Origin of the sequence: Streptomyces sp. SDr-06 (assembly GCF_003324565.1) — a bacterium.
Taxonomy (GTDB): Bacteria; Actinomycetota; Actinomycetes; order Streptomycetales; family Streptomycetaceae; genus Streptomyces.
The window spans coordinates 170404-228074 of sequence record NZ_QOLA01000012.1 but is presented as its reverse complement, the minus strand read 5'-3'; the positions used below and the strand labels follow the sequence as shown (position 1 = coordinate 228074).

At 69.5% G+C, this 57671-nt stretch carries 47 protein-coding genes (1 of these 47 running past the window's edge); 32 read left to right on the top strand and 15 right to left on the bottom strand.

The features are described from left to right. Nucleotides 1-124: 124 nt before the first annotated feature. From DT019_RS24080 to DT019_RS40370, 7 genes are all read left to right on the top strand, one after another. A complete protein-coding gene (locus tag DT019_RS24080; protein ID WP_114038966.1) occupies nucleotides 125-2290 on the top strand; it encodes a hypothetical protein in 2166 nt (721 codons plus the stop codon). 17 nt (nucleotides 2291-2307) lie between these two features. Beyond that, nucleotides 2308-3951, top strand: a complete 1644-nt coding sequence (locus DT019_RS24075) for a type I restriction-modification system subunit M (RefSeq protein WP_114038965.1) — start codon at nucleotides 2308-2310, stop codon at nucleotides 3949-3951. Then, on the top strand, nucleotides 3893-5113 hold the full coding sequence (locus DT019_RS24070) for a restriction endonuclease subunit S (RefSeq protein ID WP_114038964.1): 1221 nt from the start codon (nucleotides 3893-3895) through the stop codon (nucleotides 5111-5113). The genes DT019_RS24075 and DT019_RS24070 overlap by 59 nt, the downstream gene beginning before the upstream one ends. Further along, nucleotides 5110-8448: a type I restriction endonuclease subunit R gene (locus DT019_RS24065; protein ID WP_114038963.1), complete on the top strand. Its 3339-nt coding sequence runs from the start codon at nucleotides 5110-5112 to the stop codon at nucleotides 8446-8448. The genes DT019_RS24070 and DT019_RS24065 overlap by 4 nt, the downstream gene beginning before the upstream one ends. A gap of 225 nt (nucleotides 8449-8673) precedes the next feature. Then, nucleotides 8674-8859 (top strand): hypothetical protein, encoded by a 186-nt coding sequence (locus DT019_RS24060; protein WP_114038962.1) that lies wholly within the window; start codon nucleotides 8674-8676, stop codon nucleotides 8857-8859. After that, a complete protein-coding gene (locus tag DT019_RS24055) occupies nucleotides 8856-10262 on the top strand; it encodes an N-6 DNA methylase (protein ID WP_223279730.1) in 1407 nt (468 codons plus the stop codon). The genes DT019_RS24060 and DT019_RS24055 overlap by 4 nt, the downstream gene beginning before the upstream one ends. After that, a complete protein-coding gene (locus DT019_RS40370) occupies nucleotides 10243-11436 on the top strand; it encodes a hypothetical protein (RefSeq protein WP_223279729.1) in 1194 nt (397 codons plus the stop codon). The genes DT019_RS24055 and DT019_RS40370 overlap by 20 nt, the downstream gene beginning before the upstream one ends. A 513-nt stretch (nucleotides 11437-11949) precedes the next feature. Here DT019_RS40370 and DT019_RS24045 read toward each other — a convergent pair. Beyond that, nucleotides 11950-12213, bottom strand: coding sequence for a type II toxin-antitoxin system RelE family toxin (locus DT019_RS24045; protein WP_114038961.1), 264 nt, complete (start codon nucleotides 12211-12213; stop codon nucleotides 11950-11952). Further along, nucleotides 12206-12475, bottom strand: coding sequence for a type II toxin-antitoxin system Phd/YefM family antitoxin (locus tag DT019_RS24040; RefSeq protein ID WP_114038960.1), 270 nt, complete (start codon nucleotides 12473-12475; stop codon nucleotides 12206-12208). Before DT019_RS24040 ends, DT019_RS24045 begins: the two co-directional genes overlap by 8 nt. 412 nt (nucleotides 12476-12887) lie before the next feature. On the opposite strand from DT019_RS24040, the gene DT019_RS24035 reads away from it, so the two are divergent. Continuing rightward, entirely contained in the window at nucleotides 12888-14192 is a 1305-nt protein-coding gene (locus DT019_RS24035; protein ID WP_114038959.1) for a cation:proton antiporter, read from the top strand. An 83-nt stretch (nucleotides 14193-14275) separates the two neighbouring features. On the opposite strand, the gene DT019_RS24030 is transcribed toward DT019_RS24035, so the two are convergent. Further along, nucleotides 14276-14461, bottom strand: coding sequence for a hypothetical protein (locus tag DT019_RS24030; RefSeq protein ID WP_114038958.1), 186 nt, complete (start codon nucleotides 14459-14461; stop codon nucleotides 14276-14278). Between the two features lie 130 nt (nucleotides 14462-14591). Beyond that, nucleotides 14592-15599, bottom strand: coding sequence for an SMP-30/gluconolactonase/LRE family protein (locus DT019_RS24025; protein ID WP_189389875.1), 1008 nt, complete (start codon nucleotides 15597-15599; stop codon nucleotides 14592-14594). A 130-nt stretch (nucleotides 15600-15729) separates the two neighbouring features. On the opposite strand from DT019_RS24025, the gene DT019_RS24020 reads away from it, so the two are divergent. From DT019_RS24020 to DT019_RS24010, 3 genes are all read left to right on the top strand, one after another. Next, a complete protein-coding gene (locus DT019_RS24020; RefSeq protein ID WP_189389873.1) occupies nucleotides 15730-16176 on the top strand; it encodes a MarR family winged helix-turn-helix transcriptional regulator in 447 nt (148 codons plus the stop codon). A gap of 43 nt (nucleotides 16177-16219) precedes the next feature. Beyond that, entirely contained in the window at nucleotides 16220-17068 is an 849-nt protein-coding gene (locus DT019_RS24015) for a carbon-nitrogen hydrolase family protein (protein WP_114038957.1), read from the top strand. A gap of 89 nt (nucleotides 17069-17157) precedes the next feature. Next, nucleotides 17158-17640, top strand: coding sequence for a cupin domain-containing protein (locus tag DT019_RS24010; RefSeq protein ID WP_114038956.1), 483 nt, complete (start codon nucleotides 17158-17160; stop codon nucleotides 17638-17640). Between the two features lie 13 nt (nucleotides 17641-17653). Here DT019_RS24010 and DT019_RS24005 read toward each other — a convergent pair whose 3' ends face one another. Further along, nucleotides 17654-18850, bottom strand: coding sequence for a serpin family protein (locus tag DT019_RS24005; RefSeq protein ID WP_114038955.1), 1197 nt, complete (start codon nucleotides 18848-18850; stop codon nucleotides 17654-17656). Nucleotides 18851-18932: 82 nt separating this feature from the next. Here DT019_RS24005 and DT019_RS24000 point away from each other — a divergent pair, with 82 nt between their 5' ends. The 7 genes from DT019_RS24000 to DT019_RS23965 all read left to right on the top strand — a co-directional run bounded on the left by DT019_RS24000 (nucleotide 18933) and on the right by DT019_RS23965 (nucleotide 26997). After that, nucleotides 18933-20180 (top strand): DUF4190 domain-containing protein, encoded by a 1248-nt coding sequence (locus tag DT019_RS24000; RefSeq protein WP_114038954.1) that lies wholly within the window; start codon nucleotides 18933-18935, stop codon nucleotides 20178-20180. Between the two features lie 156 nt (nucleotides 20181-20336). Then, nucleotides 20337-21089, top strand: a complete 753-nt coding sequence (locus DT019_RS23995; protein ID WP_114038953.1) for a GntR family transcriptional regulator — start codon at nucleotides 20337-20339, stop codon at nucleotides 21087-21089. Between the two features lie 205 nt (nucleotides 21090-21294). Further along, the gene (locus tag DT019_RS23990; protein WP_114038952.1) at nucleotides 21295-21477 is read left to right on the top strand and encodes an SPOR domain-containing protein; all 183 of its coding nucleotides are present in this window, start codon (nucleotides 21295-21297) and stop codon (nucleotides 21475-21477) included. A gap of 53 nt (nucleotides 21478-21530) precedes the next feature. After that, the gene (locus DT019_RS23985; protein WP_114038951.1) at nucleotides 21531-21932 is read left to right on the top strand and encodes a (deoxy)nucleoside triphosphate pyrophosphohydrolase; all 402 of its coding nucleotides are present in this window, start codon (nucleotides 21531-21533) and stop codon (nucleotides 21930-21932) included. Nucleotides 21933-22056: 124 nt separating this feature from the next. Further along, complete coding sequence (locus tag DT019_RS23980) at nucleotides 22057-22461, top strand: ATP-binding protein (RefSeq protein ID WP_114038995.1); 405 nt, start codon at nucleotides 22057-22059, stop codon at nucleotides 22459-22461. Nucleotides 22462-22629: 168 nt separating this feature from the next. Next, nucleotides 22630-25167 carry a SpoIIE family protein phosphatase gene (locus DT019_RS23975; RefSeq protein ID WP_114038950.1) on the top strand — a complete coding sequence of 846 codons (2538 nt, stop codon included), beginning with the start codon at nucleotides 22630-22632 and terminating at the stop codon, nucleotides 25165-25167. Nucleotides 25168-25959: 792 nt separating this feature from the next. Further along, complete coding sequence (locus DT019_RS23965; protein WP_411292725.1) at nucleotides 25960-26997, top strand: hypothetical protein; 1038 nt, start codon at nucleotides 25960-25962, stop codon at nucleotides 26995-26997. Nucleotides 26998-27004: 7 nt separating this feature from the next. Here the strand turns inward: DT019_RS23965 and DT019_RS23960 are convergent, their stop codons facing one another. The 4 genes from DT019_RS23960 to DT019_RS23945 are packed head-to-tail and all read right to left on the bottom strand — an operon-like array spanning nucleotide 27005 to nucleotide 30848. After that, the gene (locus DT019_RS23960; protein ID WP_114038949.1) at nucleotides 27005-27775 is read right to left on the bottom strand and encodes a succinate dehydrogenase/fumarate reductase iron-sulfur subunit; all 771 of its coding nucleotides are present in this window, start codon (nucleotides 27773-27775) and stop codon (nucleotides 27005-27007) included. Beyond that, nucleotides 27772-29700: a fumarate reductase/succinate dehydrogenase flavoprotein subunit gene (locus DT019_RS23955; protein WP_114038948.1), complete on the bottom strand. Its 1929-nt coding sequence runs from the start codon at nucleotides 29698-29700 to the stop codon at nucleotides 27772-27774. The genes DT019_RS23960 and DT019_RS23955 overlap by 4 nt, the downstream gene beginning before the upstream one ends. 2 nt (nucleotides 29701-29702) lie before the next feature. Next, nucleotides 29703-30533, bottom strand: coding sequence for a hypothetical protein (locus DT019_RS23950; protein WP_114038947.1), 831 nt, complete (start codon nucleotides 30531-30533; stop codon nucleotides 29703-29705). 18 nt (nucleotides 30534-30551) lie between these two features. After that, nucleotides 30552-30848: a hypothetical protein gene (locus DT019_RS23945; protein ID WP_114038946.1), complete on the bottom strand. Its 297-nt coding sequence runs from the start codon at nucleotides 30846-30848 to the stop codon at nucleotides 30552-30554. A 318-nt stretch (nucleotides 30849-31166) separates the two neighbouring features. On the opposite strand from DT019_RS23945, the gene DT019_RS23940 reads away from it, so the two are divergent. From DT019_RS23940 to DT019_RS23885, 12 genes are all read left to right on the top strand, one after another. After that, complete coding sequence (locus tag DT019_RS23940) at nucleotides 31167-33500, top strand: ABC transporter family substrate-binding protein (protein WP_114038945.1); 2334 nt, start codon at nucleotides 31167-31169, stop codon at nucleotides 33498-33500. Nucleotides 33501-33791: 291 nt separating this feature from the next. After that, nucleotides 33792-35699 (top strand): translational GTPase TypA, encoded by a 1908-nt coding sequence (typA, locus tag DT019_RS23935; RefSeq protein ID WP_114038944.1) that lies wholly within the window; start codon nucleotides 33792-33794, stop codon nucleotides 35697-35699. A gap of 501 nt (nucleotides 35700-36200) precedes the next feature. Further along, nucleotides 36201-37838 (top strand): ABC transporter substrate-binding protein, encoded by a 1638-nt coding sequence (locus tag DT019_RS23930; RefSeq protein ID WP_114038943.1) that lies wholly within the window; start codon nucleotides 36201-36203, stop codon nucleotides 37836-37838. Nucleotides 37839-37974: 136 nt separating this feature from the next. Next, a complete protein-coding gene (locus DT019_RS23925) occupies nucleotides 37975-38901 on the top strand; it encodes an ABC transporter permease (protein ID WP_114038942.1) in 927 nt (308 codons plus the stop codon). Beyond that, nucleotides 38894-39829 carry an ABC transporter permease gene (locus DT019_RS23920; protein WP_114038941.1) on the top strand — a complete coding sequence of 312 codons (936 nt, stop codon included), beginning with the start codon at nucleotides 38894-38896 and terminating at the stop codon, nucleotides 39827-39829. Before DT019_RS23925 ends, DT019_RS23920 begins: the two co-directional genes overlap by 8 nt. A gap of 11 nt (nucleotides 39830-39840) precedes the next feature. Next, complete coding sequence (locus tag DT019_RS23915) at nucleotides 39841-40899, top strand: ABC transporter ATP-binding protein (protein ID WP_114038940.1); 1059 nt, start codon at nucleotides 39841-39843, stop codon at nucleotides 40897-40899. Beyond that, nucleotides 40892-42040 carry an ABC transporter ATP-binding protein gene (locus DT019_RS23910; RefSeq protein WP_114038939.1) on the top strand — a complete coding sequence of 383 codons (1149 nt, stop codon included), beginning with the start codon at nucleotides 40892-40894 and terminating at the stop codon, nucleotides 42038-42040. Before DT019_RS23915 ends, DT019_RS23910 begins: the two co-directional genes overlap by 8 nt. Nucleotides 42041-42201: 161 nt before the next feature. Continuing rightward, nucleotides 42202-43830, top strand: a complete 1629-nt coding sequence (locus tag DT019_RS23905) for an ABC transporter substrate-binding protein (RefSeq protein ID WP_114038938.1) — start codon at nucleotides 42202-42204, stop codon at nucleotides 43828-43830. A 74-nt stretch (nucleotides 43831-43904) separates the two neighbouring features. Beyond that, nucleotides 43905-44828: an ABC transporter permease gene (locus DT019_RS23900; RefSeq protein WP_114038937.1), complete on the top strand. Its 924-nt coding sequence runs from the start codon at nucleotides 43905-43907 to the stop codon at nucleotides 44826-44828. Next, nucleotides 44821-45795 carry an ABC transporter permease gene (locus tag DT019_RS23895; RefSeq protein ID WP_114038936.1) on the top strand — a complete coding sequence of 325 codons (975 nt, stop codon included), beginning with the start codon at nucleotides 44821-44823 and terminating at the stop codon, nucleotides 45793-45795. The genes DT019_RS23900 and DT019_RS23895 overlap by 8 nt, the downstream gene beginning before the upstream one ends. A 13-nt stretch (nucleotides 45796-45808) precedes the next feature. After that, nucleotides 45809-46783, top strand: a complete 975-nt coding sequence (locus tag DT019_RS23890; protein WP_114038935.1) for an ABC transporter ATP-binding protein — start codon at nucleotides 45809-45811, stop codon at nucleotides 46781-46783. Continuing rightward, a complete protein-coding gene (locus DT019_RS23885) occupies nucleotides 46776-47807 on the top strand; it encodes an ABC transporter ATP-binding protein (RefSeq protein ID WP_114038934.1) in 1032 nt (343 codons plus the stop codon). Before DT019_RS23890 ends, DT019_RS23885 begins: the two co-directional genes overlap by 8 nt. 205 nt (nucleotides 47808-48012) lie before the next feature. On the opposite strand, the gene DT019_RS23880 is transcribed toward DT019_RS23885, so the two are convergent. The 6 genes from DT019_RS23880 to DT019_RS23855 form a co-directional block, all read right to left on the bottom strand. Beyond that, the gene (locus DT019_RS23880) at nucleotides 48013-49149 is read right to left on the bottom strand and encodes an ABC transporter ATP-binding protein (protein ID WP_114038993.1); all 1137 of its coding nucleotides are present in this window, start codon (nucleotides 49147-49149) and stop codon (nucleotides 48013-48015) included. 20 nt (nucleotides 49150-49169) lie between these two features. Beyond that, nucleotides 49170-50237, bottom strand: a complete 1068-nt coding sequence (locus tag DT019_RS23875; protein ID WP_114038933.1) for an ABC transporter ATP-binding protein — start codon at nucleotides 50235-50237, stop codon at nucleotides 49170-49172. 28 nt (nucleotides 50238-50265) lie between these two features. Then, nucleotides 50266-51243 carry an ABC transporter permease gene (locus DT019_RS23870; protein ID WP_114038932.1) on the bottom strand — a complete coding sequence of 326 codons (978 nt, stop codon included), beginning with the start codon at nucleotides 51241-51243 and terminating at the stop codon, nucleotides 50266-50268. Between the two features lie 69 nt (nucleotides 51244-51312). Beyond that, nucleotides 51313-53094, bottom strand: coding sequence for an ABC transporter substrate-binding protein (locus DT019_RS23865; protein WP_114038931.1), 1782 nt, complete (start codon nucleotides 53092-53094; stop codon nucleotides 51313-51315). A gap of 29 nt (nucleotides 53095-53123) precedes the next feature. After that, a complete protein-coding gene (locus DT019_RS23860; protein ID WP_114038930.1) occupies nucleotides 53124-54161 on the bottom strand; it encodes an ABC transporter permease in 1038 nt (345 codons plus the stop codon). Between the two features lie 342 nt (nucleotides 54162-54503). After that, entirely contained in the window at nucleotides 54504-56675 is a 2172-nt protein-coding gene (locus tag DT019_RS23855) for a prolyl oligopeptidase family serine peptidase (RefSeq protein WP_114038929.1), read from the bottom strand. Between the two features lie 191 nt (nucleotides 56676-56866). Between DT019_RS23855 and DT019_RS23850 the strand changes: the two genes are divergently transcribed. Together DT019_RS23850 and mshB are read left to right on the top strand one after the other, a co-directional pair. After that, entirely contained in the window at nucleotides 56867-57061 is a 195-nt protein-coding gene (locus DT019_RS23850) for a DUF2304 family protein (RefSeq protein ID WP_053729969.1), read from the top strand. An 82-nt stretch (nucleotides 57062-57143) separates the two neighbouring features. Next, nucleotides 57144-57671, top strand: the 5' portion of a protein-coding gene (mshB, locus tag DT019_RS23845) for an N-acetyl-1-D-myo-inositol-2-amino-2-deoxy-alpha-D-glucopyranoside deacetylase (RefSeq protein ID WP_114038928.1). Its footprint extends 363 nt past the window's final position; the window shows 528 of its 891 coding nt (coding positions 1-528); it begins with the start codon at nucleotides 57144-57146; the stop codon falls past the right edge of the window.

The following is a 57671-nucleotide window of genomic DNA, read 5'->3' as shown; positions in this document are numbered from 1 at the left end:
ATAACCCTGGTTATCAACCGTTGGCAAAGCTGGGAGCTTGACCGGCTGTAGCGTGTGAGGTGCCCTGGGAGAAACGTTCTCGACCGGGAGCACGAGGCAGTCTTCACGAAGGGAGCGGAACCGCATGGCTGGCACACGTGAAGCAACCGCTCCCATCCTGCCCGAGGAGATCTCCTGGCGGATCAGTTACGCCGAAATCGGGACCTTGGCCCAGGTCCAACGTCCCGTCGTCACCACCTGGGCCCGCCGGCACGCGGATTTCCCCGAGCCTGTTGCGTACGAGGGGGCCAGCCCGCTCTTCGACGGCCGTGAAGTCGCCGCATGGCTTCTGTCCACCGGCCGCGGCAATGCCGACGCCGGCCAGATCCGGGCGGAGCTGGTGCTGCACACCCTGTCCGCCTGGCGGCGCGCGATCCCCGCCCGCACCCTGGTCGACACAGTGACCGCACTGCTCTGCCTGCGTCAGCTCCTCGATGAACCGCTCGCCGACCTACCCTGGCAGACGATCCTGGAGCGTGCCGCCGAGACTGACTTCGACGACACCTTCCTCCAAAGAGAGCTGCGGGACTTGCCGGACGCCGACCGTCAGGGCCCCCTGCTCGCCGTGCTCGCCGACCAGCTCACCGAGGCCGCCTACACCCCGGCCGAAGCGCTCGAACGGGTCATGGACGCACGCCGCCGCCTGGGCTGCGACGACCTCGCCGCCGATGAACCGATTCCGCTAGTGAGCCGGACGATGGCCCGCCTGACCGGCCTCGCGCGACTGAACGAACGCGAAGAAGGGGCAACGGCCGCCGTCCTCCATCCCCGGAGCGGCGATCTACTAGTCGCCCTGCGCGAATCCGTGTCCGATGCCGAGGATTCGCCTTTCTTCCTCTCCGCGAACCCGATGCCGGACCTGGCCCGGCTCGCCCGCCGCCGCCTCATGGCACAGGGCGTCCAGGAATTCGAGATGGACCTTGCCGACGGCGAGGAACTGGCCACGGAAGACTGGGGAAACCCGCACGTCATCGCCTGCTGCCTGCCCTATGAGGCGGCCGAGACCCGCAGCCCGCTCGCCGTCCTGCAAAGCCTGCAGGACCTCACCGACCTCCTTGCTGAGGACCGCACTGCCGTCGTCCTGGGACCCGCCGACGCGCTCGTCCGGCCTCTGCCCGCCCGCGGGGAAGCGGACCGTCTGCGCCGGGGCTTCCTGGAACAGCACCTCCTCAAGGCCGCGATCAGCCTCCCCGAAGGCGTACTCCCCTTCCGCCCGGCCCACCGCACCGCGATCTGGATCCTGCACCGCACCCCCGAAGACAAGCGCACCGGTCAGATCCTCCTCGCCGACCTCTCCTCACGCCCCCTCACCCCGCAGACCCTGGACGCGCTGGCCGAGGACATCGACATCTTCCGCGACGCCGGCTGGAGGGCGGACAGCCGTCACGAACCGCGCCACGCCGCCGTCGTCCGGGCCACCGCGCTGACCGGCGCACCCGGTGCCGCGTTCACCCCACAGCACCGCCCGCACGCCGACCGCTACACCCGCACCGTCGTCGAACGCCCGGCCCGCATCTCCGAGACCGAACTCCGCCTCCAGCAGCTGATCGACGCCACCCGTAGCGCACTCGACCACGCGCCAACGATCCGCGCCAACGCCGTCCTGCGCCCCGACGACCGGCCGGCCCGCCGCACCACCGTGGCCCGCCTGCTCAAGGACCGCCGCCTGCGCAGGCTGCCCGGCCATCGCATCGCCGCCGAACACCTCCTCACCGGCGGCGCGGGCCACTACACGGTCCTCACCCCGGCAGAGATCACCGGCAGCGCGCCGGTCGGCAGCCACCGCATCGACCGCGCCGTACTCCACACCACCTACGAGCACGCCTACTTCACCGAACCCGGCGACATCGTCGTCACCGCCACCCCGAGCTTCGGCGCGTACGTCGACGACGAGGGCCTGTCGGTGGTGGCCTTCCCCGCCCGCGTCCTGCGCGCACGGTCCGACGCCGAGCATCCCGTACGGCCCCGCGCCCTGGCGGCGCTCCTGCGCTCGGCGGCCACCGAACACCGGCGGGTGAGCGGCGCGGTCCGCTCCGCCCGCCGCATAGAAGACCTCCTCATCCCCGACCTCCCCAGCGACGAGGCCGAGCGTTACGACGCGCTCCTGGCCGACATCGCCCGCCGAACAGCCCTGCTGCGCCAGCACGCGGCGGCCCTCGACGACCTGACCACCCTGACCGCCGCCGGCCTCGTCGACGGCACGCTGACCCTCACCGAACCCCCTCTCGTCCCACCCTCGTCCGACTCTTGAAGGAGACCCGAGCGCTCATGCCTCCCCGGAAGAAGAAGCCCGCCGACCAGGCGGAGCTGTTCACCGCCTCCACGCCCAAGGAGATCCAGGCCATCCTCTGGAAGGCGGCCGACAAGCTGCGCGGCTCCATGGACGCCAACCAGTACAAGGAGTTCGTCCTCGGCCTGATCTTCCTCAAGTACGTCTCCGACGCCTTCGAAGAGCGCCGCGAACAGCTCGTCAAGGAGCTCGCGGAGGAAGGCATCGCCGAAGACCGTCTGGAGGAGTTCCTGGAGGACCAGGACGAGTACACCGGGCACCACGTCTTCTGGGTCCCCGAGAGCGCCCGCTGGTCGTCGATCTCCGCCAACGCCAAGAGCGGCAACGTAGGCGAGGTCCTCGACCAGGCGATGGACGCCATCATGAAGGCCAACCCGTCGCTGACCGGCGTCCTCCCCAAGATCTTCAACAAAGACAACGTCGACAAGAAGCGCCTGGCCGAACTCGTCGACCTCATCACCGACGCCCGCTTCGGCGGCAGCGACGACAAGCCCGCCCAGGACGTCCTCGGCGAGGTCTACGAGTACTTCCTCGGCAACTTCGCCCGCGCGGAAGGCAAGCGGGGCGGCGAGTTCTACACCCCGAGCAGCGTCGTCCGCCTCCTGGTGGAGGTCCTGGAACCGTACGAGGGCCGGGTGTACGACCCGGCCTGCGGCTCCGGCGGCATGTTCGTCCAGGCCGCCAAGTTCATCGAGGCCCACCGCGGCCGCGGCCACAAGGCCGACATCTCCGTCTACGGCCAGGAACTCAACGAACGCACCTGGCGCCTTGCCAAGATGAACCTCGCCATCCACGGCATCGACGGCAACCTCGCCGCCCGCTGGGGCGACACCTTCGCCGACGACAAACACCCCGACCTCAAGGCCGACTACGTCATGGCCAACCCGCCCTTCAACATCAAGGACTGGGCGCGCAACGAGTCGGACCCGCGGTGGAAGTACGGCGTCCCGCCGAGGGGTAACGCCAACTACGCTTGGCTCCAGCACATGATCAGCAAGCTGGGCGAGCGGGGAACAGCGGGCGTCGTCCTCGCCAACGGCTCGATGAGCAGCCAGCAGAGCGGCGAGGGCGAGATCCGGCAGGCGCTGGTGGACGGCGACATGGTGGCGTGCATGGTCGCGCTGCCGGCGCAGCTGTTCCGGACGACGGCGATCCCGGCCTGTCTGTGGTTCCTGGCGAAGGACAAGTCGCCGGGGGGCGTGAAGGGGCAGAAGGCTGCGGCTGCGGATCGTCGGGGCGAGATCCTGTTCATTGACGCTCGGGACATGGGCGAGATGGTCGACCGTACGGAGCGCGTTCTGACGGAGGCCGACCTCGCGAAGATCGCCGGGACGTACCACGCCTGGCGGGGGACTACGAGCGCGAAGAATTCGGGAGAGACGTACGCGGACGTGCCGGGGTTCTGCGCCAGCGCGGACCTAAAGACAGTGCAGGAGCACGGGTATGTGCTCACGCCAGGACGATACGTCGGGGCGGCTGAGGTCGACGATGAAGGGGCTGAATCGGTGCCGGACAGAATCGCTCGCCTGACGGGGGAGCTGTACGCGCTGTTCGACATGTCCCGTGAACTTGAGGACAGCGTACGGAAGCAGCTCGGGAGGGTTGAAAGTGACTACTCGTGAAGTTCCCTTCTCGGACCTGCTGAGCTTCGTGGTCGATAACAGGGGGCGTACGTGTCCTACCACCGATGAGGGGATCAAGCTCATTGCAACGAATTGCATCAGCGATGAGGCTCTTTACCCTCGCTACGAGAAGGTTCGGTACGTCTCGCAGGAGACTTACGACGGATGGTTTCGGGCGCACCCTGAACCGGGGGACCTGATCTTTGTGTGCAAAGGATCTCCGGGGAGAGTGGCTCTGACTCCGGATCCCGTGGATTTCTGCATTGCGCAGGACATGGTCGCCGTTCGCCCGGACGCCTCGAAAATCGATCCGCTCTACTTGTTCGCGATGCTCCGGTCGCCTGAGATTCGAAACAGGATCGAAAATCTGCATGTGGGGACAATGATTCCCCATTTTAAGAAGGGTGATTTTCATAAGCTGATGATTCCGGTCCCCGAGCGCGGGGTGCAGGAGGGTATTGGTGAGATCTATTACGAGATCTCGCGCAAGATCGCCGTCAATGAGCGCGTCTCGGCTACTGCCGATGCTCTCTCTCGCGTGCTCTTCGGTGAAGCCTTGCTGAAGTCAGCCGATGGATTCAGCGATCAGCCTCTGTCGGCTGTGGCTGAGTTCATCAATGGACGGGCTTATACGAAGGGTGCCACCGGGACGGGGCGCATGGTTGTGCGGATTGCTGAAATCAACAGTGGTCCGGGGGGCTCTACGGTTTACAACGAAATCGACGTTCCAGATCGGCATTTGGCTCGCCCTGGAGACTTGCTGTTCGCGTGGTCTGGCTCATTGACTGCTGCGCGATGGTTTCGACCCGAAGCGATCATTAATCAGCACATCTTCAAGTGTATTCCAAAGGATGGGTATCCGATTTGGCTGGTGAGTCAGCTAGTGCATCGGAAGTTGGATGAGTTCCGTTCAATCGCTGCCGACAAGGCAACCACGATGGGGCACATTCAGCGCAGGCACTTGGATGAGCCTGTACCGGTTCCGGGCCCCAAGGCTTTGGGGGCTCTGGATGGCGTAATCAGCCCTCTCTGGGAGCGCGCGCTGGTAGCTGAACAAGAGTCTCTGAGCCTCGCCACCCTTCGCGACACCCTCCTCCCCCAACTTATGTCCGGCCGCCTCCGCGTCAAGGACGCCGAGAAGATTGTCGAGGACCACGTATGACCGGGAACAGCAGCGACAACGGCAGCAGCGACACCCCCGACGGCCCCACCCCCGGCACCCCTACCCCCGACAACTTCCGCCCCCTCGAAATCGACTGGGAGTTCCTCGCACTCGAAGAGCTCGTGGAGCTCGACTGGCCGAAGGCCGAGGGTAATGAGCTCGCCCCTGGCTCCGGTCACCGCCGTTCCTGGGACGACCTGATCCTGTACTCCGATCTCCGTGAGGCCATCGAGCGGCTCAACCCCGACCTCCCCCCGGAGGCCGTCCGCGAGGCCCTCGCGACCGCCGCTACCCCGACCTCCCAGGACGCCTACGAGGAGAACCGGACCGCGCACGGCTACCTGACCGACGGCGTCCACTCCGTCACGTACACCGACGCGCTCGGCGCCGAGCACACCCCGACCGTCCGGATCGTCGACCTGGAGCACGCGGACGCGAACACATACCGCGCCGTCCGTCAGGTGACCGTGATCAACGGTGAGCGCAACCGCCGCTTCGACCTCGTCCTGTACGTCAACGGCCTCCCGCTCGCCGTCATCGAGCTCAAGCGGGCCGGCGACCCGAACGCCACCCTTGCTGCCGCGCACACCCAGATCCGGCACTACGTCGAGGAGTTCCCGACCGCCTTCCGCTACAACGCGGTCGTGCTGCTCTCCGACGGGATCACCGCCAAGTACGGCACCCCGTTCACCCCGTACGAGCACTTCGCCCCGTGGAACACCGACGAATTCGGCGCCCGAGTGGACACCGTGGACGCTGCCGCCGTCCACGCCGACGCCGATGCCGACGTTCCGACCGGCCAGGACCTGGCCCTGCACGGCCTGTTCACCCAGCCCCGCTTCCTCTCCCTCGTCCGGTCCTTCATCAACTTCGTGCCGGCCAAGCGCATGAAGCGGATCGCGAAGCCGCACCAGTACTTCGCGGTCACCCGCGCCGCGGACGCTGTCCGCCGTGCCGCCGCGACCGACGGCAAGGCCGGCGTGGTCTGGCACACTCAGGGCTCGGGCAAGTCCGAGGAGATGGTGCTGACCACCAACCTCGTCATGCGCGACCCCGCCTTGCACAACCCCACCGTGGTGGTCGTCACCGACCGCACCGACCTCGACGACCAGCTCTTCGACACGTTCAAGGAGAGCGAGGTCCTCCCGGAACAGCCCCACCAGTTCCTCAACCGCGCCGCACTCCGCGAAGAGCTCGCCGCCAAGCGCACCGGCGGCATCCTCTTCACCACCCTGCAGAAGTTCGGCCGCACGAAGCGGGAGAAGGAATCCGGGACCGACCACCCGCTCCTCTCCGAGCGGCGCAACATCGTCGTCGTGGTCGACGAGGCCCACCGCAGCCACTACGACCACCTCGACGGCTACGCCCGCCACCTGCGCGACGCCCTCCCGCACGCCACGCTCCTCGCCTTCACCGGCACCCCGATCTCCGAGGCCGACCGCAACACCCGCGAGGTCTTCGGCGACTACATCGACACCTACGACCTCAAACGGGCCGCCGACGACGGCGCGACCGTGAAGGTCTACCACGAGAGCCGCGTTGTCCAGCTCGTCCTCGACCGCGACGTCGACCCCACCGCCATCGACACCGAGGCCGACCGCATCACCGACGGCCTGGACGACACCGAGCGCACCCGCGTCGAGCAGGCCGTCGCCACCATGAACGCCATGTACGGCGCCCCCGCCCGGATACGCGACCTGACCCAGGACCTGGTCGAACACTGGGAAGCACGCCGTGCGGCGATGCTGCCCTTCGTCGCGGACGCCGACGACGCACCCGGCGGCGCCCCCGGCAAGGCGATGCTCGTCTGCGCCACCCGCGAGATCTGCGTCCGCGTCTACGACGCCCTGCGCGAACTGCGCCCGGACTGGCACACGGACGACCACACCACCGGCGCCATGAAGATCGTCTACTCCTCGGACTCCCGCAAGGACTCCGACGAGCTGCGCGCCCACGCCCTGCGCGACTCCCAGCGCAAGGCCGTCATCAACCGCGCCAAGGACCCCGAGGACGAACTCCAGCTCCTCATCGTCAACAACATGCTCCTGACCGGCTTCGACGCGCCGCCCATCCACACCATGTACCTGGACCGGCCGCTGCGTGGCGCCGGCCTGATGCAGGCCCTCGCCCGCGTCAACCGCCGCTTCCACAAGAAGGAGGAGGGCCTCCTCGTCGGCTACGCCCCCCTCACCGAGAACCTCCAGAAGGCCATCGCCGAGTACTCCGCCGACGACCAGGCCGACCGGACCCTCGGCCAGGACATCGACCGAGCCCTGGACGAACTCCGCAACGAGTACGACATCCTCGACCAGATGCTCCTCGGCTGGAACTGGCGCGAACGCCTCTCCCGCCCCGACGCGAAAGCCTTCGTCAAAGCGGCCTACACCACCGCCGAGTACCTCCGCAGCCCCGCCACCCCGGGCAACAACCCCGACCAGCTCGACGACCCGAACCAGACCCTCAGCCGCCGCTTCCGCGAACACGGCTACCGCCTGGAACGCTTCTTCGCCCTGGCCGGCTCCTCCGCCGACATCTCCTCCCGGTTCACCGACCAGCCGTACTGGAAGCGCGACATCCAGTTCCTCGTCGAGGTCCGTACGTACATGGCGAAGCTCGACGCCATGGACCGCGAGGCCCAGGGCCTGCCCGTCGCCCGCGACGTCGCCCTCTACCTCTCCCAGCTCACCTCCGCCGTCGTGGAGACCGGCGGCGTCACCGACCTCTTCTCCGAGGCCGGGCTGGACAAGGCCGACCTCACCCACCTCAACGACGCCCTCGTTGGCCGCCTGCAGAACAGCGAAACCCCACACCTGGCCGCCGAAGCCCTGCGCCGCCTCGTCGAGCAGAAGATGCGCGAGCAGACCCGGCACAACATCGTCCGCCAGACCGCGTTCTCAGAGCGCCTTCAGGACCTGATGACCCGCTACATGCGCCAGCAGCTCACCAGCGCCGAGATCATCGCCCAGCTGGTGGAACTGGCCAAGACGGTCGCGGAGGACGCCCGGCGAGGCGAGAAGTTCACCCCGCCGCTGGGCGACGACGAACTCGCCTTCTACGACGCGGTCGCCGACCTCGGCAGCGCCCGCGACCTCATGGGCGACGAGATCCTCTCCGGCATCGCCCGGGACCTCGTGGTCCAGGTCCGCAAGAACCTCAAGAAGGACTGGATCGCCCGCGAACCGGTCCGGGCCAGGCTCCGCGCCACCATCAGGCGCCTCCTGGCCCGCCACGGCTACCCGCCCGAGCAGTCCAAGGAAGCGATCGACCTGGTGATCCGCCAGATGGAACACTTCGCCGACAAGTGGTCCCAGGACGGCTCGGCCGCCGACGCATAGCCCTCGCTCATCTCGCTTCTGGCCCCGGCAAGCGTCTGTTTGCCGGGGCGGTCGTATGCCCGATCGGATGTCCTTCGCGGGGTCGGCAGGGGCTGCGCCCGACCGCCTTACGGCAAAAGCAAATTCCCGTGCTGCGAGACGTGAGGTGCGTCAGGCCACTACTTTCAAGTCCGCGGAACGAACCGCAGAACTGCTAACTGCTGGTGGAACCGAGGGAGTTGTGGCATGTCGCAGCGAGCGCTGCTGTTGGTGGTGGTCGTCCTGGCGTCCGTGGTGGTGGGGCTCGTGGCCGGCATCCTCGATTTCGTTGGCGCGGGAGAGGTCGTCACGGCCATCCAGAACGGTGGTGCCGCCTGCGGAGCCACTGTTCTCATCGGGCTGGCGGTCGTCTCCTGGCTGAGGTCGTCGTGACCCAGGAGGAATGGGCGAACGAAGAGGGGCGGCTGAAGTACCGGCGAGTGCTGCGGGCCGTCGAGAAGCTACGCAGCGTCGCCGATGCCGCGACGACGTACCGGCTTGCCTTTCAAGTGGTCTACCTTCACTGCTGGTCCCGCCATGGATCACTGGCGGAGGTGGACCGGTTGTGGGGGCCAGGTTCGGAGTCAGCGGGGGCCAGGCTCGGCGCAGTGTGGCCGCGTACGCCCGTTGCTCGCGCCCACAGTCTTGCTGCGTATCGCGACGAAGATGTGAGCCGTCCCTTCGAGCTCATCGACCCGGCCCTCCGTGAGCTGATCGCGGAGGTGCGGCAGCTGGATCCGGACCCGAGGCTCCTTGACGTGCTCCTCGACACGTACTCGACACGCTATGCGCGTGGCGATGACTACTTCACGTCAAACGACCTGGCGTACCTCTTCGCGGGGCTGGCCGCTCCCCGAGGAGGCGAGAGTGTTCGGGACCCGGTGTGCGGCAGCGGGCGACTGCTGCGCGCCGCCGCACAGCGGGCTCGGGCACAGGGGGGTGAAGTGCGCTTGTCCGGTGCGGATATCAACCGGACGGCGCGTTATGCCGCAGCCGTCAACCTCGCCCTGCACGGATTCCTTGCCGACCTCGGCAAGGAAGGAGCTGACACCCTGAGGGCCGGCACTTCACCGATACCGGCCGACGTGATCGTCGCCAACCCTCCTGTGAACCAGCGGGACTGGGGGCACGGTGAACTGAAGGACGACTGGCGGTGGACCCTGGGGGTGCCACGTCCGGGTAACGCGAACTTCGCCTGGGTCCAGCACATCCTTGCCGATCTCACGCCACAAGGACGGGCCGTCGTTCTGCTGTCTTCCGGCGCGGCGCACAGCAGCAACAGCACCGACGGACTGATCCGCCGTGGGCTGCTGGAGAACGGTCTGGTCGTGGGCGTCGTGGCCTTGCCGACGTGGCTCTTTCCGCACGCCAGCGCGAGCACGGCGCTGTGGCTGCTGGCCAAAGGGGAGCGGCCGCACTCCGATCAGGTCTTGTTCGCGGATGCAGGGAAACTGCCAGCGGCGAAGGAGGGGCAGCGGCGCCACTTCGCAAAGGACTCGGCCGAACGCCTGCTGCAGATCTTCGGTGAATGGCAGGGACTTCGACGCCGTGAGGGCGAGGGGGACCCTGAATCCGTCCCATGGTGCCGTGCGGCGAGGTACGAGGAAATCGCTGAGGCGGGCTTCGATCTGACTCCCGCACGCTACGTACGGAACGGGGGCACCGCGCAGTTGCATTCAAGTGACGGAGACCGGAACCGGAAGGCCGAGCTGTATGAGTGCATGGATCGTAGCGCCGCAGCCAGGAACCGAGTCCGTGATGCCCTGGAGAGCAGGCATGACTACAGAATCGGATGATGTCGCCACTCCGTGGCCCCTCGTTGAGTTGCGTGAGTTCCCTGGGGTCGAGTACGCCGCCTACGGAATTGCGCGACAGCAGAAGGCATCCGGCGGAATCCCTATGATCCGCGCCACAGAGATTGTCGAGGGAGGTGTGCACGTCCAGGAGTTCACATTTGTGCCTCCCGAGGTGGCCAAACGCCACCCACGCAGCACGCTGAGGTCTGGGGACCTCCTTGTCGTGCTCGTGGGGCGTGTGGGGGAGGCGGCAGTTGCAGGGGAGGAGCACGCAGGATGGAATGTCGCCAGGTCGCTCGCGGTCGTCCGCTGGACACCAGAGGGCCGCGCCCAACAATGGGATCTGTGGCTTCGATGGTGGCTGAAGACCTCGCAGAGCCAGAGCTATCTCACGCTGTCCTCGTCGAACGCCGAGCACATGACCTTGCCTCTGCAGGCACTCAACCGACTTCCGGTGCCAGTGCCTCCAGCGCCGGTGCGGGAGAGGCTGCTTTCGCTGATCTCGCTTGCTGAGCGCAAGAATGCGTTGAACACCCGGATTGTGTCTTGCGCGACGGAACTAGCGGATGCGCACTTCATGGAGGCGCTGCAGACGTGCGGGCAAGGTCCCGCTACCGAGCGTGCAGTGGGCGAAGTGTGTCAGGTTACGGCTGGTGCGGCACAGTCTCTGCCGAACAGCGAGCAGTCGGCTATGCCGTGGGTGTCTCCCCGCGAAGTACTGAACTGCAAGACAGTACATCTGGGTGCAGTGACTTCACGCACCGTGGCGCAAGCGGAGGTTGTATGCCCGTCCGGCAGCCTCTTGATCGCGCCCCGTCCCGGGGAGGTGCGGACCGTGCTCACTACTACCCCGGTAGTGCCAGGTCGGCGGACGCTCGCGATTTACACGGAGTCCGAGGTCGATCGGATGTGGTTGTTGCACTCGCTGCGTTACCGGAGGCGGGAGTTGACGGCCGTTACGCAGGGTGAGCAGGCCCGCGCGATGAGGCGCAAGGACTTTTCCCGTTACAAGATTCCCTGGCCGACCGATGCGGTGAGGCGGGACTTCGCCAGGCGTGCTGCTGCCCTGCACGACCTCGCCTACGCCTCCGCCAGGGAGCGACACGTGATGGAGGAGCTGGTGGTGCACGAGCTGGAGAAGGGGGGCCTGGCGCGTCTCGCTTCGGGCAGCTGAATGCCGAATGCAGGCTGACCTGCGGCAGCGCGGAAGCTTCTGACTATGCCCCGCCAAGCCGGGCGTATACGGGACCTGTGGAGGCTCGTGCCGGCCCCGAGGTCTGGACGTGCATTCTGGGCGGCGGCCAGGCGTCGGAGCTGGCGGCTGGCGTCCAGGGAGACCGCGAGTGAGCGCGAGCGCTGTGCTGCTCTGCGAGGTCCGGTGCGGTGGCGCGAGCCTGATGTGGCGCTCGTAGAAGTTCCGCAGACTTCAGGCATGTGCGGGCGCTTCCGGGTAGCGTTGGCGATCTTCGGTCTTCTTGTACTTTGTCGCGCATCCCGTGCTGGGATGGTGCTGGGATGCGCGAGCATTTCCGCAGGTCACAGCCTTGTGGTGGAGTTCCGCTTCAACGTGTGAGCGGATGAAATAACATCACGTCGCTCAGAAGGGGTCGGACTCGCGAGAGCCCGGCCCCTTCGTCGATCCCGTGCTGGATCGGTGCTGGATATTCTGACCTGACGTCAGGAGCGTTCAGGTGTCGTAGATGGTGGAGCGATGCCCGACGTGCACCACCCACACCACCAGCTCTCCATTGTCGATCGTGTAGATCACGCGATAGTCGCCCACCCGTAGGCGCCGGCGGTCGGGCTGGGAGACGAGGGCTGTGGTGTTGAACCCCAGTGGGTCGCTCTCCAGCTCGGTCAGCTTGGCCAGGATGCGGAGGGCTATGTCTCGCGGGACCTTGCGCAGCTCGGCCTGAGCCTCGGGTCGGAAGACGGTGCGATACTCACTCACTGCGCGCCAGCGTCTCCCTCATGATGTCCTCGATCGGGATGCCGGGTGCAGGGTTGGCCATGCGCTCGTCGATGATCCGGTTGATCTCGCGCTCTTCCCATTCCTGGTACTTGCGCAGCACCTCGATGGACACTACGGCGGCGACCTGCTTGCCGCGGCGAGTGATGACGGTGGGTACGTCGTCCCGATCGGCACGCTCCACGACCTCGGCGAGGTGTGCCCGGACATCACGGATGGACTCTATGGGCTGTGGCTGCGTCATGCGCTCAAGGGTACCGAGTGTCTCATGTGTACACAATGGCTGGTCGCTCGAGCACGCTGGATGAACCGCCGCCGTGCTGGATCTGTGCTGGATGCCATTTCGGAACGGGCGCACGGTGTGGAACAAACGCCCCCGCCCAGGGCTGGGCGTCCCGGCCAAGGCGTTGCGTTCCTCGTCCCGCGCTACGGTGCCGCCAAGCGGCAGGACACCCAGGACCGGCGTCCCCGGGCGGTTCCGGAAGGTGCGGAAGTCCACCTCCCGACTTCCGAAAGTGCCGCCCGTACTTCCAAGCGCTGCCCACCTGCTGTCGTCGCGGTGTTCTGCTGGGCATGATCCGTGTTGGATGCCGCCAAGGCTGGGATGGGCTGCTGTCGACGGGGAGTTGCGGCAGCGGGCGACGGAGGGGCGCGGAATGGAGACGCTGAGGCTTCTCGCCCATGTCCTCGTGGTGCTCGTCGGCATCCTGCTGGTCGCCCGGGTGGGCCGGGCTGTTGCCCGGGTGCTGGGGCAGCCCGAGGTCGTCGGGGAGATCGGGGTGGGCCTGCTGTCCGGGCCTGCCGTGATCGTGCTGTTCGGGCGGCCCGGCCTGGACGCCGTGCTGCCGGGGCCGGTGTTCGGCGTGGTCAAGCTGGTGTCCCAGGCCGGACTCGTCCTGTTCCTCGTCGGCCTCGCCCACCGGTTGGGGGCGGAATCCAGCGGGCCGTCGCGCCGCGGCACGCTGTGGGTGGCGGCCGGGGCCCTGGTGCCGCCGCTGGTGACCGGGCTGCTCCTGGCGGGGCTCGTGATCGTCACCGACGACCGCGCGGCGCGGGGCGGGGCCCCGCTCCCCGCCTTCGTCCTGATGGTGGCGGTGTCGATGTCCATCACCGCCGTGCCCGTCATGGCCCGGATCCTGGCGGGCCGGGGGATGACGCGGTCGGCTGCGGGGCGGACGGCGCTGGCCGCGGCCGTCGTGCTCGACGCGGTCGGCTGGCTCCTGCTCACCCTCGCCATCGGCCTCGGCAAGGGGAGCCCGGCGGGCTCGCTGCACTCGGCGCGGGCGCTCGCGTTCGGCGCGGGATGCGCCCTGGCCGTACGGTTCGCCCTGCGCACCCGGATCGCCCGTACCGCCTGCGTAGGGGCGCCGCGCACCGCGGCGGTGGCCCTCGGTGCGACGGCCCTCGCGGTCGCCCTCGCCATGGAGCGGCTCGGGATGACCGCGATCCTCGGCGCCGCGCTGGTGGGCTTCGCGATCCCGCGGGGCGAGAACGCACCTTGGGAGCGGCCCGTGACGTCGGTGGCCCGGCTGGGCAAGGCGCTGGCCCCGGCCTTCTTCGTGGTCACCGGGATCACCGTGCTCACCGGCTCGTTCGCCGACACCTCCTGGCCGCTGATCGTCGCCGCCGTCGTGCTCGGCTGCGCGGGCAAGGGCATCGGCGGCTATGCGGGGGCCCGACGCGGGGGGCTGCCCCCGGCGGCGGCGCGCAGGGTCGCTGTCCTGATGAACACCCGCGGGCTCACCGAACTCGTCGTCCTCCAGGCGGGGTTGAGCTCCGGAATCCTGACGGGCCCCCTCGTCCTCGCGCTGATCGTCATGGCGCTCACGACGACGGCCATGACGGGGCCCCTCCTCGGTCTCCTCGACCGGAAGGAGAGCCACCTCGCGATCGGGGCGCTCGCCGTTGCGACAGAAGCCGTGGCGACAGAAGGCGGTGCCCGAGGGCCGAACGCCCCGTAAAGACCCGCCCCGCCCCCACCCGCACGCCGAAGCGGCGCACCCGGTGCCGCGGGTGCGCCGCTTCGGCGGGGCGGGGCTTCGCGTCAGATGTCGTAGTCCTGGTCGAAGCGGTCCTGCGCCTCCTGCTGGGCGCGCTGGCTCTCGCTCTGGCCCTTGTCCTGGGCCTGGCGCGCCCGGTCCTGCGCCTCGTCCTTCTTCGAGCCCATCGCCTGCTTGGCGTTCTGCTTGAGCTCCTGCGCCTTGTCGTCGAACTGGTCCTTGATGCCCATCTGGTTCACTCCTACAGGGGTGTGAGGGGGCGGGGAGCCGGGGCCTTTCCCGCGGCTCCTCCGGGCCTCGACCAGCGTGGCACGGAGGGACATTCCGCGCATGTCCGACGATTACTGACCGTACCGGGCCTCAGAATCCCTTGACGTACGCGACCGTGAACGGCGTCTCGGGGGCGCCGGGGCCCATGGGGCCGCCCTTGTCGAACTGGGAGCGGACCACCAGCGCGCGGCCGCCGGTGTGGACCAGGGTGGTCGGCACCTGGAGGGAGGCGTCCGTGATCCGGCGCTCCAGGTGCGCGGAGGTGCCGTCCGCCGAGAGGTGCCAGCGGGTCAGGGTGTTGGTCTTGTTCTGCGCCGCCCACAGCGTGCCGTGGGCCAGTTCAAGGCCGTCCCCGTTCACCAAGTCGCCCTCGCTGAGCGCGACTTGGCTCACCTTTCCGTCGCCGAGGCCCACGCGGTAGAGGCCGCCGCCGGTCATGTCGACGGCGAGCAGGAAGCGTCCCGCCGGGTCGGCGACGATGCCGTTGAGCGTGAAGCTGCCGGCCGGATGGGCGGGGACGGCGCCGGACAGGTCGTAGGGCGCGCTCAGCACGCCCCGGCCGCCGTGTGCCTCGGTGGCGGCGAGCTCGGCCGGGGTGACCCGGTAGATCACGGGGCGGACGCTGTCGGTCAGGTAGGCGGTGCCGTCGGGTCCGATGGCCAGGTCGTTGAGGAAGCGGCTGCCGTCCGCGGGCAGGTCGAGGCGGGCCAGCAGGGTGCGGGTGCGCACGTCGTAGACGGTGACGCCGGCCGTCGAGTCGATCACCCACAGGCGCCCCGCCCGGTCCACCTTCAGGCCGTTGGCGGTGTGCCGCCCGTCGGTGCCCTCGGGCAGGAAGACCTCGGCGGCGCGATGTCCGGGGGTCGCCCTGTAGACGGCGCCGGTCGTGTACGAGCCGACGTAGACGTCGCCGGTGCGCGGGTCGGCGGCGATGCCCTCGGGGTAGGCGCGGGCGCCCGGGAGTTGGTACGCGGTGGAGATCGTGGGCCGGTGGGCCGGGGCCGCCTGGGCCGTGCCGGTGAGCGGCAGTACGGCGAGGACGGCCGCGGCGGCGGTCAGGGCGGCAGAGGCGCGACGGCGCTGGGTCGAACGGGACACGGGGTGCCTCTCGGTCGTGAAGCGAGTCGAATGATCGGATGGGTAGGAATCTAAGTTAGAGCCCTAATGATCGTCAATGGATTAATCCACGAGCGGGTGCTCATCGGAGGGCGGCCGGTAGCATGCGGAGATGACCTCCCTGCCCGCGGCCGAGCGGCTCGGCGCGCATCTCAAGCGGGCCGAGCAGGCCCTCAGCGCCACGAAGCACGCCGTCCTCAAGCCCGCCGGACTCACCGTCGCGCAGTACGCGGCGCTGCTTCACCTGGAGGAGAGCCCAGGGATCTCGGCCGCCGCGCTGGCCCGGCTCTGCGGGGTCACGCCGCCCACCATGAACACGGTCCTGAAGAACCTCCAGGAGCGCGGCCTCATCGAGCGCACCCCGCACGCCTGGCACCGCAACGTCCTGGAGACCCGGCTCACCCCGGCGGGCCGCACGGTGATGGAGGACGCGGACGCACGGGCCGTACGGGTCGAGCGGGCGCTGGCCGCCGAGTTCACCGACGCGGAACGCGCGTCGCTCATCGGACTGTTGGGGCGGTGCGTGGCGCTCCTGGAGAAGGAGCGTCCGAGCGCCTGACCGGCTCATACGCCAGCGGGGGCACGAGGTAGGGTCGAGGTCCGTGATCGAATTCCAGCTGCCCGACGCACCCCTTCGTATCGCCGCCGCACAGGCGCAGGCCGTCCCGGGGGAGGTCGAGGCCAACACGGCCACCGTCGCCCGGATGGTGCGCGGCGCCGGGGACGGCGGAGCCCGCGTCGTCGTGTTCCCCGAGAAGTTCCTCAGCGGCTACGAGCCCGAGCTGATCTGCGCCGATCCCGAACGCTGCGCCGTCGCCCCGGACGACCCCCGGCTCGCACCGGTGGCCGAGGCCTGCGCGGCGAGCGGGGTCACCGCCGTGGTCGGCGCCGCCGTCCGCGACGAGGCGGAGCTGTACGTGTCGGCCCTGATCGTCGATGGAACGGGCGTCGTCGGACGCTACGACAAGCAGACCCTGTTCCAGCACGAGCGGCCGATCTACCGGCAGGGCTGTGCCGGGGCCACCCTCGAAGTGGACGGCTGGCGGCTGGGGTTGGGGGTCTGCTACGACTCCGGCTTCCCCGAGCACGCCCGCGCGGCGGCGCTCGACGGCTGCCACGCGTACGTCGTGGGCGCCCTGTTCGGCGAGGGCAACGGCCATCACGAGTCCCGCATCTGGTTCCCGGCGCGGGCCTTCGACAACACCGTGTACGCGGTGCTCGCCAACCACGTCGGGACGACCGGGGGATGGCGTGCCTGCGGAGGCAGCGCGGTGTGGGGGCCGGACGGCCGCGTCGTCGCCGAGGGCAGCCCCACCGAGGAGGAACTCGTCTTCGCCGACCTGCTCCCGGACCGGCTGCACGCGGCCCGCGAGGCGGAGCCGATGCTGCGCGACCTGCACGACACGGGGGCGGCGGCGCGCACCGCCCTGCGGACGGCGCCGACGGGGTAGACGGGCGCCGCGCCGCCGGGGAAACCCCCTGTCCGGCGCGGCCCGCATGCGCCAGAGTGGGGGCGACCCCGATCACGAGGAGCCGCGTCATGTCGTATCCGGAGCCCAGGTACTTCGGCGAGAAGGGGGAGGTCAACGCGGTGTTCCGGCCGGCGGACACCCCCGCCGAGCTGTCCGCGCCGAACGGGAGCCGTACGCACTACCTGGCCACCACCGAGTCGACGCAGGGCGAGTTCGGGCTCTACCGGCTCGACCTGGCGGCCCGGGCCGGCGGCCCCAGCACCCACTTCCACCGCACGATCTCGGAGACCTTCTTCATCCTCGACGGCACGGTCCGCCTGTACGACGGCGAGCAGTGGATCGAGGCCGAGAAGGGCGACTTCCTGTACGTCCCGACCGGCGGCCTGCACGGCTTCCGCAACGACTCCGACGCGGCCGCCTCGATGCTGCTGCTCTTCGCGCCGGGCGCCCCGCGCGAGGAGTACTTCGAAAAGGTGGGCCAGGTCGGGCAGTTGAGCCCGCAGGAGCGCACCGAGTTCTTCCTGAAGCACGACACGTACTGGACGGACTAGCCGGGCCGCCCGCTCAGTACGCGTCGTAGACGTACGGAGCGGGCTCGGCCACCCACCCCGCGCTGAGCACCAGACGCGAGGTCCGGTGCACGGCGAGGAAGCCGAAGGGCCGGTCGAAGACCGCCTCGATCCGGCGCACGAGGTGGGGCGGGGGAGCCGGTATGCCGCCCGCGTACATCTCGACGGCGGTCACGGAGGCGGCGCGGAAGCCGAGTGCGGTGAAGCTCGCCCGGGCCGCCTGGCGGGCCGAACCGACGGCGAGTGGATCCGGGCTGATGCCGTCGAAGTGCCCGGCGGTGACGTTCGCCGCGGCCGCCAGGCCGAACAGCCGCGCCGAGGCCAGCAGGTCGTGCTCGGCGCGGAGCTCGAACGGTACGGTCGTCACGTCGAGTTGGGGCTCGCGGCTGCTGCTCCGCACGTTCTCCACGGTCAGGCCGGGGCCCACCGCGCCGTACATCAGGCGGTCTCCGGGCACGACCGGGCAGCGCCCCGCGAGGACGTCGACACCGCCGGACAAGACCTGACCGGCCGTCAACTCAGCTGTGCCGAGCAGGAGATGGACGTCCACCCCGGTGTCGCCGAGGACCTTGAGCACGGTCAGCGGGCCGTGGGCGGTCTCGGCGACCGCGACCCGGTCGAGCAGCGCGGTGCGGCGGGACAGGGAGGCCAGCTCACGACCCGCCCAGGGCCCGGACTCCGGTTGCACGACGCCCTCCTGGAAGGGCTTGAGCCACTGCGTCCCTACCGCCTGGGCGGCCGCGAGGACCAGCTCGGTGTCCTCGCCCAGCGCCACCGGCATGGCCTCGATCAGCCCGTCCGTGTGCCGCGCCGCCCAGGCGTCCAGGGCCGCGCGGTCGCGTACGGGGTCACCCGTGAGCACCTCGTGCGTGCCCGGGGGCAGCTCGGCCGACCACTCGGGGCGCAGCGAAAGGGACCGCCTGGTCCACAGCCCGGTCGCGGCGTGCACCCCGCGGACCGCGCCGACGTGGGCCAGGAACTCGCGGGCTTCGCCGGCCGCCTCCGCCGGGTCCAGGCCCACCGCGTCGGCCAGTTCGGCCCGCGCCGGGCCGTGCGAACCGGCCGCGAGGAGGGCGAGCAGCGGCCAGACACCGGCGGCCGAGAAGACCGTGTCGGTGGTGCCCGCGTGGGTGCCTGCCCACCGTGCCGTCAGCGCGTTGGCCGCTTGAATCGCGGCAGCCCCGGATGCCATCCCGCCCCTCATTCCCCCGTGGTCGCCCGCGTACGATGCGCATTCGCGCAACCGTTCGCACAGCCCGAGGAGCACCGTACCCGTGGAGATACCGCCGCCGCCCGCGCCCGGGCAGCCCCAGCAGCCGCAACCGGGGCAGGGGTACGGCTGGTCGGCGCCCCACCAGGCGCCGGGGGGACACCCCGGTCCCTACCCGGGGCAGCCGGTGAACGGCGGGCCCTGGTACCCGTATCCGCCGGCGCCGCAGCGGCCGCCCGTGAGCGGCCTGGCCGTCGGCTCCCTCGTCGCCGGCATCGTGTGCTGCGTCCCCCCGCTCGGTCTGCTCCTGGGCGCGCTCGCGCTCGGGCAGATCAAGAAGAAGGGGCAGCGCGGCAAGGGCATGGCCGTCACCGGAGTCGTGCTCTCGACGATCAGCACCCTGCTGCTGATCGTGTCGATCGCGACCGGCGGCCTGGCCGACGGCTGGCAGAGCTTCAAGGACGGCTGGAACAGCTCCACTTCGACGCGCAACACCCTCGACCTGCGCAAGGGCGACTGCTTCGACGTGCCGGGCGGCAAGCTGGAGCGCGAGGTCGCCTCCGTGCGGATCGTGCCGTGCGCCGGCCGCCACGACGGCGAGGTGTCCGGGTCCTTCCGGCTGAAGGAGAACGGCGCCTACCCGGGCGCGGCCGCCATCTCCAGCGAGGCCGAGACGCGGTGCTGGGACGTGGAGCAGGCGTACGCCATGGACAGCTGGAAGATCCCGGCCAAGGCGGAGCCCTACTACTACACGCCGAGCCGGAAGAGCTGGTCGCTCGGCGACCACAGCGTCACCTGCGCGTTCGCCTCGGCGGCCGGCAAGCTGGAGGGCTCGGTGCGCAACGACGCCGCCACGCTCGACGCCGACCAGATCGCGTTCCTGAAGGCCGCCAACGACGTGGAGCGCACCCTGGCCAAGGCGCCCGACGAGGACCGGGTCGAGGACGACCTGCCCGGGTTCCGCAAGTGGGCCGGGGAGATGACCGGCGTACTGGGCCTGGGCGCACAGGACTTGGGCGCGCACACCTGGGCGCCCGGAAAGCTCGCGTCGGTGCAGCCGTACCTCAACGACCTCAAGGCCGCGCAGATGGAGTGGGTACAGGCGTCGGGTGCCACCGACGCCGACGCCTTCTACCTGCACTCCGGGGCCGCCGACAAGGCGATGAAGCAGGCCGACGAGATCGCCGCCCGCCGCGCGCTCGGCCTCGCGACGACCCCGCCGTCCACCGAGGGACACTCCGGCGGCAGCGGGGGCGGAACCGGCGGGGGCAGCGGGAGCGGTTCCGGAAGCGGTGGTTCCAAAAGCGTCTGAGAAGGTCTCGGGAAGGGCAGAACGTACCCGCTGTACCGCGGGTACGCCCTGGGTGAAGGCGTGTCATCACTTCGAGTGAATGTCTGGCCTTTGCTTGCGGTCGCCAACCCACGGTTGCCACGCTGTTGCAGTCTGTCAACCTGATGGGAGTGGCCCGTGACATTCGGTGAGCAGCCCGCCTATCTGCGCGTAGCCGGCGATCTGAGGCAGAAGATCGTGGACGGTTCGCTGCCGCCGCACACCCGGCTCCCCTCCCAGGCCAGGATCCGCGAGGAGTACGGGGTTTCGGACACCGTGGCCCTGGAGGCCCGCAAGGTGCTGATGGCCGAGGGCCTGGTCGAGGGCCGCTCCGGCTCGGGCACCTATGTGCGCGAGCGCCCGGTGCCGCGCCGGGTCGCCCGCTCCGGCTACCGGCCCACGACGGGCGCGAGCCCCTTCCGTCAGGAGCAGGCCGAGGAGGCGGCGCGCGGCACCTGGGAGTCCCGCAGCGAACAGGAGGAGGCGACCGCCGAGATCGCCAAGCGGCTCGGCATCCGCGTCGGCGACCGTGTCATGCGCACGCGGTACGTGTTCCGCGACGCGGGCGAGCAGATGATGCTGTCCACCTCGTGGGAGCCGCTGTCCGTCACCGGCCGCACCCCGGTGATGCTGCCCGAGGAGGGGCCGCTCGGCGGCTGCGGGGTGGTCGAGCGGATGGCCGCGATCGACGTCGTGGTGGACAACGTCGTCGAGGAGGTCGGCGCGCGGCCCGGGCTCGCGGAGGAACTGCTCGCCCTCGGCGGGGTTCCCGGCCATGTCGTGCTGGTCATCGAGCGGACGTACTACGCCTCGGGGCTCGCCGTGGAGACGGCCGACGTGGTCGTCCCGGCCGACCGCTACCGGATCGCCTACCACCTGCCCGTGAAATAGCGGGCCCGGCCGGGCGAACGGCGGATGAAGGGGGCGCACCTCAGGGGTGCGCCCCCTTTCGCATGTGCCGCCGTTGACCGAATTCGTATCTCTTTGTGTAAACACGTATCCGCTGAGTAAAGGTCAGGCGTAGGCTCGGGCATATGCGGATTGCGGTTTCCTGGGGATGCTTACTGACCTGCACGCCGATGCCGGGAGAGATGCGATGAACGACAGTGGGGCCGTGCTCGCCTGGCAGGTGATACGTCAGGACGACAACGGCAACCAGTACCGCGTCGGCAAGTACGCCACGCGTGCGGAGGCCGAGCAGATCGCGGACCGGCTCGACGCCCGCGGGCACAAGCAGCTCTACTGGATCGAGCGGATCGGCGCCTCCGCCCAGCCGTAGCCCCCACGGGGAGGATGCGGGCCGGCTCGGGGGAGCGCGTTACGCTCCGGCGCATGAACGAGACCGTGGTGGTGGCCGGGGCCGTGTACGACCAGGGGCGCCTGCTCGCCGCCCGCCGCAGCGCCCCGCCCGAGCTGGCCGGCCGCTGGGAGCTGCCCGGCGGCAAGGTGGAGGAGGGCGAGAGCCCGCAGCAGGCCCTCGTACGCGAACTGCGCGAGGAACTCGGCATCGAGACCGAGCCGCTGGAACGGATCGCGGGGGAGTGGCCGCTCAGGCCCGGACTCGTCCTGCACGCATGGACCGCGCGCCTGCTCGACGGCGAGGCCCGCCCCCTCCAGGACCACGACGAACTGCGCTGGCTCGCGCCCGACGAGGCCGACGCCGTCGACTGGCTGCCCCAGGACCGCCCCGCCGTCGCGGAGGCCATGCGCATCCTCGGGACACTGCGCCACTAGAGGTGTTCCACGGGCCGAGCGCCGCGGCTGGTGCCGCCATCCGCCCCACTTGGGGATAGGGCGTACCAAATATCGGGTATGTGCCTATTAATCGTTTACAAACCCCCCGGACCATCGGATGCGGGTGATCGGCGTGATCGACACCTCGGGCGAGTGCGCCGAGTGGACCTTCCCTGCTGAACCGGGGGCCGTACGGACCGCCAGGCACGCCGTCCGGGACGCCCTGCGCGGCTGGGCCCTCGACGCGGCGGCCGTGGACGTGGCGGTCCTCCTGGTCAGCGAGCTGGTGACCAACGCGCTGCGCTACGCGTCGGGGCCCATCGGGGTCCGGCTCGACCGGCTCGACGGCACGACCCTGCTGGTGGAAGTCTCCGATCCGCTTCCGGATCCGCCGGTCGAACGCACGGCCGGAATCGACGACGAGGGAGGCCGGGGCATCCAGCTCGTGGCCTGTTCCGCCCGCCGCTGGGGAACCCGTCGCGGCAGAACAGGTAAGACCGTGTGGTTCGAGCTGGCTCTGCATGGTTAGAAGGAGGGAGGGACGGACGATCACGGGACCGGGTTCGCGACCCGGCCGGGAACGGCTGGAAAAGAACGAGACCGGGATGTGATCGTGAACGCCGTGTCGGCTGGGGCCGTAGTGCTGAATACTGCGGTCAAGGCCGGTCCGGTGCGGTGAGCTGGAGGGGACGGTCGCGTGAGCGAGATACCTGAGACGGCTGGCGATGTCGTGTGGCAGAGCAGCCCGCCTGGCTCGATCTATGACTACATCCGCGTCGCCTCGTTCTCGATCGGGCCGGACGGATTGATCGAGCAGTGGAGCCTGCGGGCCGAGGAGCAGTTCGGCCTGGCCGCGTCCGCCGTGATCGGCCGCGATCCCGTCGAGGCGTTCATGCCCCCCGAACTGCGTCCGCGCGGGCACCGCCGGGTCGCCGAGATCCTGGACGGCAAGGAGTGGACGGGCGTGGTCCCGTTCCGCATGCCGACCCCCGAGGGTGACGAACGGGCCCGGGGTCTCGCCGAGCTCTATGTCATGCCGAGCCGGACGGCCGCCGACGAACGCGCGGCCCTCTGTATCGTCGTCGACGTACGCGCTCTGCGCGGCATCGAGACCGACCTGGCCGCCTCGCAGGCAATTTTTGGTCAATCTCCCTATGGCTTCCTGCTGTTCGGCACGGACCTCACCGTGCTGCGCGCCAACCGGCGCTTCGCGACCGTGTTCGGCGGCGCTCCCGAGGAGCACCGCGGTCACACCGTCCACGACTACCTCTCGCGCCCCGAGGCCGACCGGATGTCCGCCGCCCTGCAACGCGTCCTGGACACCGGGGAGTCCGTCACCGACCTGCAGATAGTGGGCTCGGCCCCCGGCGGCAGCGACCGCCGGCACTGGTCCATCAACCTCTACCGGGTGCACAGCGGCACCGGGCGCCCGATCGGCGTCGCGGGCCTCGGGATCGACGTGACCCGCCGTCACAACGCGGCCCGCGAGGCCGCCGACGCCCGCCGCAACCTCGCCCTCCTGAACGAGGCGGGCGCCCGCATGGGCAACACCCTCGACCTGGAGACCACCGCCCGCGAACTCCTCGACATCACCGTCCCGGGCTTCTGCGACCTCGCCTCCGTCGACCTCTACCAGACCCTGCTCTCCGGCGACGAGCCCGCCTCCGGGCCCGCCGACGGGCGCGGCGAACTTCGCCGGGTCGCCTTCGCGAGCGCCGTGTCGGACGGTCCGCTGGTCGGCGGCGAACGGGAGGTGGGCGTGGGCGACGTCCACCGCTACCGGTTCCACTCCCCGTACGCGAGCGCCCTGCGCACCGCCCGGGTGCACACCGTGAAGGGCGGCGAGGGCGGGCTCGTGCACACCATCCTCGCCGTGCCGATGGTCGCCCACGACACCGTCGTCGGCCTCGTGCAGTTCGCCCGCGCCAAGGGCAGCGAGCCGTTCGGGGAACGCGACCGCGCGCTCGCCACCGAGCTCGCCTCGCGCGCGGCCGTCTGCATCGACAACGCCCGTCTCTATCGCAGGGAGCACGAGCGCGCGCTGATCCTCCAGCGCTCCCTGCTGCCGCCCGGCGACCCCGAGGCCGCCGGGCTCGACATCGCCTGCCGCTACCTGCCCGGCAACGCCGAGTCCGAGGTCGGCGGGGACTGGTTCGACGTCATCGAACTGCCTGGCCACCGCACCGCGCTCGTCATCGGCGACGTCATGGGCCGCGGACTGCGGGCCGCCGTCGCCATGGGCGAACTGCGCACCGCGGTACGGACGTTGGCGCTGCTCGACCTCGAACCGGCCGAAGTGCTCTCGCACCTCGACGAGATCGCCCGCGGCCTCGGCACCCCCGGCGGCAGCCAGCAGGCCTCCCGGGTCGCCCACAAGTCCCGCGACGCCGACCTCTCCGAGGTCTACCTCGCGACCTGTGTGTACGCGGTCTACGACCCGGTCACCCGGCGCTGTACGTTCGCCAACGCCGGGCACCTGCCGCCCGTCCTGGTCGAACCCGGCGACGATCCGGGCGAGCCCGCGATGCTCCTGGACGTGCCGCCCGGGCTGCCGCTCGGCGTCGGCGGCGAGCCCTTCGAGGAGGTCGAGGTCGATCTGCCCGAGGGCGCGCTGCTCGCCCTCTACACCGACGGGCTCGTCGAATCGCGCGACCATCCGCTCGACGAGGGGCTCAACGCCTTCCGCAAGACCCTCACCGACCCGGACCGGCCCCTGGAGGACGTCTGCGACCAGGTGCTCGGCTCCCTCGACACCCGGCACGGCGAGGACGACATCGCCCTGCTGCTCGCCCGCATCCAGGGTCTGCCCTGCGACGCGGTCGGCGACTGGCGGCTGCCGCGCGAGCCCCGCTCGGTGGGGCGGGCCCGTGAACTCGCCCGCACCCAACTGCTCGCCTGGGACCTGGACGACCTCGTCGACACCACCGAGCTGCTGGTCAGCGAGCTGGTCACCAACGCGCTTCGCTACGGCGACGGGGAGATCCGGCTCCGGCTCCTGCGCGACCGCACGCTGGTCTGCGAGGTGTGGGACGCGGGCCTGGTCCAGCCCCGGCGCCGCCGGGCCCGCGACACGGACGAGGGTGGCCGCGGCCTGCAACTGGTCGGTCTGCTGAGCGCGGCGTGGGGCGCGCGGCGTACGCCGCGCGGCAAGACGGTGTGGTTCGAACTCGCCCTCCCGGACGGGGGGTCGGCTCCGGCGGAGCTGACGGAGGAGCAGATTCTGAGCATGTTCTGAGCCCTGGGGGTGGTTCTCCGGCTGCGGGCCGGTGGGGGCCGTTCGCGCAGTTCCTCGCGCCCCTGGGGTGGTTGGGGTTGGGCTTGCTGTGATGAGCCCCGGGGGCGGGTGCTTCGGCTGCGGGCCGGTGGGGGCCGTTCGCGCAGTTCCCCGCGCCCCTGGCGGGGTTGCGGTCGGGGTCGCCTCGGGAGGTTGCCGGTGCCTACGTGTCTCCGTCCGGTCCCGGGGGGCGGTGGCTGTGGGCCGGGGTGGTGCGGGTGTGGGTTCGGCGCTTTCTCTTCAGGTACGTGTACGCCGCTGACGCGACCGCCACCACGATCACGGCCACGGGCAGGACCAGATCCCCTGCCCAACCCCCGGAATCATGCGTGCTGTTGGCGGAAGCGGCCGTGGCGCCGAGCAGCACCCAGCCCAGCGCAGCGAGCCCGACCAGAGCGGCTCGCTGCCTCGCTCTTGCGACGGGCGGCATCACGCTTGCCAGCGTATGGCTGGAACAGGCCCCCCGCGACCGGAAACCACCCACCTCCCCAACCCGCCGTAGGGGCGCGGGGCTGTGACATCGTGCGGCTCCGCCGCGCGGGGAAGGCCCACCCCCAGCCCTGCCAGGGGCGCGGGGCTGTGACATCGTGCGGCTCCGCCGCGTGGGCGCAAGCAACCCAGCACGGTCCGCATGGCCCGCGCGGACCCGAGTGCCCAAGGTGGGGCCAGTCCGCCCACCCCCGCGCCCCCCGCGGAGCCGGGTCGCTAATCTGGGGGCAGCGCACCGGAGGGGGAGGCCGCGGAGTGGGTGGGATACGGACCTGGTGGGGCGGCCGGGGCGGCCGATGGACCCGGCGCACCCTCGTGGCCGCCACCCTGACCCTCGTCGTGCTGGTCGCCGCGGCCGGAGTCGCCCTGCGCGCCCAGTACGCGGGGGCGCCCGGCGGGGACACCAGGACCCGGGGTCACGACGCGTACTGGCTCGGGCACGCCTGGGTCGACGGGCGCAAGACCGACAAGGACCTCGACGCGTTCGCGGCGAAACTGCGCGGCAGCGGCATCAGGGACCTCTACGTGCACACCGGCCCGCTCGACCACGACGGCACCCTGCCCGCCGCCCGCTACCCCAAGGCCCGCTGGCTGGTGGAGGGCGTGCACCGCAGGCTGCCCGACGTGCGCGTCCAGGCCTGGCTCGGTGACCAGCTGGCCAGTGAGGGGCCCGTCGGGCTGCGGCTCCACGAGAGCGCGACCCGCACGACGATCGTCACGACCGCCCGCCAGGTGCTGGACGGCGCGCATTTCGACGGCGTCCACGTCGACCTGGAGCCGCTGCCCTCCGGCGACCAGGACTACCTCACCCTGCTCGACTCGCTGCACGCGCTGACCCGGCCCCGCGGCGCCCTGCTCTCCGTCGCCGCGCACCAGATAGACCCGCTGCCCGCCCTGCACTCGGCGGCCGAGGGCCTCACCGGTCACGGCAAGTGGTGGGCGCAGGCTTACTTCGGCCAGGTGGCCCGCCGGGTGGACCAGATCGCCGTCATGTCGTACGACACCGCGATGCCCGTGCAGAGCCTGTACGGCGGCTATGTCGCCCGCCAGACCGCGCTGGCCCTCCAGGTCACCCCCAAGGAGACCGACCTGCTCATGGGGCTGCCGTTCTACGACGACGAGAGCATGTCCCACCACGGCTCCGCCGAGACGGTGGAGGCGGCCGTGCGCGGGGCCCGTCTGGGCCTGGCCCGCACCGACCGCCACCGCCAGCACTTCGGCGTCGCCCTCTACGTCGACTTCGCCGAGCGCGACGAGGACTGGGCCGCCTACCGCAAGGGCTGGAGCCGGCCGCAGAGTTGAGGCACCGTCACGAATCCCGGCGGCGGATCCGGCTGCCCAGCCACACCAGCGGGTCGTACTTGCGGTCCACCGCCCGCTCCTTCAGCGGGATCAGCGCATTGTCCGTGATCTTGATGTGCTCGGGGCAGACCTCCGTACAGCACTTGGTGATGTTGCAGTAGCCCAGCCCGTGCTCGTCCTGCGCGGTGCGCTTGCGGTCCAGGCCCGCCTCGGACGCGGCGTCCAGCGGGTGCATGTCGAGCTCCGCGACGCGCATGAGGAAGCGGGGTCCCGCGAAGGCCGCCTTGTTCTCCTCGTGGTCGCGCACCACATGGCAGGTGTCCTGGCACAGGAAGCACTCGATGCACTTGCGGAACTCCTGCGAGCGCTCCACGTCGATCTGCTGCATCCGGTACTCCCCGGCGGCCACCCCCTCGGGCGGCACGAACGCCGGGACCTCGCGTGCCTTCGCGTAGTTGAAGGACACGTCGGTGACGAGATCGCGGACGACCGGGAACGCCCGCAGGGGAGTCACCGTGATGACCTCCTCGCGGCCGAACACCGACATCCGCGTCATGCACATCAGCCGCGGCCGCCCGTTGATCTCGGCGCTGCACGAACCGCACTTGCCCGCCTTGCAGTTCCAGCGCACCGCGAGGTCGGGGGCCTGGGTCGCCTGGAGGCGGTGGATGATGTCGAGGACCACCTCGCCGTCGTTCACCTCGACCGTGAAGTCGGTGAGCTCACCGCCGCCGGTGTCGCCCCGCCAGACCCGGAAGCTCGCATCGTACGTACTCACTCGTAGAGCTCCTCTTCGGCGAGGTACTTGACCAGCTCCTCCTTCTCGAAGAGGGAGAGCAGGTCGGCACGGACGGGGTCGGTCTCCTCGCGGGCGAGCCTGATCTGGCCGCGCTCGGGGTCGGGGGGAGCCAGGCCCTCGGTGGGGTCGGCGAGGTGGCACAGCAGGTTCACCCGGCGCCAGGCGCGGTCCATGGCGGGCCAGTCCTCGCGGGTGTGGCCGCCGCGGCTCTCGGTGCGCTCCAGCGCGGCCCGCGCCACGCACTCGCTCACGAGCAGCATGTTGCGCAGGTCGAGCGCGAGGTGCCAGCCCGGGTTGAACTGGCGGTGCCCCTCGACCCCCGCGCGCCGGGCCCGGACCCGGAGCTCGGCGAGCTTGCGCAGCGCCTGGTGCATCTCGCCCTCGCGGCGGATGATGCCGACCAGGTCGTTCATGGCCTGCTGGAGCTCCTGGTGCAGGGTGTACGGGTTCTCGATGGGCGAGCCGTCCTCGGGGGCCTCGGCGCTGAAGGGCCGCAGCGCCTCGGCGGCCGCCGTGTCGATCTGGATCTCGTCCACGACCGGGCGGGCGGCGAGCGAGTCGGCGTACCGGGCGGCGTGCAGCCCGGCCCGGCGGCCGAAGACCAGGAGGTCGGAGAGCGAGTTGCCGCCGAGCCGGTTGGAGCCGTGCATGCCGCCCGCCACCTCACCGGCCGCGAACAGGCCGGGCACCGAGCGGGCCGCCGCGCTGTCGGAGTCCACGGCGATGCCGCCCATCACGTAGTGACAGGTGGGCCCGACCTCCATCGCCTCCGCCGTGATGTCCACGTCCGCCAGCTCCTTGAACTGGTGGTACATGGACGGCAGCCGGCGCCGGATCACCTCGGCGGGCATCCGCGTGGAGACGTCCAGGAAGACGCCGCCGTGCGGGGAGCCGCGGCCCGCCTTGACCTCGGCGTTGATCGCCCGGGCGACCTCGTCGCGCGGGAGCAGCTCGGGCGGGCGCCGGTTGTGGTCCGGGTCCTCGTACCAGCGGTCGCCCTCCTCCTCGGACTCCGCGTACTTCTCCTTGAAGACGTCCGGCACGTAGTCGAACATGAAGCGCCTGCCGTCGGAGTTCCTCAGCACCCCGCCGTCGCCGCGCACCGATTCGGTGACCAGGATGCCTTTCACCGACGGTGGCCAGACCATCCCCGTGGGGTGGAACTGCACGAACTCCATGTTCAGGAGCGGTGCCCCGGCGAGCAGCGCGAGCGCGTGGCCGTCGCCGGTGTACTCCCAGGAGTTGGACGTCACCTTGAACGACTTGCCGATGCCCCCGGTCGCGAGCACCACCGCGGGGGCCTCCAGGACGAAGAACCGGCCGCTCTCCCGCTCGTAGCAGAAGGCCCCGGCCACCCGCTCGCCCTCCTTGAGGACCCGGGTGACGGTGCACTCCTGGAAGACCTTCAGGCGCGCCTCGTAGTCCCCGAACTCCCGCTTGTCCTCCTGCTGGAGGCTCACGATCTTCTGCTGGAGGGTGCGGATGAGTTCGAGTCCGGTACGGTCGCCGACGTGTGCGAGGCGCGGGTATTCGTGGCCGCCGAAGTTGCGCTGCGAGATCCGGCCGTCGGCGGTGCGGTCGAACAGGGCGCCCCAGGTCTCCAACTCCCAGACACGGTCGGGTGCTTCGCGGGCGTGCAGCTCCGCCATGCGCCACTGGTTGAGGAACTTGCCCCCGCGCATGGTGTCGCGGAAGTGCACCTGCCAGTTGTCGCCGGAGTTCACGTTGCCCATGGAGGCGGCGATCCCGCCCTCCGCCATGACGGTGTGGGCCTTGCCGAAGAGGGACTTGCAGATCACCGCCGTACGCTTGCCCCGCTCCCGCGCCTCGATGGCGGCCCGCAGCCCCGCCCCGCCCGCTCCCACCACGACGACGTCCCACTGCTGTCGTTCGAGTTGTGTCATGTCTAGAAGAACCTCGGATCGTCGAACGCCCCGGTGGCGAGCAGGTACACGTAGAAGTCGGCGAGCGCGACGCTGATCAACGACGCCCAGGCGAGCAGCATGTGACGCTCATTCAGTTTGCCGACCCAACCCCAGAGCCGGTAGCGCACCGGATGCCTGGAGAAGTGCCGCAGCCGGCCGCCGATGATGTGCCGGCAGGAGTGGCAGGACAGGGTGTACGTCCAGATCAGCGCGATGTTGACCAGGAACACCAGACTGCCGAGCCCCATGTGGCCCCACCGGTAGTGCTCGTCGCGGAACGAGAGCGCCGTGTCGTACGTCAGGACCCCGGCGACCAGGACCGCGAAGTAGAAGAAGTACCGGTGGACGTTCTGCAGGATGAGCGGGAAGCGGGTCTCGCCCGAGTACGTCCTGTGCGGCTCGGCCACCGCGCAGGCGGGCGGCGAGGCCCAGAAGCCGCGGTAGTACGCCTTGCGGTAGTAGTAGCAGGTCAGCCGGAAGCCGAGCGGGAAGATCAGGATCAGGAGCGCGGGGGACAGGCCCCACCAGCTGCCGAAGACGTCCGCGTTCGGGCCGTGCCGCATCGGTGCGCAGTTGTCGGCGAGGCACGGGGAGTAGAACGGCGAGACATAGGGCGCGTGGTAGTAGTCCGCGTTCGCGAACGCCCGCCAGGTCGAGTACGCGATGAAGGCGAGCAGTCCCGCCGCGGTGACGGCCGGCGCCAGCCACCAGCGGTCGGTCCGCAGATGGCGGGGCGCGATCGCGGCGCGCGAGGCGTCGTGGACGCCGGTGCTCGCCCCCGCCGGGGGAGAGGGTTCCGTGCCTGTGGCCAAGAGTGGCTCCCGTGGAGGTCAGGGGGTGCGCCGGCCGCGGGACCGGGTGCTCCCGAGCCCTTCGTCGTCCGAATCGGTCCAGAGCGAGGTGTCGTACGGGGTGTCGGGGATGGTGACCAGGTCGGGCCGGGCCGGGGCGCCGCCGGGCGGGGCCGCCTCGCGGAGCAGTGCGAGGCTCTCGCGCAGATGGTCGGCGTCGGTCCGCACCCGCCGGATGTCCAGGCCGTCCCCGACCTGTTTCTCCAGCCGCCCGACGGTGCGTACGAGGTCGTCGAGGCAGCGCTGAGCCGCCGTCAACTCATCCTGCAGGGACATGACTTGCCCGCCTTTCGCCGGAGCGGGTGGCAATGTTCATGCGCCTGAGAGTGTCGCGCCTCACATGCGCGGTTGTGAAGGTGCGTGCACAGGGTTGTGGGGTTGCGCAATCGCGGCGCGCCCCCTATGGAGCGGGCCGCCCCCTTCCGGCCGGGCCGGCGGGGTTCGCGGGGGCGTTCGGCCGCACGGGTGGGGTTCGGGGCCCGGTGCGCCGTGTCGCCGCCCCGGCGGCGGGACCGTCCTCTTCAGTGGCTGGGATACGTGTGATCATCGCGAAATGGCATCAAATCCCATAAATCTGACGAAGAGGTACAAGCCATGTCCCACGTCGGTGACCCGAACGGGAAGGCGACCCGGATCCTCGCGGCGATCCGGACCGCGGCCTCCGTCCGGTCGCGTTCCGTCGCGCTCCTGACCACCGGGGTGCTCGCGCTCCCCGTGCTGACCGGCTGCGGCTCCGCCGACAGCGGTTCCGCGGTCGGAGCCGCGCCCCAGGACATCGGGGCCGCTGCCCGGCCGAAAGTCGCCGACGGGGGCACCCTGAAGTGGGCCGTCGACGCGATGCCCGAGACGCTCAACACCTTCCAGGCCGACGCCGACACCGCGACCCAGCGGGTCGCCCAGGCGGTGCTGCCCGCGCTGTTCACCCTGGACGAGCGGGGCCGGCCCCAGCGCAACGCCGACTACCTGGAGTCCGCCGAGGTCGTCCAGCGCGAGCCGAAGCAGGTCGTGCTCTACAAGCTCAACCAGAAGGCCGTGTGGAGCGACGGCCGCGAGATCGGCGCCCCCGACTTCGTCGCCCAGTGGCGCGCGCTGAGCGGCAAGGACTCGGCCTACTGGACCGCCCGCAACGCCGGCTACGAGCGCATCGAGAAGATCGAGAAGGGTGCCAACGACCTGGAGGTCAAGGTCACCTTCGCCAAGCCGTACGCCGACTGGCGCTCCCTGTTCAGCCCGCTCTACCCCAAGGACGTCACCGGCACCCCCGACGCCTTCAACGACGGCGCCCGTACGAAGCTGAAGGCGACCGCCGGCGCCTTCCGGCTCAAGGAGGCCGACCGCGCCAAGGGGACCGTCACCCTGGAGCGCAACCCGCGCTGGTGGGGACATCCCGCCAAGCTCGACACGCTGGTCCTGGAGGCCGTGCCGCGCGACAAGCGGGCCGCCGCGCTCGCCGCGGGAACGGTCGACATCGCCGAGATCGACCGGGCCGACGCCGACCGCATCAAGCTCGCCGAACGCGATCAGGGCCAGGCGGTCACCCACGGCCCCGGAGCCGCCGTCACCCCGGCCTCCGCGCTGCGCTCCTGGGCGATCGCCCACGGCGGCGAGGACGACAAGGCCGAGGCCGAGCGGGAGGCGCGCCAGGAGAGCCGGGCCGCCATCGAGAAGTACGCCAGGGAGCAGGCAGGGCTGCGCGGCCTCACCATCCGCAAGACGCTGGAGCCCGCCTACACCCAGCTCGCCATCAACGGCGCCTCCGGGCCGCTGTCCGACGAGCGGGTGCGGCGCGCCGTGGCCCGCGCGCTCAACCGCCAGGAGATCGCCGAGGCGGTCCTCAAGCCGCTGGGGCTGCCCGCCCAGCCCCCCGGCAGCCACCTCGCCCTCGCCGGGCAGGACGCGTACACCGACAGCAGCGACGCGCTGGGCAGTCACGACGAGAAGGAGGCGCGGGCGCTGCTCGCCGACGCCGGGTGGACGGTCGGCGGCGCCCGGCAGAAGCCGAAGCAGGACACCGCCAAGGCGGGCAGCGCGGCCGACGGCGAGCAGGAGGACGACGGCAAGCGCCAGGCGACCGGCAACCACCCCAACGACGAGGGCACCTACATCGTCGGCGACGACAAGCCGGGCAGCGCGGGCTCCGGCGCAGGATCGGGTACGTATGTGCTCGCCCCGGCCCGCGCGGCCGGCCTCCAGCAGGCCGCGCTGCTCCGGCAGGCCAGGGTCTTCGACACCGAGCCCGCCGAGCAGGCCCGCAAGGCCGCCGACAGGAACACCAAGACCGAGGCGCGCCTGAAGGGCGGCGGCGCCCCGGGCGCGTACGCCCCGAAGGGCACCGCGGCCCCGGCCCAGGGCGGCCCGCTCGGCAAGGACGGCAAGCCGCTCACCCTGCGCTTCGTGCTCCCCTCGGGGCCCGGCTCCGAGTCGCTGCGCGCGGTGGGCGACAAGATCGTGGCCATGCTGAAGGACGTCGGCATCAACACCGAGATCGTCAAGGTCGCCGACGACAGCTACTTCAAGGACCACATCGCCTCCGGCAACTTCGACCTGGCCCTCTACTCGTGGCCCGGCACCGCCTATCCGGCCACCGATGACCGGCCGATCTTCGCCAAGCCGGAGCCCGCCGCCGACGGCTCGCTGCTCGTCGAACAGAACTACAGCCGGGTCGGCACCGACCACATCGACCAGCTCTTCGAGCAGGCGGCCGGCGAGCTGGACGAGGACGAGGCCCGCGACCTGGTCCAGAAGGCCGACGCCAGGATCTGGGCGGCGGCCGGCTCCATTCCCCTCTACCAGCGTCCGCAGCTGGTCGCCGTGAAGCCGAACGTGGCCAATGCCGGGGCCTTCGGCTTCGCCGCCCCGCACTTCCAGGACATCGGGTTCAAGAAGCCGGAAACGGCGCCCGACGGGTCGGCGAACACCAAGAAGTAGAAAGGGAAACCAGCAGGTCAGAAGCGGGCCGGGGGTATGGCCCGAAGCTCAGAACCTGCTCAAGTCACTTGCCCGCCGGCCCCACCGGCGGGCAAGGTCGTACACGCCCCTGACCCAGGCTCAATCATGACGTAGCCCCCTGCTCAAGATCGGCAGAATCCGGCCCGGGAGGCCGTTGGCGCGGCGGCCCCGTACCATGGGAGGCAGCCGTGGCCTGTCTGCCCGGCGGGCGGACGAGGACTCGACCGCGTCAGACGCCTGATCCCACGATCGAGAGAAGCGCCAGTCAGTATGCCCACGCGCCACGACATCCGTAACGTCGCCATCGTCGCCCACGTCGACCACGGCAAGACCACCCTGGTCGACGCCATGCTCAAGCAGGCCGGTGCCTTCGCCGCGCACGCCGCCGAGTCGCTCGACGACCGCATGATGGACAGCAACGACCTGGAGCGTGAGAAGGGCATCACGATCCTGGCCAAGAACACGGCCGTCAAGTACCACCCCAAGGATGGCGGCGACGTCATCACCATCAACATCATCGACACCCCGGGCCACGCCGACTTCGGTGGCGAGGTCGAGCGCGGTCTGTCGATGGTGGACGCGGTCGTCCTGCTCGTGGACGCCTCCGAGGGCCCGCTGCCGCAGACCCGCTTCGTGCTCCGCAAGGCGCTCCAGGCCCGGATGCCCGTCATCCTCTGCATCAACAAGACGGACCGCCCGGACTCCCGGATCGACGAGGTCGTCAACGAGACGTACGACCTGTTCCTGGACCTGGACGCCGACGAGGACCAGATCGAGTTCCCGATCGTCTACGCCTGCGCCCGTGACGGCGTCGCGTCGCTGACCAAGCCGGAGGACGGCACCGTCCCGGCCGACAGCGACAACCTGGAGCCGTTCTTCTCGACGATCCTGTCGCACGTCCCGGCCCCCGAGTACGACGAGACCGCCCCCCTCCAGGCGCACGTCACCAACCTGGACGCCGACAACTTCCTCGGCCGCATCGCGCTGCTCCGCGTCGAGCAGGGCGAGCTGCGCAAGGGCCAGACCGTCGCGTGGATCAAGCGGGACGGCACCATCTCCAACGTCCGCATCACCGAGCTGATGATGACCGAGGCGCTCACCCGCAAGCCGGCCGAGGTGGCCGGTCCCGGTGACATCTGCGCGGTCGCGGGCATCCCCGACATCATGATCGGCGAGACCCTGGCCGACCCGGAGAACCCGATCGCGCTGCCGCTGATCACGGTCGACCAGCCGGCCATCTCCATGACCATCGGTACGAACACCTCGCCGCTGGTCGGCCGCGGTGGTTCCGGCAAGGGCGCGGACGCCAAGGCGACCGTCAAGGACCGCAAGGTCACCGCCCGCCAGGTCAAGGACCGCCTGGACCGCGAGCTCATCGGCAACGTCTCGCTGCGCGTGCTCGACACCGAGCGTCCCGACGCCTGGGAGGTCCAGGGCCGCGGCGAGCTCGCGCTCGCGATCCTCGTCGAGCAGATGCGCCGCGAGGGCTTCGAGCTCACCATCGGCAAGCCGCAGGTCGTCACCAAGCTCGTCGACGGCAAGGTGCACGAGCCGGTCGAGCGTCTGACGGTCGACGTCCCCGAGGAGCACATGGGCGCGGTCACGCAGCTCATGGGCGTCCGCAAGGGCCGCATGGACAACATGTCCAACCACGGCTCCGGCTGGGTCCGCATGGAGTTCGTCGTCCCGTCCCGCGGCCTCATCGGCTTCCGTACGGAGTTCCTGACGAACACCCGCGGCACCGGTATCGCCCACTCGATCCACGAGGGCCACGAGCCGTGGTTCGGCACCCTGACGACCCGTAACAACGGTTCGCTCGTCGCCGACCGCGCCGGTTCCGTCACCCCCTTCGCGATGATCAACCTCCAGGAGCGCGGTGTGCTGTTCACCGAGCCCGGCACCGAGGTCTACGAGGGCATGATCGTCGGCGAGAACTCGCGCGCCGACGACATGGACGTGAACATCACCAAGGAGAAGAAGCTCACCAACATGCGTGCCGCTTCCGCCGACAACACCGAGAACGTGGTGCCGGCGCGCAAGCTCTCCCTGGAGCAGTCCCTGGAGTTCTGCCGCGACGACGAGTGCGTCGAGGTGACCCCGGAGGCCGTGCGCATCCGCAAGGTCGTCCTGGACGCCAAGGAGCGCGGCCGCACCGCGTCCCGCGCCAAGCGCAACTGACGCACCCCGTACGCCCTGAGGGCCCGGTTCCGCGAACTCCGCGGGGCCGGGCCTTCGGCGTTGGCGCCGGGTCCGGGCGGCGCCGGGCGCACGTGCGGGTGATCAAGTTCAAAGGACCGTCAAAGAGCTCGGTGAACGGTGCCGGAAGCCCTCTACGGTCAAGTTGTTTTAACCGGCACGCTGTTCGGATATCGACCGTCGCTCTCCGGAAGATGTGTTAACGGTCCGTTTCGGGTGTGTCTGTCTGTGCTCATTTTGTCCGGATTTCGGGCCGTTGACCGGTACTGATGTTGTCAAAACGAGACCCTTTAAGTGTGGTTTACAGCCCGGCCGTACTTAATAGTTGGCTCCATTGAGCTCGGGTCAATGGGTCACGCACTGTGGGGAGTGCCGACTCACGAGCACACTCGGGGTACTTGACGTCAGAGCGCTGTCAGGGGTGTCAGCGCGCGTAGAAGTACCCCTCTTGTAGTGACAAGTGGACTCATGAGGAGGAAACCCATGCGTGGTGCTACGAGCGCCAAGTGGGTCGCGGGAGCGGCAATCATCGCCCTGGGCGCCACCGCTTGCGGTGGCGGCAGCGGCTCCGGCTCCGATGCGAAGGCCGCGGTGGACGCCCAGGGCGTCTACAGCTACCAGAGCAGCGAGCCGCAGCACCCGTTGCAGCCGGCCAACGCGATGGAGGTCGGCGGCGGCCGTATCGTCAAGAACCTGTTCCGCGGGCTGACGGACTACGACCCGACGACGGGCAAGCTGCGGAACCAGATGGCCGAGAAGATCGAGACCACTGACTCCCAGCACTACAAGATCACCATCAAGTCCGGCTGGACCTTCCACGACGGCACCCCGGTGACCGCCTCGTCCTTCGTGGACTCGTGGAACTGGTCGGCCAACACCAAGAACAACCAGGTCAACTCCAACTGGTTCTCGGACATCGCCGGTTACACCGACGTCCACCCCGAGAAGGGCAAGGGCGACCCGACGACCGACAAGATGTCCGGTCTGAAGGCGATCGACGACAAGACGATCCAGATCGACCTGACCGCCCCGGTCTCGTACTTCCCGTACAAGCTCGGCTACACGGCCTTCTCGCCGCTGCCGAAGGCCTTCTTCACCGACCCGAAGAAGTACGGCGAGTCCCCGATCGGCAACGGCCCTTACCAGTTCGTCAGCTGGGAGCACAACAAGGCCGTCACGCTGAAGGCGTACGCCGGCTACAAGGGCGACGACAAGCCGAAGAACGGCGGCATCGTCTTCAAGAACTACACCCAGGCCGAGGCTGCCTACAAGGAGCTCACCTCGGACACCCTGGACGTGCTGGACCAGGTCGACCCGACCGACCTCCCGAAGTACAAGGCGGACCTCGGCAACCGCGCCGTCGACCAGCCGATGGGTGGCATCACCTCCATCGCCTTCGCCATGTACGACGCCGGCTGGAAGGCCCCCGAGAAGGCCAAGGTCCGCCAGGGTCTCTCGATGGCGATCGACCGCGACACCATCACCAAGACGGTGCTCCAGGGTTCGCGTCAGCCCGCCGACAGCTGGGTCGCCCCGGGTGTCGCCGGCTACAAGCAGGGCGCCTGTGGCGACGCCTGCACGTACAACCCGGCCAAGGCCAAGGAGCTCATCGCCGCGGGCGGTGGCGTTCCCAACAACAAGGTCACCATCCTCTACAACGCCGACGGCGGTCACAAGGAGTGGGTGGACGCGGTCTGCAACTCCATCCGCCAGGCCACCGGCGTCGAGTGCACCGGCGACCCGAAGCCCGACTTCAAGACCGCGCGTGACCTGATCGACGGTCACAAGGTCACCAGCATCATGCGGTCGGCGTGGCAGCAGGACTACCCGCTGAACGCCAACTTCCTGCGCGACATCTACGGCACGGGCGCCTCGGCGAACGACTCGCTGTACTCCAGCCCGGAGTTCGACAAGTTCTCGAAGGACGCCGACAAGGCGACCAACGTCGACCAGACCGTGGCGCTGTACCAGCAGGCCGAGGGCGTGCTCGCCAAGGACATGCCGTCCATCCCGCTCTGGTACTACAAGACCAACGCCGGCTGGTCGAACAAGGTCCAGAACGTGAAGTACGACTCCTTCGGTGACCCGGTGTTCACCCAGGTCGAGGTCAAGAAGAAGTAACCAGGTCGGCATCCGGCCCACCCCCAAGCTCCGCAATCGCGGGGCAGGCACAGTGAAGACGCGGCCGGTCGCTCCCCTCTACCCTTGAGGGGAGCGGTCCGGCCGCCGTCGCGCCGACCCCATCTATGGAGGCACCATGGGGCGTTATGTCGCGAGGCGACTGCTCCAGATGATCCCGGTATTCCTCGGGACGACCCTGCTCATCTTCCTGATGGTGTACGCCCTGCCGGGCGACCCCGTCAGAGCCATGTGGGGCGACAAAGCGGCAGACCCCGCCCAGCTCGCCGCCATCAAGCACCAACTGGGCCTGGACCAGCCGCTGTGGAAGCAGTACTGGGACTACCTGTCCAACCTGGCCCACTTCGACTTCGGCATGACGATGTCGGGCCGCAAGGTCACCGACGTGATGAGCGAGGCCCTGCCGGTCACGGTCCGGCTCGCGCTCATGGCGTTCGGCATCGAGCTCGTCCTCGGCGTGCTGCTCGGCGTGCTGTCCGGCCTGCGCCGCAACAAGCTCATGGACAAGCTCGTCCTCGTCATCACCCTCCTGGTGATCTCCGTGCCGATCTTCGTCCTGGCCTACGTCTTCCAGGCGATCTTCGCGGACGGTCTCGGATGGGTCACGCCGACCGTCCAGGACTCCATGGACCTCAGCCAGTTGATGCTTCCGGCGATCGTGCTCGGTTCGCTGTCGCTCGCCTACGTGGCCCGGCTCTCGCGCACCTCGATCGTCGAGAACCTGCGCGCGGACTACATCCGCACCGCCGTCGCCAAGGGTCTGCCCAAGAGCCGCATCATCACCCGCCACCTGCTGCGCAACTCGCTGATCCCGGTGGTGACCTTCCTCGGAACCGACCTCGGCGCCCTGATGGGCGGCGCGATCGTCACCGAGGGCATCTTCAACGTGCAGGGTGTCGGAAACGCGCTCTACCGCGCCATCAACGGCAAGGAAGGTGCGACGGTGGTCGGTTTCGTGACCGTCCTGGTCGTCGTCTACCTCCTCTCCAGCCTGATCGTCGACCTGCTCTACGCGGTCCTGGACCCGAGGATCCGGTATGCCTGACACCATCGAGAAGACCTCGGTCCCCGGATCGGCGGCCGTAAACGCCCCGGCCGACCAGGTCGACAAGCCGCGCAGCCTCTGGTCGGACGCGTGGGGCGACCTGCGCCGCCGCCCGGTCTTCATCCTGTCGGCGCTGCTCATCGTGCTGCTCATCGCGATCTCCATCGCGCCGAGCCTGTTCACCTCGGTGGACCCGCGCGCCGGTGACCTGCGCAACCACTACCTGACCACGCCGAACTGGGGCCACCTGTTCCAGCCGGACTGGTTCGGGTACGACGGTCAGGGCCGCAGCATCTACGCCCGTACGCTCTACGGCGCCCGGGCCTCGATCACCGTCGGCATCTGCGTGACCGCCGCGGTCACCATCGTCGGTGGCATCACCGGCATGATCGCCGGTTACTTCGGGGGCTGGGTCGACACCGTGCTCTCGCGCGTCACCGACATCTTCTTCGGCATCCCGCTGCTCCTCGGTTCGCTGGTGATCCTCAACGCGTTCACCAACCGCACCGTGTGGACCGTGGTGTTCGCCCTCGCGGTGCTCGGCTGGACGCAGATGACCCGTGTCATGCGCGGCGCCGTCATCACCGCGAAGGCCGCCGACTACGTCACCGCGGCCCGTGCGCTCGGTGCCGGCACCTTCCGGATCATGCTCCGGCACATCCTGCCGAACGCGGTCGCCCCGGTGATCGTGGTCGCCACGATCGCGCTCGGCGGCTACATCGGCGCCGAGGCGACGCTGAGCTACCTCGGCATCGGTCTGCAGGACCCGACGATCAGCTGGGGCATCGACATCTCGTCGGCCCAGCGCGTGATCCGCACGGCCCCGCACGCACTGTTCTTCCCCGCGGGCATGCTGAGCCTCACCGTTCTCGCGTTCATCATGCTCGGCGACGCGGTGCGCGACGCCCTCGACCCCAAGCTGCGCTGAGGAGGGCGTACGTGACCATCATCGACAAGACCCTCGACGTTCCGGCCCAGCGTCCCAACGGGGACGAGTCCGCCGCGCTGCTCGAAGTCCGTGACCTGCACGTGGAGTTCCACACCCGAGAGGGCGTGGCCAAGGCGGTCAACGGTGTCAACTACTCGGTGAACGCGGGCGAGACGCTCGCCGTGCTCGGCGAGTCCGGCTCCGGCAAGTCCGTGACCGCCCAGGCGATCATGGGCATCCTCGACATGCCGCCGGGGAAGATCCCGCAGGGCGAGATCCTCTTCCACGGCCAGGACATGCTCAAGATGTCCAACGAGGAGCGCCGCAAGATCCGTGGCCGGAAGATCGCGATGATCTTCCAGGACGCGCTCTCCGCGCTCAACCCGGTGCTGAACGTCGGCTACCAGCTCGGCGAGATGTTCCAGGTGCACCAGGGGCTGTCCCGCAAGGACGCCAAGCTCAAGGCCATCGAGCTGATGGACAAGGTCAAGATCCCGGCCGCCAAGGCCCGGGTCACCGACTACCCCCACCAGTTCTCCGGCGGCATGCGCCAGCGCATCATGATCGCGATGGCGCTCGCCCTGGAGCCGGACCTGATCATCGCGGACGAGCCGACCACCGCGCTCGACGTGACCGTCCAGGCCCAGGTCATGGACCTGCTCGCGGAGTTGCAGCGCGAGTACAACATGGGCCTGATCCTGATCACCCACGACCTCGGCGTGGTGGCCGACGTCGCGGACAAGATCGCGGTGATGTACGCGGGCCGCATCGTCGAGCAGGCCCCGGTGCACGAGATCTACAAGCGCCCCGCGCACCCGTACACCAAGGGACTGCTCGCCTCGATCCCGCGCCTGGACCAGAAGGGCCAGGAGCTGTACGCGATCAAGGGGCTGCCGCCCAACCTCCTGAAGATCCCGACCGGTTGCGCCTTCAACCCGCGCTGCCCGCAGGCGCAGGACATCTGCCGCGAGGAGGTCCCGGCCCTGCTGCCGGTGACCGAGCAGGACGGCACCGATCTGGTCGGCCGCGGCAGCGCCTGCCACTTCTGGAAGGAGACGATCCATGGCTGAGCTCGACAAGAAGGACGAGGCCGTGGACGCCACCCCCAACGTCACCGACGTCGTCAAGGCGGACGCCTCCACGACCAGTGAGGTCGAGGCGATCCTCGACGCGCCGGTCGACCGGGGCGAGCCGATCCTCCAGGTCCGCAATCTGGTCAAGCACTTCCCGCTGACCAGCGGCATCCTGTTCAGGAAGCAGGTCGGCGCGGTCAAGGCCGTCGACGGGATCTCCTTCGACCTGTACCAGGGCGAGACCCTGGGCATCGTGGGCGAGTCCGGCTGCGGCAAGTCCACCGTCGCCCGGCTGCTCATGACGCTGGAGCGGGCGACCGCCGGCGAGGTCTTCTACAAGGGCCAGGACATCACCAAGCTGTCCGGGCGCGCGCTGAAGGCGGTCCGCCGCAACATCCAGATGGTGTTCCAGGACCCGTACACGTCGTTGAACCCGCGCATGACGGTCGGCGACATCATCGGGGAGCCCTACGAGATCCACCCCGAGGTGGCTCCCAAGGGCGACCGGCGCCGCAAGGTCCAGGAGCTCCTGGACGTCGTGGGCCTCAACCCGGAGTACATCAACCGGTACCCGCACCAGTTCTCCGGCGGTCAGCGCCAGCGCATCGGCATCGCCCGCGGCCTCGCGCTGAACCCCGAGATCATCATCTGCGACGAGCCGGTCTCCGCCCTGGACGTGTCCGTCCAGGCCCAGGTGATCAACCTGATGGAGAAGCTGCAGAACGAGTTCAACCTGTCGTACGTGTTCATCGCGCACGACCTGTCGATCGTGCGGCACATCTCCGACCGGGTCGGCGTGATGTACCTCGGCAAGATGGCCGAGATCGGCACCGACCAGCAGATCTACGAGCACCCGACGCACCCCTACACCCAGGCGCTGCTGTCGGCCGTTCCGGTCCCCGACCCCGATGCGCGCGAGCACCGCGAGCGGATCATCCTCACCGGTGACGTCCCCTCGCCCGCGAACCCGCCGTCGGGCTGCCGCTTCCGCACCCGGTGCTGGAAGGCGGAGGACCGCTGCTCGACCGAGCTCCCGCTGCTCGCGATCCCGGAGCGCTTCCAGGGTCTGGACAGCCCGGTCGCGCACGAGTCGGCATGCCACTTCGCCGAGGAGAAGGACGTGGTCGGCGCGGCCTGACGCGTTCACCAACAGGTGGGCCCGCGGTTCCTGACCGGAATCGCGGGCCCACCCGTTCGTGCGCCCGTACGGCGCTGGTAAAGGTGCGGCATCTGCGCTCATGGGGTGATATTTGGGCCTAAGTGAGACTTGGGACTCAAGCGGAACCCTAGGAGGACTCCATGCGCGGAGCCACGCACGCCAAGTGGGCCGCAGCTGCGGTGGTCGTCGCCCTGGCGGCCACGGCCTGCGGTGGAGGGGGAAGCGGCGGCGGCGGTGGTGCCGATGGGATCGTCAGCTCCTCCTGGGGCGACCCGCAGAACCCGCTGGAGCCCGCCAACACCAACGAGGTCCAGGGCGGCAAGGTCCTCGACATGCTGATGCGCGGTCTCAAGCGGTACGACCCGAAGACCGGCGAGGCCAAGGACATGCTCGCCGACAAGATCGAGACGTCGGACTCGGAGAACTTCAAGATCACCCTCAAGGACGGGTGGACGTTCTCCAACGGGGAGAAGGTCACCGCCAAGTCCTTCGTGGACGCCTGGAACTACGGCGCGAACCTGAAGAACAACCAGAAGAACGCCTCGATGTTCGCCTACATCGACGGCTACGACCAGATCCACCCCAAGAGCGGCAGCGCGTCCGCCGACACCATGTCCGGTCTCAAGGTCGTCGACGACAAGACCTTCACGGTCAAGCTCAACCAGAAGTTCTCCACCTGGCCCGACACCCTCGGCTACCCCGCGTTCGCCCCGCTGCCGAGGGCCTTCTTCGACAACCACGCGGCCTGGCTGTCCAAGCCCGTCGGCAACGGGCCGTACACGGTGGACTCGTACACCAAGGGCTCCAAGCTGTCGATGCGCAAGTGGGCCGGGTACATGGGCCCCGACAAGGCGCAGAACGGCGGGATCGACCTCAAGGTCTACACCGACAACAACACCGCCTACACCGACCTGACGGCCGGCAACCTCGACCTCGTCGACGACGTGCCCGCCTCCCAGCTCAAGAACGTCAAGGCCGACCTCGGCGACCGGTACATCAACACCCCGGCCGGCATCATCCAGACGCTCGCCTTCCCGTACTACGACGCCGCCTGGAACACCCCGAACGCGGCCAAGGTGCGCAAGGGCATCTCCATGGCGATCAACCGGCAGCAGATCACCGAGACCATCTTCCAGAAGACGCGCACCCCCGCCACCGACTGGACCTCCCCGGTCCTCGGCGCCGCCGGCGGCTACCAGGCCGGGCTGTGCGGGGATGCCTGCTCCTACAACCCGGCCGAGGCCAAGAAGCTCATCACCGAGGGCGGCGGCATCCCCGGCGGGCAGCTGAAGATCTCGTACAACGCGGACACCGGCTCGCACAAGGAGTGGGTCGACGCGGTCTGCAACAGCGTCAACAACGCGCTCGGCAACGACAGGGCGTGCGTCGGCGGACCCGTCGGCACCTTCGCCGACTTCCGCAGCCAGATCACCCAGTCCAAGATGAGCGGCCCCTTCCGGGCGGGCTGGCAGATGGACTACCCGCTGATCCAGAACTTCCTCCAGCCGCTGTACTACACCGGCGCCTCCTCCAACGACGGCAAGTGGACCAACGCCGACTTCGACAAGCTCGTCGACCAGGCCAACGCCGAGACGGACAAGGCCAAGGCGGTCGCCGACTTCCAGCAGGCCGAGGGGGTCGTACGGGACCAGATGGCGGCCATTCCGCTCTGGTACCAGAACGGCAGCGCCGGCTACTCGGACCGTATCTCCCATGTCGCGCTGAACCCGTTCAGCGTCCCCGTCTACGACCAGATCAAGGTCGGCTGACGCCGTAGGGCGGTGGCCCGGCACCGGCGCCGGGCCACCGCCCAGATGAGTTCCGACGACCCCCGGAGGGCCTCATGGGACGGTATGTGATCCGGCGTCTGCTCCAGATGATCCCGGTCTTCTTCGGGGCCACGCTGCTGATCTTCCTCATGGTGAACGTGATGGGCGACCCGATCGCCGGGCTCTGCGGCGACAAGGCGTGCGACCCCGCCACCGCCGCCCAGCTCAAGCGGGAGTTCGGCCTCGACAAGCCGGTCTGGCAGCAATACCTGACCTACATGGGGAACGTGTTCACCGGCGACTTCGGGACCGCGTTCAACGGGCAGAAGGTCACCGAGCTGATGTCCGCCGCGTTCCCCGTCACCATCCGGCTGACCATCGTGGCGATCCTCTTCGAGATCGTCATCGGCATCAGCCTGGGCGTGGTCACCGGGCTGCGGCGCGGGCGGCCCGTCGACACGGTGGTGCTGATGCTGACCCTTGTCGTCATCGCCATCCCGGTCTTCGTCACGGGCCTGCTGCTCCAGCTGCTGCTCGGCGTCGAATGGGGGGTCATCAGACCGACCGTCTCGCCCGAGGCGCCGTTCAACGAACTCCTCATCCCCGGGCTGGTGCTGGCGTCCGTGTCGCTGGCGTACGTCACCCGGCTCACCCGCACCTCGATCGCCGAGAACGCGCGCGCCGACTACGTGCGCACCGCCGTCGCCAAGGGGCTGCCAAGACGCCGGGTGATCACCCGGCACCTGCTGCGCAACTCGCTGATCCCGGTCGTCACCTTCATCGGCACCGACGTCGGAGCGCTGATGGGCGGCGCGATCGTGACCGAGCGGATCTTCAACATCCACGGCGTCGGCTACCAGCTCTACCAGGGCATCCTGCGCCAGAGCACCCAGACCGTGGTCGGCTTCGTGACCGTGCTCGTCCTGGTCTTCCTGGTCGCCAACCTCATCGTCGACCTCCTGTACGCCGTACTCGACCCGAGGATCCGCTATGCCTGAGCCCTATGACGACGGAGCGATCGCCGGAACGGGAGCCGGCGGCGCGATGGACCTCGCCGCGAGCGAGGCCACCACCCTGGAGCGGACTCCGGGCGGCCCGCTCGGCACCGGGCCCAGCGAGCGGCCCCGCTCGCTGTGGTCGGACGCCTGGCGCGACCTGCGGCGCAACCCCGTCTTCATCATCTCGGCGCTCGTCATCCTGTTCCTGGTCGTCATCTCCCTGTGGCCCTCCCTGATCGCCGACGGCAACCCCCTGAAGTGCGACCTCGCCAAGGCCCAGGAGGGCTCCCAGCCCGGCCACCCCTTCGGCTACAACGGGCAGGGCTGCGACGTCTACACGCGGACCGTCTACGGGGCCCGCACCTCGGTCACCGTCGGCGTGTGCACCACTCTCGGCGTCGCCCTGTTCGGCTCCTTCGTCGGCGGGCTCGCCGGGTTCTTCGGCGGCGGCTGGGACGCGCTGCTCTCCCGCGTCACCGACATCTTCTTCGGCATCCCGGTCGTCCTCGGCGGCCTGGTCTTCCTGTCGGTGGTCACCTCCTCCACCGTCTGGCCGGTCATCGGCTTCATGATCCTGCTCGGCTGGCCGCAGATCGCCCGCATCGCGCGCGGCTCGGTCATCACCGCCAAGCAGAACGACTACGTGCAGGCGGCGCGGGCGCTCGGCGCCTCCAACTCCCGCATGCTGCTGCGCCACATCGCGCCCAACGCGGTCGCCCCCGTCATCGTCGTGGCGACCATCGCGCTCGGCACCTACATCGCCCTGGAGGCGACGCTGTCCTACCTCGGCGTCGGCCTCAAGCCGCCCACCGTCTCCTGGGGCATCGACATCTCGGCCGCCTCCCAGTACATCCGCAACGCCCCGCACATGCTGCTCTGGCCGGCCGGGGCCCTCGCGGTCACGGTGCTCGCGTTCATCATGCTCGGCGACGCGGTGCGCGACGCCCTCGACCCCAAGCTGCGCTGAGGAGTTGGACGCCATGCTGCTCGAAGTGCGCGATCTCCAGGTGGAGTTCAGGACGCGGGACGGGGTCGCCAAGGCCGTCAACGGGGTCGACTACGCGGTCGGGGCGGGCGAGACCCTGGCCGTGCTCGGCGAGTCGGGCTCCGGCAAGTCCGTCACCGCGCAGGCCGTGATGGGCATCCTCGACATGCCCCCCGGGCGGATCACGGGCGGCGAGATCCTGTTCAAGGGCCAGGACCTCCTGAAGCTCAAGGAGGACGAGCGCCGCAAGGTCCGCGGCTCCGGGATGGCCATGATCTTCCAGGACGCGCTGTCCTCGCTGAACCCGGTGCTCAGCGTGGGCGACCAGCTCTCGGAGATGTTCACCGTCCACCGCGGCATGTCGCGCAAGGACGGCAGGGCCAGGGCCGTCGAGCTCATGGACCGGGTGCGCATCCCGGCCGCCAAGGAGCGGGTCGGGCAGTACCCGCACCAGTTCTCCGGCGGCATGCGCCAGCGCATCATGATCGCGATGGCGATGGCACTTGAGCCCTCCCTGATCATCGCGGACGAGCCGACCACCGCCCTCGACGTCACCGTCCAGGCCCAGGTCATGGACCTGCTGGCCGAGTTGCGGCGCGAGCTCGACATGGGCCTGATCCTGATCACCCACGACCTGGGCGTGGTCGCCGACGTCGCGGACAAGATCGCGGTGATGTACGCGGGCCGCATCGTCGAGCAGGCCCCGGTGCACGAGATCTACCAGAAGCCCGCCCACCCGTACACCAAGGGACTGCTCGCCTCGATCCCGCGCCTGGACCAGAAGGGCCGGGAGCTGTACGCGATCAAGGGACTGCCGCCCAACCTGATGCACATCCCGCCCGGCTGCGCCTTCAACCCGCGCTGCCCGATGGCCCAGGACATCTGCCGCACCGAGGTACCGCCGCTGTTCGAGGTGGGCGCCGACCGGCAGAGCGCGTGCTTCTTCTGGAAGGAGACCCTCGATGGCTGAGGCCATTCTGGAGGTCAGGGAGCTGGTCAAGCACTATCCGCTGACCCAGGGCCTCCTCTTCAAGAAGCAGGTCGGCGCGGTGAAGGCGGTCGACGGGGTCTCCTTCGCCCTCGCGGCGGGCGAGACGCTGGGCATCGTCGGCGAGTCCGGCTGCGGCAAGTCGACGGTCGCCAAGATGCTGGTCAACCTGGAGCGCCCGACGGCCGGGCAGATCATGTACAAGGGCGAGGACCTCACCCGGATGTCGGGCCGCGCCCTCAAGGCGGTGCGCCGCAACATCCAGATGGTCTTCCAGGACCCCTACACCTCGCTGAACCCGCGCATGACGGTCGGCGACATCATCGGGGAGCCGTACGAGATCCACCCCGAGGTGGCTCCCAAGGGCGACCGCCGCAGGAAGGTGCAGGACCTGCTCGACGTGGTCGGGCTGAACCCGGAGTACATCAACCGCTACCCGCACCAGTTCAGCGGCGGCCAGCGTCAACGCATCGGCATCGCACGGGGGTTGGCGCTCCGGCCGCAGATCATCGTCGCGGATGAACCGGTCTCCGCACTCGACGTGTCGGTCCAGGCCCAGGTCGTCAACCTGCTGGACCGCCTCCAGAGCGAGTTCTCCCTCAGTTACGTCTTCATCGCGCACGACCTGTCGATCGTGCGGCACATCTCCGACCGGGTCGGTGTGATGTACCTGGGCCGGATCGTCGAGATCGGCCGCGACGAGCAGATCTACGACCACCCCACCCACCCCTACACCCAGGCGCTGCTCTCCGCGGTGCCGGTGCCCGACCCCTCCGCGCGCAAGCACCGCGAGCGGATCATCCTCACCGGCGACGTGCCCTCGCCCGCGAACCCGCCGTCCGGCTGCCGCTTCCGTACCCGCTGCTGGAAGGCGCGGGAGCGGTGTGCACAGGAGGTGCCGCTGCTGGCGGTGCCGGCCGAGTTCCGGCACGTGGAGGGCCCGGCGCACCACCCCTCGGCCTGCCACTTCGCGGAGGAGAAGCGGGTCGTGCCACCGGCGGGGTGAGGTCGCGCTTCGGCCGCGGGCCGGTGGGGGCTGATCGCGCAGTTCCCCGCGCCCCTTGGGGGCGTGGTGGTGGGCCGCACGCCAAGGTTCGAGGCCCCTTGGGGGCGTGGTGGCGGGTTGTACGCCAAGGGCCGCGCCCGCGGTGGTGAACACGGGGTGTGCGGGCGCGGGCCCCGGCTCCGAGCGGAGGCACTACGAACTCGGGTCAACGGGCGGTGTCCGTCGCCTCCTCGATCGCGGCGAGAGCGGGGTCGAGGACCACGTCCTCGTCCCGAGCCGTGACCGTCGGTTCCTCGGGGAAGTGGCACGCGGTCAGATGCCCCTCCCGGTTCCCCTCGATCCGCACCAGCGGCGGCGTCTCGTCGGCGCACTTGTCCCGCGCCTTCCAGCACCGGGTACGGAAGCGGCAGCCCGACGGCGGGTTCACGGGCGAGGGCACGTCCCCGGCGAGCCGGATGCGCTCGCGCCCCTCGCCCTCCTCCTCCACCACGGCCTCGGGCACGGCCGAGAGCAGGGCGTGGGTGTACGGGTGGCGCGGGCGCCGATAGATCGACTCGCGGTCGCCGACCTCCACGATCCGGCCCAGGTACATGACCGCGACCCGCTGCGAGAAGTGCCGCACGATCGCCAGGTCGTGCGCGATGAACAGGAAGGCGATGTCGAGCTCCCGCTGGAGGTCCTGGAGCAGGTTGACCACCTGCGCCTGGATCGACACGTCCAGGGCGGAGACCGGCTCGTCGGCCACGATCAGCTTGGGTCCCATGCCCAACGCCCGTGCCACGCCGATGCGTTGGCGCTGGCCGCCGGAGAACTCGTGCGGGAAGCGGTTGTAGTGCTCGGGGTTCAGGCCGACGGTCTCCAGGAGCTCGCGGACCCGCCGTTCGATCCCGCCGGGCGGTTTGATGCCGTTGACCACCATCGGGTTGGCGATGATGTTGCCGACCGTCTGGCGCGGGTTGAGCGAGGCGTACGGGTCCTGGAAGATCATCTGGATCTCGGACCTGATCGGCGCGAGGGCGCGGCGGTTGGCGTGCGTGATGTCCCGGCCGGCGTAGGCGATCCGCCCGGCGGTGGGTTCGAGGAGGCGGGTGACCAGGCGCCCGGTGGTCGACTTGCCGCAGCCGGACTCGCCGACCAGGCCGAGGGTCTCGCCCCGGCCGATGCTGAAGTCGATGCCGTCCACCGCGCGCACGTCGCCGACGTGCCGTTTGACGAGGAACCCCATGGTGATCGGGAAGTGTTTGACCAGTCCGGTGACTTCGAGCAGCGGCGCGCCGTCGGCGGGCCGGGGCGCGGGCACGGTGTCCCGGGCCGTGGCGACGCTGGTGGCTTTCTCACTCATGGCGATGTCCCGCATCCTTCTCAACGCAGCCGGGGGCGGATCTGCTCGGTGAAGACGGACTCCTTCTGCTCGTCCGTCAAGTGGCAGGCGGCGCCACGCCGTTGGTGCTCGGGGAGTTCGGGGCGGACGGTGTGGCAGGCGCCGCCCGCGACCTGGTCGCTGAAGCCGCACCGGGGATGGAAGGGGCAGCCCGGTGGCGGCGAGAGCAGGCTCGGCGGGGTGCCGGGGATCGGCACCAGCGGGGTCTCCACGGAGGAGTCCAGGCGCGGGATGGAGCTGATGAGCCCCCAGCTGTAGGGGTGCTGAGGCCGGTGCATCACGTCCTTGACGGTGCCGCGCTCCACGCAGCGGCCCGCGTACATCACCATCACGTCGTCGGCGGTCTTGGCGATCACCCCCAGGTCGTGGGTGATGATGATGATCGCCGCCCCGGTCTCCTGCTGGAGGTCCTTGAGCAGGTCGAGGATCTGCGCCTGGACCGTCACGTCGAGCGCCGTGGTGGGCTCGTCCGCGATCATCAGCTCCGGGTCGCAGACCAGCGCCATCGCGATCATCGCGCGCTGGCGCATGCCGCCGGAGAACTGGTGCGGGTAGTCGTCGACGCGCAGCTCGGGCTGCGGGATGCCGACCTTGCGCAGCATGTCCACGGCCCGCGACCGCGCCTCGCGGCGGGAGGCGCCGGTGTGCTTCATGAAGGGCTCGGCGATCTGCCGGCCCACCGTGTAGAAGGGCGAGAGCGCGGCCAGCGAGTCCTGGAAGATCATCGCCATCTTCTTGCCGCGCAGCCGGTTCAGCTGCCGTTCGGTGGCGCCGGTCAGCTCCTGCCCGTCCAGCAGGATCTCGCCCCGGATCGTGGTGTTGCGCGGGTTGTGCAGCCCCAGGACCGCGAGGTTGGTCACCGACTTGCCGGAGCCCGACTCGCCGACGATGCCGAGCGTGGAGCCGCGCTCCAGATCGAAGGAGAGGCCGTCGACGGCCTTGACGGTGCCGTCCTCGGTGGCGAAGTGGACGTACAGGTCCCGGACCGAGAGGAAGGCGGAGGCCGGTTGTGCGGCCGGCTCGGCCGCGGTCTGGCTCAACGTGGACACGGGCGGTTCTCCTGGAGGTCTGCGGGCCTCAACTGAGCCTGATCCGGGGGTCGATGAAGGCGTACGCGAGGTCGACGACGATGTTGGAGACGACGATGAGGGTGGCGCCGATGAGCATGACCGCCATCTCCAGGGGCAGGTCGCTGCGGAGCACGGCCTCCACCGAGAGCAGTCCGAGGCCGTGCAGGCCGAAGGTGACCTCGGTGATGATCGCGCCGCCGAGCACCGCGCTCAGGTCCACGCCGAAGATGGTGATGATGGTGGCCATCGCGCCGCGCAGGGCGTACCGCAGGAAGACGTACCGGGACGACATGCCCTTGGCGCGGGCCGCCCTGATGTGGTCCTCCGAGAGCTGCTCGACCATCAACGACCGGGTCTGGCGGCTGTAGTTGGACCAGAAGATCACCGAGAGGACCAGGCACGGCAGGATCATCCCGGAGACGGAGCCCAGGACGTCGTGCTTCCAGTCCACGTCGTGGCCGCGGTCCAGCCAGCCCAGCTTGGTGGAGAAGAGCAGGATCGCGAGCGGTCCGATGAAGTAGATCTGCACCGACTGCCCGAGCAGCGAGGCGGAGCTGGCGATCCGGTCGAAGACCGTACCCTGCCGCCAGGCCGAGACGAGGCCGAGCGAGACGCCGACGGTGAGGAAGACCGCCGCGCCGCCGACGGCCAGCGTCAGCGTGGTCGGGTAGCTGTCGGAGATCGTGCCCCAGACGGGCTGCTGGTTGGCGAAGGAGTAGCCGAAGCAGGGGGCCGGGCAGTCGCCGATGGGCATGTGGCGGCCGGCGAATATGCCCACCATGTAATGCCAGTACTGGGTCCAGATCGGCAGGTCGAGCCCGAGGTTCTTGCGGATCAGGGCCACGTTCTGCGCGTCACACTGCTTTCCGCAGGAAAGCAGTGCCGGATCGGAGGGCAGGAAGAAGAAGAGGAAATAGGTGATCATGCTGATCAGAACCAGGATGACCATGGCACCGAGCACGCGGCGCACAAGGAAACGGAACATCGGCTGACTCTTCCGTCGCTATGCGGCGTTCCCGGCCCGGTCCGGGCCGGGAACGCCGAGCCGCAGGTGCTATTGCTTGACGAAGATCGTGTTCGGGTTGATCGTTCCGTAGACCTGGTTGTAGGTCACGCCGCCGAGGCCGGAACCGTACACGTTGAAGTACTTGTCGAAGAGGAACGGAATCTGTGCCGAGTCGGTCTGCAGCACGTATTCGGAGAGGTTCTCCCACTCGGCCGCCTGCTTGGGCAGGTCCGTGATCATGCTGATCCGGTCGATCTCGGAGTTGACCTTCGGGTCGTTCAGGAACGGGTAGTTGTTGGTGCCGTCCGCGAGGTTGCGCCCGTCCATGGTGGGCGGCACGACCGTGGAACCGTTGGGCCAGTCGGCGCCCCAGCCGGTGCGGTACATGTCGTACGGGGTGCTCAGCTTGCCGACCACCGTGTAGTACGAGGTCGGGTCGACGGCCTTGCGGTCCACCTGGAAGCCGGCCTTCTCCAGCGCCTTCTGGATGGTCAGCGTCACGTTGTCCCACTTGGGGGTGTTCGCGTATGCCAGCGAGATCTTGTACGGGGTGGCGACTCCGGCGTCCTTCAGGATCTGGAGGGACTTCTCGGGGTCGCCCATCGGCTTGGCGAGCTTGCCGAACGGGTCGAACTTCTTGTACCCGGACACGGTCGGGCTGAGCAGCGAGGTGCCGATGTCGCCCTGCGCGCCGCCGCCCATGGCCTGCTGGACCTGCTGGAGCGGGAAGGCGTACTGCAGCGCCTGGCGGACCTTCGGGTTGGTGATCCGCTTGGTGTTGAGGTTGAACGCCTCGACGTAGGGCTGGTACTCGTTCACCGTCCGGCTCTTGTACTGCGGGTCGCCGGTCAGCGTCTGCATCTTCGACGGGTCGGCGGACTGGGACATGTTGATGGCGTACTTGTCGGTGCCGGTGTCCGCGGCGAGGCGGTTGGTGAGCCCGGGTTCCTGGATGCCGAGCTGGAACTCCCACTTGTCGGGGTAGGCGTTGCGGATCGGGTCGGTCTTCGGGTCCCAGTTGGTGTTGCGCACGAAGGACAGCGACTTGCCCGGCTTGTAGTCGGCGATCTTGTAGGGGCCGGTGGAGACCGGGTGGTTGTTGTACTTCTGCTTGTCGTCCTTGGCCTTGGGGACCGGCGAGATGTTGGGCATCGCCATGGCGTACGGGGTGTCCGCGTGCGGCTGGAGGAAGTGGAAGACGATCGTCTTGTCGTCGGGCGTGGAGATCAGCGAGTCCGGGATCTCCTTGCCGTCGTAGGGACCGGCGTACTTCTTGCGGTAGTCGGGGCCGTAGATCCACTTCTGGACGTACTGCGGTCCCTGCGTCTCGTAGTCGGCGAAGAGCCGCTCGATGCCGTACTTGATGTCCTTCGTGGTGACCGGCGTCCCGTCCTCGAACTTCACCCCGTCCTTCAGGGTGTACGTCCAGGTCTTCGAGCCGTCCGACGGGGTGCCGGTGTCGGTCGCGAGGTCGCCGACCACGACCGTCTTGCCGGTCTTCGGGTCGATCTTGTAGCCGGTCAGGGAGCGGTTGTAGAGCAGCTGCACGGAGAGCTGGTCGCTCACGTACTGCTGGCCCGGGTCGAGGTAGTCGAAGCCCGCCTGGTCGAGGCTGTAGGCCGTGCCGCCCGCCTTGGCGCCGTCGACCGCGACGGCCGGGCCGGCGGAGTCGGCCTTGGTGCCCACGCCGAAGTTCTGGACCTCGGCCTGTTTGCCCGGGCCGTTGCTCTTGCCGCCGTCGCCGGCGCCGCCGCTGCTGCACGCGGCCGTCAGCGCCAGTGCCCCGACCGCCAGAACCGCGGAGGCCTGGCGCGCCTTGTTTATTCTCATGGATTCCTGCCTGTCAGGATGATCGGACTTCAGCGGACGGTCTTGGGGTCGAGCGCGTCCCGGACCGAATCCCCGAGCAGGTTGAACGCGACGACGAAGACGACCATCGCGATGCCGGGGAAGAACATGAAGGTGAGATCGGAGTCGTAGTACGTGGCTCCGGACTGGAAGAGCAGGCCCCAGTCGGGAGTGGGGCTGTGGACCCCGACGCCGAGGTAGGAGAGGCCCGCCTCGGCGGTGACGTTGACCGGGAGCAGCAGCGTGGCCTGCACAAGCACCGTCGACCAGATGTTGGGCAGCAGTTCCTTGCGGATGATCCGCCAGCCCGAGGCGCCGCTGAGCCGGGCCGCCTCGATGAACTCGCGTTCGCGCAGCGAGAGGACCTGGGCGCGGATCAGCCGGCCGATCGTCATCCAGCCGAGGATGAGCTGCACCAGGATCAGGGCGACCACCCTGACGTAGGTCGGCTCCTCCTCGGTGGGGGAGACGAACAGGGCCACGATCACCGGAGTGAAGGCGATGAAGAACAACTGCTGCGGGAACGACAGCATCAGGTCCGAGAAGCGGCCGAGGAAGTAGTCGGCGCGGCCGCCCAGGTACCCCTGGACCAGCCCGATGAGGACCCCGATGACCACCGCGACCGCGGTGACCGCGAGGGCGATGAGCAGCGAGGTGCGGATGCCGTAGATCAGCAGCGTGAACACGTCGCGGCCCAGCCTCGGCTCCAGGCCGAACCAGAAGTCGCCGTCGATCCCGCCGTTGGGCTTGAGCGGAATGCCGTAGCTGTTCAGCAGCCCGCGGTCCTGCCCGTACAGCTGATAAGGATCTTTGCCGTAGAGCTTGGAGATGAGTGGAGCGGCCAGTGCGACCAGGATGAATCCGAGAACCGTAAAGGCACACAGGATTCCGACCTTGTCGCGTTTGAAACGGATCCATGCGAGCCGCCCGGGAGAGCGTCCGACAAGTTCACCCGTCTTTGCTTCGATCCCGCCCGCCGAGCCGGGCCCGTCGCCCTCTTCGGGAAGTGGATCGGTTGGCTCCATGGCAGCTCTTGTGGAACTCGTCATTTCGCATTGCCCCCCGCACCGGAAGGATTCAGCAGCGCCGAGTGGCGTCATTTGTTGACCGGAAGATTCATCCGTGCGGAGACACGCGTCAAGGGGTTTGAGCGGGCCGGGGCGAAGTCGGCGCGTATCTTGGCCCAAGATTTCATTCTTTGGTGCGGACGCGTGCTTGACAGGCTTCCGTCATATCCGGAATCTGGCGCTAAAAGGCCATCAACTTCCGTAACACAGGGGCAACTTGGCGGACCCCGCGCCGATATACGGACATGCCATGGTGAGCACCGTACGGCCGTGCGGGTGCCGTGGGTCGGACGGGTCGCGTGAGGCGGCCCGTCCGACCGTCAACTAGCTTCGCGCGAGGCCCAACGAGCGGCGCAGGAAGTCGACTTGGAGCAGCAGCAGGTTCTCGGCGACCTGCTCCTGCGGGGTCATGTGCGTCACGCCCGTGAGCGGGAGCACCTCATGGGGGTGCCCGGCCGCCAGGAGCGCGGAGGACAGCCGCAGGGAGTGAGCCACCACCACGTTGTCGTCCGCCATGCCGTGGATGACCATCAGGGGGCGGGCCGGGTCCGCCGGCCGCACCAACTGGCCTTCGTGCACAAGCGAGTTGGATGCGTACACGTCGGCGTTCTCGGTGGGCAGCCCCAGGTAGCGCTCCGTGTAGTGCGTGTCGTACAGCTCCCAGTCCGTCACCGGCGCCCCCGCGATGCCCGCGTGGAACACGTCGGGCCGGCGCAGCACGGCGAGGGCGGAGAGATAGCCGCCGAAGGACCAGCCCCGCATCGCCACCCGGCCGAGGTCCAGCGGGTAGGTGCCCGCGAGGCCGTGCAGCGCCTCGATCTGGTCGTCCAGGGCGAGCGTGAAGTCGTCCCTGACCGACTTCTCCCAACCCGGGGAGCGGCCCGGGGTGCCCCGGCCGTCGGCGACGACCACCGCGAAGCCCTGGTCGGCGAACCACTGCGAGGCGAGGTGCGCATTGTGCGCGGCCAGCACCCGCTGTCCGTGCGGCCCGCCGTACGGATCCATGAGTACGGGCAGCGGCCCGTCCGCCTCGCGGTGGCCGGTGGGGAGCAGCACGGCGCACGGGATCCGCCGTGCGCCCCCTTCGGCCAGCCGGAGCCGCACCGAGAGGCCCGGGGTGGCGGCATGCGAGGCGATCTTGGCCAGTTCCTTGCCGTCCCGCAGCACCCTGACGGCCGTGCCGGGCCGGTCGGGCCGGGTGGAGCTGAGGACCGTGATCGCCCCGCAGCGCACGGCGGAGTGGACTCCCGCGCCGTCCGAGACGCGTTCCGTACCCAGCTCGTTGACCCGGTACACCTGGATGTCGCCGATTCCGGGAGCACCGGACCCGGCCGGGGCGGCCTCGGCGCCCGCCGACGCGGAGATCAGTACGTCGCTCGCGCCGATGTCGAGCACCGCCCTGACGTGCAACTGCGGTCCGGTCAGCGTCCGGTCGCCCACGGCCAGGACCCGGGCCCCGCCTTCGTCGGCGATCCGGACCAGCCGGCCGTCGGGCGCCCAGGCCGGGACGCCCGGCAGGAGTTCGAGCCAGTCGGCGTCCTCGTCGACGTGCACGGTGCGGGTCGCGCCGGAGGCGGGGTCCACGGCGAGGTGGAGCTGGGTGCGCTGGTCCCGCGACTGGACGAGCAGCAGCGGCGCCCCGTCCGACGACCAGTGGACCCGGGCGAGATAGGGGTGGCGGGCCCGGTCCCAGGCCACCTCCACACGGGTCCCGTCGAGCGCGTACAGGAAGAGCCGCACCTCGGCGTTGGGCGTTCCGGCGGCCGGATAGGCGACCTCGGCGGGCCGCTGCTCCGGGTGGGCCGGGTCGGCGATCCACCAGCGCCGCACCGGGGCGTCGTCCGCGCGGGCGACCAGCAGGCGGTCCGAGCCGGGGCTCCACCAGTGGCCGCGCGAGCGGGACATCTCCTCGGCGGCGATGAACTCCGCCAGCCCGTACGTCACTTCGGGCGACTCCGGCTCGGCCAGCGCCCGGTCGCCGTCGCCCTCGGCCCCCACGACCCGCAGCGCGCCCCGCGTCACATAGGCCACGTGGCGTCCGTCCGGCGAGGGGCGCGGGTCGAGCACGGGCCCCGGCACGGGCAGTTCGCGGGCCGTCCCGGCCCGCAGCTCCGCGGTGAACAGCCGTCCGGAGAGGGCGAAGGCGGCCAGTTCGACGGACGCGTCGGTGGCATAGCCGACGATTCCGGCCGAACCCTCCCTGCTGCGTTCGCGGCGCGCCCGCTCCTGGGCGGACAGCCGCTCGCCCTGGCCGCCCAGCAGTGCGCCGGGGTCCGCCGCGATCCGCTCCGCACCACCGCGTACCAGGTCGAGTACCCAGAGCCGGTTGCTGCGTTCGGTGCCCGAGGGCGAGCGCAGGAAGACGATCCGCTCGCCGTCGGGCGACACGGTGAAGGCGCGGGGCGCACCGAGCGTGAAACGCTGGGTGCGTGCTGAGTGCCGGGGGAACGAGAGCTGCCCGGGGTCCTCTGGGTGCCTGGATGCGGTGGTCGTCATGAGGGGAACCTAGTCGCCCTCGGCGCGCACCGCCCGGGCGCGAGCCGCGTGCGCCCCTTGTGCGCCCATGCCCCGATCAATGCGTTCCCACGGATAGTTATGATCCGTAGCGCTCGGTGGGTATGAACCTGCTGGCTGTATGCGCACTGCTGGGTCCGTCCGACCACCGGAACAGATGGAGGTGAACCGCCGTGGCACTCTCGATTTCGGCGGTGGTGCTGCTGGCGATCGTCGTCTTCCTGCTGGTCCGGAAATCCGGACTGAAGGCCGGACACGCGGCGGTCTGCATGCTGCTCGGGTTCTATCTGGCGAGTTCCTCCATCGCCCCCACCATCAGCCAAGTCACCAGCAACGTGGCCGGAATGATCGGCGGGATCAAGTTCTAGGGGGCGCCCGTGAACCGTCCCCGGCCCAGTGCCGCCCGGCTCCGGCGGCGCGGCCCGGCCCCGGCCTCGTAGGCTGGGGCCCATGTCGGAACTCCCCGCCCGCCGTCTTCTCCTGGTGCACGCGCACCCGGACGACGAGTCGATCAACAACGGCGCCACCATGGCCAAGTACGCCGCCGAAGGCGTGCACGTCGCCCTGGTGACCTGCACGCTCGGCGAGGAGGGCGAGGTCATCCCGCCCGGGCTCGCCCATCTCGCGCCCGATCGGGACGGCGGCCTGGGCGCCCACCGGGTCGGCGAACTCGCCGCCGCGATGAAGGAGCTGGGCGTCACCGACCACCGCTTCCTCGGCGGCCCGGGCCGCTTCCGCGACTCCGGGATGATGGGCGTCGAGCAGAACCACCGGCCGGGCGCGTTCTGGAACACCGACGTGGACGAGGCGGCCGCGTACCTCGTAGAGGTGATCCGTTCGCTGCGCCCGCAGGTCCTGGTCACCTACGACCCCGACGGCGGGTACGGCCACCCCGACCACATCCAGGCCCACCGGGTCGCCACGCGCGCCGCCGAACTCGCCGCCGAGCCCGGATACCGCCGCGACCTGGGCGAGCCG

Excerpts from the sequence above, each read along its gene's own strand:
- DT019_RS24080 (WP_114038966.1), top strand. The coding sequence starts at position 125 with ATGGCTGGCACACGTGAAGCAACCGCTCCCATCCTGCCCGAGGAGATC.
- DT019_RS24075 (WP_114038965.1), top strand. The coding sequence starts at position 2,308 with ATGCCTCCCCGGAAGAAGAAGCCCGCCGACCAGGCGGAGCTGTTCACC.
- DT019_RS24065 (WP_114038963.1), top strand. The coding sequence starts at position 5,110 with ATGACCGGGAACAGCAGCGACAACGGCAGCAGCGACACCCCCGACGGC.
- DT019_RS24060 (WP_114038962.1), top strand. The coding sequence starts at position 8,674 with ATGTCGCAGCGAGCGCTGCTGTTGGTGGTGGTCGTCCTGGCGTCCGTG.
- DT019_RS40370 (WP_223279729.1), top strand. The coding sequence starts at position 10,243 with ATGACTACAGAATCGGATGATGTCGCCACTCCGTGGCCCCTCGTTGAG.
- DT019_RS24040 (WP_114038960.1), bottom strand. The coding sequence starts at position 12,475 with ATGACGCAGCCACAGCCCATAGAGTCCATCCGTGATGTCCGGGCACAC.
- DT019_RS24035 (WP_114038959.1), top strand. The coding sequence starts at position 12,888 with ATGGAGACGCTGAGGCTTCTCGCCCATGTCCTCGTGGTGCTCGTCGGC.
- DT019_RS24030 (WP_114038958.1), bottom strand. The coding sequence starts at position 14,461 with ATGGGCATCAAGGACCAGTTCGACGACAAGGCGCAGGAGCTCAAGCAG.
- DT019_RS24020 (WP_189389873.1), top strand. The coding sequence starts at position 15,730 with ATGACCTCCCTGCCCGCGGCCGAGCGGCTCGGCGCGCATCTCAAGCGG.
- DT019_RS24010 (WP_114038956.1), top strand. The coding sequence starts at position 17,158 with ATGTCGTATCCGGAGCCCAGGTACTTCGGCGAGAAGGGGGAGGTCAAC.
- DT019_RS24005 (WP_114038955.1), bottom strand. The coding sequence starts at position 18,850 with ATGGCATCCGGGGCTGCCGCGATTCAAGCGGCCAACGCGCTGACGGCA.
- DT019_RS23990 (WP_114038952.1), top strand. The coding sequence starts at position 21,295 with ATGAACGACAGTGGGGCCGTGCTCGCCTGGCAGGTGATACGTCAGGAC.
- DT019_RS23985 (WP_114038951.1), top strand. The coding sequence starts at position 21,531 with ATGAACGAGACCGTGGTGGTGGCCGGGGCCGTGTACGACCAGGGGCGC.
- DT019_RS23955 (WP_114038948.1), bottom strand. The coding sequence starts at position 29,700 with ATGACACAACTCGAACGACAGCAGTGGGACGTCGTCGTGGTGGGAGCG.
- DT019_RS23945 (WP_114038946.1), bottom strand. The coding sequence starts at position 30,848 with ATGTCCCTGCAGGATGAGTTGACGGCGGCTCAGCGCTGCCTCGACGAC.
- DT019_RS23940 (WP_114038945.1), top strand. The coding sequence starts at position 31,167 with ATGTCCCACGTCGGTGACCCGAACGGGAAGGCGACCCGGATCCTCGCG.
- typA (WP_114038944.1), top strand. The coding sequence starts at position 33,792 with ATGCCCACGCGCCACGACATCCGTAACGTCGCCATCGTCGCCCACGTC.
- DT019_RS23930 (WP_114038943.1), top strand. The coding sequence starts at position 36,201 with ATGCGTGGTGCTACGAGCGCCAAGTGGGTCGCGGGAGCGGCAATCATC.
- DT019_RS23925 (WP_114038942.1), top strand. The coding sequence starts at position 37,975 with ATGGGGCGTTATGTCGCGAGGCGACTGCTCCAGATGATCCCGGTATTC.
- DT019_RS23920 (WP_114038941.1), top strand. The coding sequence starts at position 38,894 with ATGCCTGACACCATCGAGAAGACCTCGGTCCCCGGATCGGCGGCCGTA.
- DT019_RS23910 (WP_114038939.1), top strand. The coding sequence starts at position 40,892 with ATGGCTGAGCTCGACAAGAAGGACGAGGCCGTGGACGCCACCCCCAAC.
- DT019_RS23905 (WP_114038938.1), top strand. The coding sequence starts at position 42,202 with ATGCGCGGAGCCACGCACGCCAAGTGGGCCGCAGCTGCGGTGGTCGTC.
- DT019_RS23900 (WP_114038937.1), top strand. The coding sequence starts at position 43,905 with ATGGGACGGTATGTGATCCGGCGTCTGCTCCAGATGATCCCGGTCTTC.
- DT019_RS23895 (WP_114038936.1), top strand. The coding sequence starts at position 44,821 with ATGCCTGAGCCCTATGACGACGGAGCGATCGCCGGAACGGGAGCCGGC.
- DT019_RS23890 (WP_114038935.1), top strand. The coding sequence starts at position 45,809 with ATGCTGCTCGAAGTGCGCGATCTCCAGGTGGAGTTCAGGACGCGGGAC.
- DT019_RS23885 (WP_114038934.1), top strand. The coding sequence starts at position 46,776 with ATGGCTGAGGCCATTCTGGAGGTCAGGGAGCTGGTCAAGCACTATCCG.
- DT019_RS23880 (WP_114038993.1), bottom strand. The coding sequence starts at position 49,149 with ATGAGTGAGAAAGCCACCAGCGTCGCCACGGCCCGGGACACCGTGCCC.
- DT019_RS23870 (WP_114038932.1), bottom strand. The coding sequence starts at position 51,243 with ATGTTCCGTTTCCTTGTGCGCCGCGTGCTCGGTGCCATGGTCATCCTG.
- DT019_RS23865 (WP_114038931.1), bottom strand. The coding sequence starts at position 53,094 with ATGAGAATAAACAAGGCGCGCCAGGCCTCCGCGGTTCTGGCGGTCGGG.
- DT019_RS23860 (WP_114038930.1), bottom strand. The coding sequence starts at position 54,161 with ATGACGAGTTCCACAAGAGCTGCCATGGAGCCAACCGATCCACTTCCC.
- DT019_RS23855 (WP_114038929.1), bottom strand. The coding sequence starts at position 56,675 with ATGACGACCACCGCATCCAGGCACCCAGAGGACCCCGGGCAGCTCTCG.